50 protein-coding genes (2 of these 50 cut by a window edge) are annotated in these 57,671 nt (G+C 61.8%); 11 read left to right on the top strand and 39 right to left on the bottom strand.

Annotated features, from left to right (window positions below):
* Window positions 1–398: the 5' end (the start) of a DMT family transporter gene (locus tag H7H48_RS14350; RefSeq protein ID WP_229449733.1), read on the bottom strand. Its footprint begins 514 nt before the window's first position; 398 of the gene's 912 nt are visible here — the first part of the coding sequence; it begins with the start codon at window positions 396–398; the stop codon falls past the left edge of the window.
* Window positions 399–696: 298 nt separating this feature from the next.
* Between H7H48_RS14350 and H7H48_RS14345 the strand changes: the two genes are divergently transcribed.
* The gene (locus H7H48_RS14345; protein WP_229449732.1) at window positions 697–2,058 is read left to right on the top strand and encodes a sugar transferase; all 1,362 of its coding nucleotides are present in this window, start codon (window positions 697–699) and stop codon (window positions 2,056–2,058) included.
* Window positions 2,059–2,157: 99 nt separating this feature from the next.
* Window positions 2,158–3,081, top strand: coding sequence for a sugar kinase (locus H7H48_RS14340; protein WP_229449731.1), 924 nt, complete (start codon window positions 2,158–2,160; stop codon window positions 3,079–3,081).
* Between the two features lies 1 nt (window position 3,082).
* Here the strand turns inward: H7H48_RS14340 and pbpC are convergent, their stop codons facing one another.
* The 13 genes from pbpC to H7H48_RS14275 form a co-directional block, all read right to left on the bottom strand.
* Entirely contained in the window at window positions 3,083–5,152 is a 2,070-nt protein-coding gene (gene pbpC, locus H7H48_RS14335; protein ID WP_370633403.1) for a penicillin-binding protein 1C, read from the bottom strand.
* A gap of 27 nt (window positions 5,153–5,179) precedes the next feature.
* Complete coding sequence (locus H7H48_RS14330; protein ID WP_229449730.1) at window positions 5,180–10,642, bottom strand: alpha-2-macroglobulin family protein; 5,463 nt, start codon at window positions 10,640–10,642, stop codon at window positions 5,180–5,182.
* A gap of 91 nt (window positions 10,643–10,733) precedes the next feature.
* The gene (locus H7H48_RS14325) at window positions 10,734–11,507 is read right to left on the bottom strand and encodes an aspartate/glutamate racemase family protein (RefSeq protein WP_065817008.1); all 774 of its coding nucleotides are present in this window, start codon (window positions 11,505–11,507) and stop codon (window positions 10,734–10,736) included.
* A gap of 4 nt (window positions 11,508–11,511) precedes the next feature.
* Window positions 11,512–12,828 (bottom strand): TRAP transporter large permease, encoded by a 1,317-nt coding sequence (locus tag H7H48_RS14320; protein WP_229449729.1) that lies wholly within the window; start codon window positions 12,826–12,828, stop codon window positions 11,512–11,514.
* Window positions 12,828–13,325 (bottom strand): TRAP transporter small permease, encoded by a 498-nt coding sequence (locus H7H48_RS14315; RefSeq protein WP_229449728.1) that lies wholly within the window; start codon window positions 13,323–13,325, stop codon window positions 12,828–12,830. Before H7H48_RS14315 ends, H7H48_RS14320 begins: the two co-directional genes overlap by 1 nt.
* 61 nt (window positions 13,326–13,386) lie before the next feature.
* Window positions 13,387–14,400: a TRAP transporter substrate-binding protein DctP gene (dctP, locus tag H7H48_RS14310; RefSeq protein WP_229449727.1), complete on the bottom strand. Its 1,014-nt coding sequence runs from the start codon at window positions 14,398–14,400 to the stop codon at window positions 13,387–13,389.
* A gap of 59 nt (window positions 14,401–14,459) precedes the next feature.
* Complete coding sequence (locus H7H48_RS14305) at window positions 14,460–15,443, bottom strand: 3-hydroxybutyryl-CoA dehydrogenase (RefSeq protein ID WP_229449726.1); 984 nt, start codon at window positions 15,441–15,443, stop codon at window positions 14,460–14,462.
* Window positions 15,443–16,519 (bottom strand): NAD/NADP octopine/nopaline dehydrogenase family protein, encoded by a 1,077-nt coding sequence (locus H7H48_RS14300; protein ID WP_229449725.1) that lies wholly within the window; start codon window positions 16,517–16,519, stop codon window positions 15,443–15,445. Before H7H48_RS14300 ends, H7H48_RS14305 begins: the two co-directional genes overlap by 1 nt.
* Before the next feature lie 46 nt (window positions 16,520–16,565).
* Window positions 16,566–16,991, bottom strand: coding sequence for a RidA family protein (locus H7H48_RS14295; protein WP_229449724.1), 426 nt, complete (start codon window positions 16,989–16,991; stop codon window positions 16,566–16,568).
* Window positions 16,988–17,524 carry a MarR family winged helix-turn-helix transcriptional regulator gene (locus tag H7H48_RS14290; protein WP_229449723.1) on the bottom strand — a complete coding sequence of 179 codons (537 nt, stop codon included), beginning with the start codon at window positions 17,522–17,524 and terminating at the stop codon, window positions 16,988–16,990. Before H7H48_RS14290 ends, H7H48_RS14295 begins: the two co-directional genes overlap by 4 nt.
* Before the next feature lie 12 nt (window positions 17,525–17,536).
* On the bottom strand, window positions 17,537–18,823 hold the full coding sequence (locus H7H48_RS14285) for a TRAP transporter large permease (protein WP_229449722.1): 1,287 nt from the start codon (window positions 18,821–18,823) through the stop codon (window positions 17,537–17,539).
* A complete protein-coding gene (locus H7H48_RS14280) occupies window positions 18,823–19,332 on the bottom strand; it encodes a TRAP transporter small permease (protein WP_229449721.1) in 510 nt (169 codons plus the stop codon). The genes H7H48_RS14285 and H7H48_RS14280 overlap by 1 nt, the downstream gene beginning before the upstream one ends.
* Window positions 19,332–20,357 carry a TRAP transporter substrate-binding protein gene (locus H7H48_RS14275; RefSeq protein ID WP_229449720.1) on the bottom strand — a complete coding sequence of 342 codons (1,026 nt, stop codon included), beginning with the start codon at window positions 20,355–20,357 and terminating at the stop codon, window positions 19,332–19,334. The genes H7H48_RS14280 and H7H48_RS14275 overlap by 1 nt, the downstream gene beginning before the upstream one ends.
* 207 nt (window positions 20,358–20,564) lie before the next feature.
* On the opposite strand from H7H48_RS14275, the gene H7H48_RS14270 reads away from it, so the two are divergent.
* Genes H7H48_RS14270 through H7H48_RS14235 form a run of 8 tightly spaced genes read left to right on the top strand, consistent with a single transcriptional unit; the run spans window position 20,565 to window position 29,011 of the window.
* Entirely contained in the window at window positions 20,565–21,530 is a 966-nt protein-coding gene (locus H7H48_RS14270) for a PDR/VanB family oxidoreductase (protein WP_229449719.1), read from the top strand.
* A gap of 40 nt (window positions 21,531–21,570) precedes the next feature.
* Window positions 21,571–22,902 (top strand): aromatic ring-hydroxylating dioxygenase subunit alpha, encoded by a 1,332-nt coding sequence (locus H7H48_RS14265; RefSeq protein WP_229449718.1) that lies wholly within the window; start codon window positions 21,571–21,573, stop codon window positions 22,900–22,902.
* Window positions 22,902–23,384 (top strand): aromatic-ring-hydroxylating dioxygenase subunit beta, encoded by a 483-nt coding sequence (locus tag H7H48_RS14260; RefSeq protein ID WP_229449717.1) that lies wholly within the window; start codon window positions 22,902–22,904, stop codon window positions 23,382–23,384. Before H7H48_RS14265 ends, H7H48_RS14260 begins: the two co-directional genes overlap by 1 nt.
* A 13-nt stretch (window positions 23,385–23,397) precedes the next feature.
* Complete coding sequence (locus H7H48_RS14255) at window positions 23,398–25,038, top strand: AMP-binding protein (protein WP_229449716.1); 1,641 nt, start codon at window positions 23,398–23,400, stop codon at window positions 25,036–25,038.
* Window positions 25,038–26,222: a thiolase family protein gene (locus tag H7H48_RS14250; protein WP_229449715.1), complete on the top strand. Its 1,185-nt coding sequence runs from the start codon at window positions 25,038–25,040 to the stop codon at window positions 26,220–26,222. The genes H7H48_RS14255 and H7H48_RS14250 overlap by 1 nt, the downstream gene beginning before the upstream one ends.
* Window positions 26,219–27,478 (top strand): SDR family NAD(P)-dependent oxidoreductase, encoded by a 1,260-nt coding sequence (locus H7H48_RS14245; protein WP_229449714.1) that lies wholly within the window; start codon window positions 26,219–26,221, stop codon window positions 27,476–27,478. Before H7H48_RS14250 ends, H7H48_RS14245 begins: the two co-directional genes overlap by 4 nt.
* Complete coding sequence (locus H7H48_RS14240; RefSeq protein ID WP_229449713.1) at window positions 27,475–28,278, top strand: cyclase family protein; 804 nt, start codon at window positions 27,475–27,477, stop codon at window positions 28,276–28,278. The genes H7H48_RS14245 and H7H48_RS14240 overlap by 4 nt, the downstream gene beginning before the upstream one ends.
* Before the next feature lie 4 nt (window positions 28,279–28,282).
* Entirely contained in the window at window positions 28,283–29,011 is a 729-nt protein-coding gene (locus H7H48_RS14235; protein ID WP_229449712.1) for an SDR family NAD(P)-dependent oxidoreductase, read from the top strand.
* A 114-nt stretch (window positions 29,012–29,125) separates the two neighbouring features.
* Here H7H48_RS14235 and H7H48_RS14230 read toward each other — a convergent pair whose 3' ends face one another.
* From H7H48_RS14230 to H7H48_RS14145, 18 genes are all read right to left on the bottom strand, one after another.
* Entirely contained in the window at window positions 29,126–30,001 is an 876-nt protein-coding gene (locus H7H48_RS14230; protein WP_229449711.1) for a LysR family transcriptional regulator, read from the bottom strand.
* Window positions 30,002–30,034: 33 nt separating this feature from the next.
* A complete protein-coding gene (locus H7H48_RS14225; RefSeq protein ID WP_229449710.1) occupies window positions 30,035–31,483 on the bottom strand; it encodes an SLC13 family permease in 1,449 nt (482 codons plus the stop codon).
* Window positions 31,484–31,650: 167 nt separating this feature from the next.
* Complete coding sequence (locus H7H48_RS14220; protein ID WP_229449709.1) at window positions 31,651–32,259, bottom strand: dihydroxyacetone kinase subunit L; 609 nt, start codon at window positions 32,257–32,259, stop codon at window positions 31,651–31,653.
* Between the two features lie 9 nt (window positions 32,260–32,268).
* Window positions 32,269–33,264, bottom strand: coding sequence for a dihydroxyacetone kinase subunit DhaK (locus tag H7H48_RS14215; protein ID WP_229449708.1), 996 nt, complete (start codon window positions 33,262–33,264; stop codon window positions 32,269–32,271).
* A 33-nt stretch (window positions 33,265–33,297) separates the two neighbouring features.
* Entirely contained in the window at window positions 33,298–34,317 is a 1,020-nt protein-coding gene (locus H7H48_RS14210; protein ID WP_229449707.1) for an ABC transporter permease, read from the bottom strand.
* Complete coding sequence (locus tag H7H48_RS14205; protein WP_229449706.1) at window positions 34,314–35,828, bottom strand: sugar ABC transporter ATP-binding protein; 1,515 nt, start codon at window positions 35,826–35,828, stop codon at window positions 34,314–34,316. Before H7H48_RS14205 ends, H7H48_RS14210 begins: the two co-directional genes overlap by 4 nt.
* Window positions 35,829–35,980: 152 nt before the next feature.
* Window positions 35,981–36,979, bottom strand: coding sequence for an autoinducer 2 ABC transporter substrate-binding protein (locus tag H7H48_RS14200; protein WP_229449705.1), 999 nt, complete (start codon window positions 36,977–36,979; stop codon window positions 35,981–35,983).
* 54 nt (window positions 36,980–37,033) lie between these two features.
* Entirely contained in the window at window positions 37,034–38,548 is a 1,515-nt protein-coding gene (locus tag H7H48_RS14195) for an FGGY-family carbohydrate kinase (RefSeq protein ID WP_229449704.1), read from the bottom strand.
* The gene (locus H7H48_RS14190) at window positions 38,548–39,648 is read right to left on the bottom strand and encodes a M42 family metallopeptidase (protein WP_229449703.1); all 1,101 of its coding nucleotides are present in this window, start codon (window positions 39,646–39,648) and stop codon (window positions 38,548–38,550) included. Before H7H48_RS14190 ends, H7H48_RS14195 begins: the two co-directional genes overlap by 1 nt.
* Window positions 39,645–40,628 (bottom strand): ABC transporter permease, encoded by a 984-nt coding sequence (locus H7H48_RS14185; RefSeq protein WP_229449702.1) that lies wholly within the window; start codon window positions 40,626–40,628, stop codon window positions 39,645–39,647. The genes H7H48_RS14190 and H7H48_RS14185 overlap by 4 nt, the downstream gene beginning before the upstream one ends.
* Window positions 40,629–40,653: 25 nt before the next feature.
* Entirely contained in the window at window positions 40,654–41,463 is an 810-nt protein-coding gene (locus H7H48_RS14180) for a BtpA/SgcQ family protein (protein ID WP_229449701.1), read from the bottom strand.
* Window positions 41,464–41,497: 34 nt separating this feature from the next.
* Entirely contained in the window at window positions 41,498–42,262 is a 765-nt protein-coding gene (locus H7H48_RS14175) for a DeoR/GlpR family DNA-binding transcription regulator (protein WP_229449700.1), read from the bottom strand.
* Between the two features lie 434 nt (window positions 42,263–42,696).
* Window positions 42,697–44,577: a CocE/NonD family hydrolase gene (locus tag H7H48_RS14170; RefSeq protein ID WP_229449699.1), complete on the bottom strand. Its 1,881-nt coding sequence runs from the start codon at window positions 44,575–44,577 to the stop codon at window positions 42,697–42,699.
* 4 nt (window positions 44,578–44,581) lie between these two features.
* On the bottom strand, window positions 44,582–46,153 hold the full coding sequence (locus tag H7H48_RS14165; RefSeq protein WP_229449698.1) for an ABC transporter substrate-binding protein: 1,572 nt from the start codon (window positions 46,151–46,153) through the stop codon (window positions 44,582–44,584).
* Window positions 46,140–47,192 (bottom strand): ABC transporter ATP-binding protein, encoded by a 1,053-nt coding sequence (locus tag H7H48_RS14160; protein ID WP_229449697.1) that lies wholly within the window; start codon window positions 47,190–47,192, stop codon window positions 46,140–46,142. The genes H7H48_RS14165 and H7H48_RS14160 overlap by 14 nt, the downstream gene beginning before the upstream one ends.
* On the bottom strand, window positions 47,189–48,160 hold the full coding sequence (locus H7H48_RS14155) for an ABC transporter ATP-binding protein (RefSeq protein ID WP_229449696.1): 972 nt from the start codon (window positions 48,158–48,160) through the stop codon (window positions 47,189–47,191). Before H7H48_RS14155 ends, H7H48_RS14160 begins: the two co-directional genes overlap by 4 nt.
* A complete protein-coding gene (locus tag H7H48_RS14150; protein WP_229449695.1) occupies window positions 48,157–49,056 on the bottom strand; it encodes an ABC transporter permease in 900 nt (299 codons plus the stop codon). Before H7H48_RS14150 ends, H7H48_RS14155 begins: the two co-directional genes overlap by 4 nt.
* On the bottom strand, window positions 49,053–50,024 hold the full coding sequence (locus H7H48_RS14145) for an ABC transporter permease (protein ID WP_229449694.1): 972 nt from the start codon (window positions 50,022–50,024) through the stop codon (window positions 49,053–49,055). The genes H7H48_RS14150 and H7H48_RS14145 overlap by 4 nt, the downstream gene beginning before the upstream one ends.
* Window positions 50,025–50,156: 132 nt before the next feature.
* On the opposite strand from H7H48_RS14145, the gene H7H48_RS14140 reads away from it, so the two are divergent.
* Window positions 50,157–51,107: a LysR family transcriptional regulator gene (locus H7H48_RS14140; RefSeq protein WP_229449693.1), complete on the top strand. Its 951-nt coding sequence runs from the start codon at window positions 50,157–50,159 to the stop codon at window positions 51,105–51,107.
* A 78-nt stretch (window positions 51,108–51,185) separates the two neighbouring features.
* Here H7H48_RS14140 and H7H48_RS14135 read toward each other — a convergent pair whose 3' ends face one another.
* The 7 genes from H7H48_RS14135 to H7H48_RS14105 form a co-directional block, all read right to left on the bottom strand.
* On the bottom strand, window positions 51,186–52,325 hold the full coding sequence (locus H7H48_RS14135) for a mandelate racemase/muconate lactonizing enzyme family protein (protein ID WP_229449692.1): 1,140 nt from the start codon (window positions 52,323–52,325) through the stop codon (window positions 51,186–51,188).
* Window positions 52,326–52,329: 4 nt separating this feature from the next.
* Window positions 52,330–53,316 (bottom strand): NAD(P)-dependent oxidoreductase, encoded by a 987-nt coding sequence (locus H7H48_RS14130; protein ID WP_229449691.1) that lies wholly within the window; start codon window positions 53,314–53,316, stop codon window positions 52,330–52,332.
* Window positions 53,309–54,211 carry a fumarylacetoacetate hydrolase family protein gene (locus H7H48_RS14125; protein ID WP_229449690.1) on the bottom strand — a complete coding sequence of 301 codons (903 nt, stop codon included), beginning with the start codon at window positions 54,209–54,211 and terminating at the stop codon, window positions 53,309–53,311. The genes H7H48_RS14130 and H7H48_RS14125 overlap by 8 nt, the downstream gene beginning before the upstream one ends.
* The gene (locus H7H48_RS14120) at window positions 54,211–55,350 is read right to left on the bottom strand and encodes a mandelate racemase/muconate lactonizing enzyme family protein (RefSeq protein WP_229449689.1); all 1,140 of its coding nucleotides are present in this window, start codon (window positions 55,348–55,350) and stop codon (window positions 54,211–54,213) included. The genes H7H48_RS14125 and H7H48_RS14120 overlap by 1 nt, the downstream gene beginning before the upstream one ends.
* Before the next feature lie 10 nt (window positions 55,351–55,360).
* On the bottom strand, window positions 55,361–56,878 hold the full coding sequence (locus tag H7H48_RS14115; RefSeq protein ID WP_229449688.1) for a tripartite tricarboxylate transporter permease: 1,518 nt from the start codon (window positions 56,876–56,878) through the stop codon (window positions 55,361–55,363).
* Between the two features lie 5 nt (window positions 56,879–56,883).
* Window positions 56,884–57,375: a tripartite tricarboxylate transporter TctB family protein gene (locus H7H48_RS14110; protein ID WP_229449687.1), complete on the bottom strand. Its 492-nt coding sequence runs from the start codon at window positions 57,373–57,375 to the stop codon at window positions 56,884–56,886.
* Window positions 57,376–57,439: 64 nt separating this feature from the next.
* Window positions 57,440–57,671 carry the 3' portion of a tripartite tricarboxylate transporter substrate binding protein gene (locus H7H48_RS14105; RefSeq protein ID WP_229449686.1) on the bottom strand. Its footprint extends 752 nt past the window's final position, so 232 of the gene's 984 nt are visible here — the last part of the coding sequence; the start codon falls outside the window, past its right edge; its stop codon occupies window positions 57,440–57,442.

Here is a 57,671-nt window from a genome sequence, read left to right as displayed (position 1 = left end):
CCGACGAGAGACAGAACAAAACCGGCAATCTGCAGAAAGCTCACGCGCTGGCGGAACAGGACAAAATTGGCGAGGAAAATAACCATCGGTATAGCGCCCTGTTCGATGGCGATGTTGATGGCGGAAGTAAATTGGGCCGAACTGTAGAAAACCGCGTTGAACCCGGTAAAGCCAAGAGCGCCCAGGGCAGCCAGCAGGGGCAGTCTCGGCCTGATCGCTGGCCAATCGCGCCGCAGATGGGGCCATGCGACGGAGGCAAGCAACACACAGCCGATAATCCAGCGAAGCGTTGTCAGCATCATCGGCGATACATGGCCCACAGCCAGCCGACCGGCCACGGCATTGCCGCCCCAGAAAAGCGTGGTCAGGCAGAGAAAGAGATAGGCTTGGCGGTACATGGGATCACAGTCACAACAGTGTTGACCTCGCCTGATAGAGCCTCGAGCCGAAATCGTAAATGCCAGCGTCATAAATCGACATTCTAAATACGGCACAAGGGCGCAGGCCAAGAGAATGGCCTGCGGTTGCGCGTTTCCTTGAAACAATGAACCGGTCTAAAGTCAGTCGAATCGCTCTGGATTCACAATCCTCCGTGGAGGTCGTCTGTGGACGTGCGAACAATCATTGATTGCGCTTCCGTTTTTTGCATGGCAAAGCGCGGTTGTACGAGCTCTTACTGGGCGGCAGGAAGTAACGTTGAACGACGGCTCAAAAGCACCGGGCGAAGATGACCGCCCAGACATTCGCAAAGCAAGGCGCGTCCTGAAGCGTAGCCTGGCTGAAACGAGTCCTGATCTTGAAGACGTTCTTCAACACGGAGCCTCTCTGCGCAAAAGGCGGCTCTTGCGCAATCTGCGCCCCATGCTCCCGGAGATTCTCGCGGCTTCGTTTCTGCAATGCGTCGTCTATACGGCATTCATTTTGAATGCATCGCGCAACGACTGGAACAATCTCGCGATCGTATGCACTGTGCTGTTTGCGTTGCCTTTCGCCATTGCGTTGGCGCTCCTGGGCTTTCGCCGTCAGCGCAACACGTTCTCCATCGCGATTTTTGTAACGTTTGTCTGCTTCAACGTCGCCGTGGCAGTCTTGTCTGGGCTGCGCATTCCGGTGAGCTACACGGCCCTGTTGACCGCTTATCTGATCGCCACCGCAGCAATGATCATAGCCAATCTCAGGCTCCATCGGTCATTGGAAGATCGTGTGGCGCTCTTGGATTTCCCAAAGGCCCAAGAAGTTGCCGCAAGACTCGCCGGTCACGTGGCCGTGATCAGTGACAAGACCGCGGACATCGGCGCTTATGACCGACTTTTGATCGACACCAGGACGCATCACAACCCGGAATGGTCGGCCTTCCTTACAAAGGCTTATATGGTCGGTATCGACGTCACGCCCTGGTTCAATTTTCTTGAACTGCGTGAAGGACGCGTGGACGTCGACACCTTTGACGTATCGCATCTCGCCTACACCCCCAGCCAAATCTACTACAGCAAAGCAAAGCGCGCGCTCGACCTCTTTGCCGTGGTCCTCACAGCGCCGATAACAATCCCTTTGGGACTGGCTCTGTGGCTCTATATCCGGTCGCTTGATGGTGGCCCCGCAATTTTCGTTCAGGCGCGGCGCGGATATGGTGGCCGCTCCTTCAACATGTTGAAGTTCCGCACCATGTATCGTGGCCAGCAAGGAGGGGCGACGCAGACCAATGACGAGCGGATCATCACCGGCTGTGCGTTCCTGCGCCGTCTAAGGCTGGATGAGCTGCCGCAGCTGATCAACATATGGCGGGGAGAAATGAGCCTGGTCGGGCCACGCCCTGTCGCTGAATATGTGGCGCAGGAAAGCGAGACTGCGGAGAAGAAATTTATCCACCGCACCATGGTCCTGCCCGGCATCACCGGTTGGGCCCAGGTGAACTCCGGATACGCAGGCAACACGCACGAAGAGATTCACAAGCTCTCCTACGATCTCTACTACATCAAACATCTTTCGTTCGACCTGGACCTCCTGATCATTTTTTCGACCGTGAGCACCGTTCTTTTTGGACGCGGCGCCCGATAAGCTCATCTCAGCACAGGCGCTTCTCCAGTCGGATATTCACCACTGGCGCACAATCGCCTAAAGAGAAGCACACGCTGCGCCAGGGAGAGACACAACATCATGAGCGATCCGAAAATCATCTGCATGGGCGAACCGCTCATCGAGTTCAATCAGGTCGACGCCACGGGCCACTATCTCTTCGGTCACGGCGGCGACACCTCGAATTGTGCCATCGCTGCAGCGCGTGCCGGGGCTTCTGTCGGCTTCTTCAGCGGCCTCGGCGCGGATGAGTTCGGCGACAGCCTTATGCAACTCTGGGCCGACAATAATGTGGATGCCAGCCACGTCCTGCGCAATCCCGACGCCCATACGGGCATCTATTTCGTCAGCCATGGCGAGAACGGGCATGTGTTTTCCTATCTTCGCAAGGGCTCGGCGGCAAGCCGTATCACCCCGCGCGACCTGCCCCAAAGCGCTATCCAGAACGCCGACATTCTTCACCTGTCCGGCATCTCTCTGGCGATCAGCGCAGAAGCTTGCGACGCCGCCTTCGAAGCGATCGACATTGCGCGCTCAGCTGGAACCAAAATCTCCTTCGACACCAATCTGCGCCTGAAACTGTGGCCGCTCGAGCGCGCCCGCGCGCTGACCGAAGCTGCCATGCGCAAGGCCGACATCGCGCTTCCCGGTCTGGAAGACGCCGAACAGCTGGTCGGCATCAGCGATCCGGACGCCATCGCCGATCACTATCTGGGTCTTGGCGCCGGCGTTGTGGCGCTGACGCTCGGCAAGGATGGCTGCCTCGTCGCCACGCCGGACGAGCGCCGCCGCGTGCCCGGCATCAAGGTCAGCGCTGTGGATGCCACGGGTGCGGGCGACACATTCGATGGCAATTTCCTCGCCGAGCTCAACCGGCATGGTGATCCGTTTGAGGCAGCGCGTTTCGCCAACGCGGCCGCTGCTCTGTCCACACAGGGTTTCGGCGCGGTCGCTCCGATGCCCATGCGTGAGGCGGTTCTAAAGGCACTCGCCGACGCGGCCTGAACTACTCCAGGAAAACATCCACGCTGGCGGTTCGCCCAGCCGCGTCGATCACCGTCAGCGTCGAAGCACCACTGCCATCGGGCACCCAGCTTGCCCTGCGGCGGCGATAGGCCTCCGGCAGCGGCTCGCCATTGGCCAGCCAGCGAAACGGCGCGCGGCCGCCATTGATCTTGAGCGCCAGCGGCATGACCCGCGCGCCACGCGCAAGCCCCACATCGATGCGCGCACCCTGCGGCGGGAACACGATTTCCGGCGCGGGCTCCACCGGCGCGCCGGCCCGGAACCCGCCACCCGAGACGGAGAACCGCCGCATGGGAAACGGAAGATCGGACGCGGCAAGCCGGATCGCGCCTGCCGGCGCAGGCGGGAATGGAACGATGCCCACGCCCGAGCGCGAAAACGCCTCGAACAGAATGGGGGCGGCGGCGAGATAGCCGGTCAGCCCCGGCACCGAGCCGCCATCGGGCCGCCCGGCCCACACGCCCAGCACATGCCGCCCGTCATAGCCCACCGACCACGCATCGCGGTAGCCATAGGACGTGCCAGTCTTGTAGGCGATACCGAGGTGCGGCGCGTCTCTGGGCGGCGCGACACCGGACAGGATGTCTGCGACCTGCCAGACGGCCTGCGGCGTCAGAACGGAAGGAGGATGCGCGGCAATCTCTGCACCGTCCAGATAGTGCAGCGGGCGCACCCGCCCCCGATTGGCGAGCCCTCCATAAAGCTGCACCAACCCTTCCAGCGTCAGCCCCGCACCGCCAAGCCCGATGGCAAGACCGGGTGTTTCGCCGGGCGGCAGAGCGGGCGACACGCCAGCCTGCCGCATGCGCGCCACAAGCCGCACCGGCCCCACCGCATCAAGCAGCCGGATCGTCGGCACGTTGAGCGACATCTGCAAGGCCGTGCGCACCGAAACATCGCCCTGATAGGCCATATCGAAATTGCGCGGACGATAGCCCGAGAAATTGCCGGGCCGGTCTTCGATCATGGTTTCCTGCATCACCAGCCCCTCCTCGAAGGCAAGGCCATAGATGAAGGGTTTGAGCGTGGAGCCCGGCGAACGCTCTGCCACACTCATATCGATCCAGCCGGCGCGAGCGACGTTGAAGTACCCCGCCGATCCGACCCGCGCGAGCACCGCGCCGGTCTGCGCATCCGCAAGCACCATCGCCACGGAAACGCGTGGTCCGAGCTTTCGCGCGGCTTTGGCGGCAACGGCTTCCAGATTGGCCTGCGCGGACCGACTGATGGTCAGACGATGCACACGCTTTTCAGGCTCCTTCCGCACCACCGCATCGGCCAGATGCGCAGCATAGGCCGGCATGGGCAGACGCCGCCCGGCAAGCCTCGCCTCAGACGCGCGCGCGACCTCGCTTTCGATGATGACGCCAGCCCCCGCCATGCGCGCCAGCACGCGGTCGCGCGCGGCTTTTGCCATTTGCGGATGACGGTCGGGCCGGCGCGCCTCCGGCGATTGCGGCAGGGCGACCAGAAGAGCGGCCTCCTCCAGTCCCAGCTTGTGCGGCTCCTTGCCGAACCAGGCGAGGCTCGCCGCGCGCACCCCTTCAAGATTGCCGCCATAGGGCGCGAGCGTCAGATAGCGCTCCAGTATCTCCCGCTTGGAAAGCCTGCGCTCAATCTGCAGCGCCCGCGCGATCTGCCGGAACTTGGCGCTGAAGCTGCGCGCCGCGCGCGGCTCGGTGAGGCGGGCGAGCTGCATCGACAGTGTTGAACCACCCGAGACGATGCGCCCGTTCCGCAATAGCTGCAATGCGGCGCGGCCAAGCGCGCGCATGTCGACACCCGGATGCGACCAGAAGCGCTTGTCCTCATAGGCGACCAGCATCCTGAGAAACTGCGGGTCGAGCGTGTCGATATCCGCCGGCAGACGCCAGCGCCCGTCGGATGCCGCATAGGCCCGCAGCAGCGCGCCCTCACGGTCGAGCACCTCCACCGAAAGCGGGGCGGGATCGAGCGGCGGCGGATAGGCCGCGTCCAGCCGGTTGAGCGTCACCGCCCCACCGATGGCGAGCAGGGCCGCAAGGCCAGTGGCCATGGCGACCCGGCGCATATGTCGACGCGTTCTCATCGCCGCCGCCTACTGCCCCACGATCTCCATGAAGCCGGTGGCCGTGCGGGCGGAGAATTGCGGACGGTACATGTCTTCCACACTCGCCGCCGGATGCGTGTAGACGCCCGGCGTCACCGCACGCACCACATAGGCGAGCCTGAAATTGCCGCCCCCACTGCGGTCGAAGGCGGCGATGAAGCGGTCGTCGCGGAACTCGGTGTGAACCGCATCCGTCTGACCAAGCCACTCGAAATTCGCCAGATCCGCACTGCCAACAAGGCGCGGATTGTCGATCTCGAAGCCCGCCGGCAACAGGTCGGAGACCAGCACGCGTGAAGGCCAAGCGTTCTGTTCCATCATCTCCAGCACCACGACATAGCGCTCGTTCTGGCGTGCGTCGGAGACATTCGCCTCTTCACCGTCAAGCGTGTAGTAGCGCCGCTCGATGGTGAAGCCCTCCCCGCCCGCCGGCAAAGGCTGCTGCGGCGCGGCAACGACTGTCATCACCGCATCGACCGGTTCATCGCCCTGATTGGCCACCGTCAGCGGCGCAGCCTCGATCTCCAGTCCCGAAAGCCGCCGCGAGAATGCGCCCTGATGCGCATTGCCGTCCACGGTCAGGCTCAGATCGTCACTCGACTGGCTCAGCGCGCGGGCGGCAAGCAGCATCCACGCCTCGTCCTGCGTGCTCATGTGCTTTGTGTCACCGCGCACATCGGAGACAAGCTGCACCATCTGCGGCACCAGCGCCGGTTCGGGCCGGCTCTCTGCCGCCAGCGCCAGCATCGCCGCGCCGTCGCGCAGACGCGATCCGTAATCGGAGCGCGCCGTGTAGCGCCCGCTCATGCCCTGAGCGAGACGGAAGGCCGAGGCAAAGCCCCGTTCCGCGCGTTCCGCATCGCCATAGAGCGCGAGACCCGCGGCAAGCTGCGCGCGCGCCAGCGGCGTGGAGAACTCATCGAACCGCGTGTCGAGATAGTAGCGCAGATCGCCGGCGGAAGCCTTGCGGTTGCGCGCCAGCACATAGAGCGCATAGGCGATCTCGCTGCCGCGCGAGGAGACATCCGTGTCATAGGCGAGCGTGTTCTGCAGGTTCTGCAGCGCCTGGCCCATCGCCGCCTCGGGCACGGCAAAGCCCTGCTCGCCGGCGCGGGTGAGGAAGTCCGTCACATAGGCGTCAAGCCACAGATCGCCCGATCCCGGTCCCCAGAGACCGAAACCGCCAGACGAAGACTGGGCGGCAAGCACGCTTGTGATGGCGTCCTCGATGCGCCCCTTCAGCGCCGGATCGTCTTCCAGCCCCGCAGCCTTTGAAAGCTCGCTCACATAGAGCAGCGGCAGGGCGCGGCTCGTGGTCTGCTCCGTGCATCCATAAGGGTAGCGGTCGAGCGACATCAAAAGTGCCGGAATGTCGAACCCGTCGGCCCGCGAAATGTTGAGGCTCACCGACGCGTTCTCGGCGAAGCTCTCTTCCAGAAGCGCACCGTCCAGCGTGACACTACCGCCATTGGCCGCAAGCGTCACCACGCTGCGGGTGGCGACCGGCATCACGCCGGGCCGCACCGGCAGGGACACGCTTTTCTCAACGGCAAGCCCGCTCTCATGCGCAAGCGTCACCGTCAGCGCACCCTCGCCCGTCTCGTTGGTCGCCGAGATGGGCACGGAGAGCGTGGCCTTGCCGCCCACCTCAAGCGCCACCTTATCGGAGAGCGACCGCAGATCGGCGTCTACCGGCCCTTCTGCCATCACCGTGAGGCGATAGTCGCCGGCAGGACCATCCGTGTTGGCGATTTCAAGCAGCAGCCGCGCTTCATCGCCCGGAGCCAGGAAGCGCGGAAGGCTGGTGGTCAGCACAACGGGATCGCGGATGATCACATCCTGCTGCGCGCTGCCCACACCCTTCTTCGACCAGGCGACCGCCATGATGCGGGCCGTGCCGTTGAACTGCGGAATATCGAAGGAGACCGCTGCCTTCCCGTCATCATCCACCTTCACGATGCCGGAGAAGAAGGCGAGCAGCTTCTGTGTCGGCGCGCTGCCGGTCGCGGTCATGCCGCCGCCATCGCCACCGGTGCGCAACCGTCCCATCGCGCCGAGCGAACCATCGATCAGCCGCCCGTAAATGTCGCGCATCTCGATGCCCAACATACGCTGGCCGAAATACCAAGCGTCCGGCTGTGGCGGTTCGTAGCGGGTGAGGTTGAGAATACCCACATCGACCGCCGCAACAGTCACATAGGCTTCTTCGCCCGGTTCTAGCCCGCCAACGCTGACGGGGATGGAAAGACTCTCATCGGGGCGCGCCTGTTCCTCCACGCCGAGTTCAACCGAAAGATCGCGCGCACCCGGATCGACCTTGAGCCAGCGCACGCCGATGGCGCGCATGGGCAGGCGATTCTCGGCATCGTCGCCGGGGCGGAACAGCGTTGCGGTCACATAGGCCCCGGCGCCAAGTGCCTCGGTCACCGGAATGTCCACGGTCGCGCCGGCTTCCGGCACTTTTGCGGTGAAGGTTTCCAGGAGGCTCTCAGAGCCCACCGTCACCAGAACCTCGCCGGCAAAGCGTGGCGAAATCTTCAGCTTCGCCGTCTCGCCCACCGCATAGGCGTCACGGTCGAGCGCCACTTCCAGCCCGTCCGGCGTCTCTGTGGAACCTGCCTCCACATACCAGCCGGAATCGAACGCCGCGCTGGTGATCGGCCCGCCCGCATCCGGGCTTTGCACCTCGAGGCGATACCGCCCCCAGTCCACGGAAACGCTGATCTGCGGTTCGCTGTCGGCCTTCGCGTCCACCGTTCCCTCGCGCACGAGGCTCGTCGTGGTGATCGGCTCATAGTTCCAGGAACCGCCGTCGCGATACCACTGATAGTGCCGCTCCACCTTCAGCAGATTCCATTCCAGGCCGTCCATGGCGATGCGCTCGCCCTTCGGATCGACCGCGATCACGCGGAAGTTCGCCGTCGCTCCCTCGGCAACGCGCCCGCCGGTAAATTCCGGCTTCAGGCCGATCATCGCGCTTTCCGGCTCGACATCGATCTCCAGCGCGCGCTCCACTGCGCGGCCACCGGCCTCGCGCATGCGCACATTCACCTGCGCTTTTAGAAGACGCGTGGTCGAAGGCGCGCCATCCAGCGCCACCGGGAACTGCGCCTGCCCCTCCGCATCGGTCTCGGGCAGGCCGGGCAGCGAAACGCGCAGCGCCTCCACGTCTTCTTCATCATCGAGGCCGAAGACATAGCCGGGAAAGGCTTTCCATTCGCGCGTCGGCGCGACCGTCAGTTCGCCTTCGAGCGCAAGCCCCGCCGCCGGTGCGCCATAGAGATAGCGGCCATCGACGGTCACATCCGTCACACCGCCGACCGGCACGGTCTCATTCGCGCTCGCAAGCTCGAACTCGGTGCGGTCGGGCACGAAATCCTCGACCAGAAAATTCTTCTCGGCCAGCGCCGGCTTTTTCGGATCGGCATAAATGCCGAGCACCCAGGTGCCCCTCACCGCATTGTCCGGCAACTCAAGCGCCACCACATGACCGCCAAGCGCCGCGCCATCGGAAACGACGCGCCGATCCTCCACGCCGTCAGGACGGCGGAAGATGAAGGTCAGCGGCAGATCCTCCACCGCATCCGAAGCGGGATTTCGCGTGAGCGCGCTCGCATGCACCGTCTCACCGGCGCGATAGATGCCGCGCTCCGTCCACGCGAACACGTCGAGCGGTCCGGGCGAAGGACGCCCTGTCACGCCGCGATCCGAAAGATCGAAGCCCGCGCGCGTCATGTCAAGGAAGACGAAATCCTCAGTCCCATTTTCAGCGATGATCGCCGCCGGCGCCAGCCCGGCCGCGCCTCGCGCCAGACCGGGATCGAAGCGCGCATGGCCATCTCCATCGGTCTCCGCCTCGCCAAGCACCTCATTGTTGCGCGCCACCAGCCTAAGCTTCAGCCCCTCCAGCGGCTTCGCGCTCGCCAGCGAGCGCGCGAAGACCGAAAGCCCGTCCTCGCCGGCAAAAGTGGAAAGCCCGATATCGGAGACAAGGAACCACTGCGTGGCGCGGTTGTCCCAGCTTTGGCTGGTGTCGCCTTCCGGCACCGCCGTCATCATGTAGACGCCGGGCCTGCGCTCCGGCACCGCCTCATCGATGGGGATGCTGGTGACGACATCCTTGTTCAGTTCCGCCTTGATCTCAATGGTACCCTCGAAGACCGGCGCCCCCATGTCATCGCCAACTTCATTGGCCCCATATTCATTGAGCTGGCGCAGAAACTGCCCCTTGCTCAACAGCTGCGCCAGAGCGCGTTCACCGACGCGATAGACGGAGAGTTTCGCACTGTCGGCATTGACCGAAACGAACGGAATGCCCCGGCGCGCCGAGGACGGCAGCACGAAATTTTCGCCGGTAAAGCGCAGTGAAGGCGCACGGTCCCGCACGTAAATTTCCAGCGGCACCGGCTCGGCGATCACCTCGCCAATGGCCGCCGGCAGGCCCTGCCGGATGACGATGCGATACTGCTCGCCATGCTTCAGTCCGCTGACGCAAAGCTCTTTGTCGCTGCGATCGACGGCGAAGGAGCGCAGATTGTCGACGGTCACGAACTGGGCATAGTCGATGCCGCTCTTCACCAGCTCCTCGGAAAACTGCACGCAGGCGCGCGGCGTGGCGCTGTCGGAATCGACCGAATGATCGATCACCCGGAACCCCTTGCGGCGCTTGAGGTCGGCATAGGCCTCCTGCACATCGCGCGCGGTCCTGAGCGCCAGGCTCGCTTCATAGGCGCTGAGCGCGGGGCGGAACAGGTTGCGCCGCTCAAGAGCAGGCGCAAGCACAGCCAGCGCCTCGGCGCGGTCACCCGCACTGCGCGACAGATTATAGGCATTGATCGCGGCGCCGGTGCCGGCGCGCTGAAGCCGATACAGGTTCATGTCACCCACGGGCTGCGAGGCGGTCGCGGCACGCGCAAGTTCCAACCAAAGGCCCACATTCTGCGGCTCCATGAGGAGCGCGGTTGAAAACGCCTGCATGGCATTGAACGGATCACCATTTGCCAGCGCCTGCCCGCCCGCCGCACTCAATTGAACAAACCCTGCATTCTCGGGACGCACCGCGCGCAGTATCTCGGCGCGATACTCGCCAGCCTCGCGCTGGATGTGCTCGGGCACGAAGCGCAGCGCAGGCGGCGCTCCGATATCGGTTGCGTCTCCACCGGCCACAACCTTGCCGGCCACCGCGCCGTCAAACGCATTGAGGCGATTGAAGTCCGACTTCAGAAAGCACCATTCCGCGCTGGTGTTGTAGGTGAAGGCCCGGCACTGCGGATCGGCAAGGCACACCGCCTTGCACTGGTCGAGCGTCACATCCTTTTCGGTGCGCAGGTCGAAGCCGAAATAATCGGCATTCTCGCTGGTGACGATCCGGCGCGCATCCTGCGCGGCAGCCATGGCCCCAAATCCGAGAAGAAAAAGCAAAAACAGGGAGAGTCCGCGTGCCCCAAACATGGCAATCCTCCAGGCGCTGCCGATATCCTCCCACGATATTGGGGGAGCTTTGCAAAAGCCAGTCAACAGACCTGGAGAATTATCGCTTCCCTTATAGTCCCTTCGGATGGGTCATGAACTCTTCGATGATTTCCTCGGGCGGTTTCACGAAATCCGAGGTACGGCTGACGCCAAGGCCGGTCAACGCCCGCAACTTCACGGCCATTTCCGCCAGTTTCACGACGATCGGAATGCCGTTGATCACCGGCGCGCCATCCACCCGGTGCGCCTGCAATTGCGAGAATAAAAGCATGGGAATGCCGCCACCGGGGATCAGCACGTCGACACCGTCGCGCACCAATGGCCTTGCCTGTTCCTCGAACAGGGCGCGCACCGTCTCAAGCCGCTCGTCGGAGCCGAAGGCGGCAAGGATCTGCCCCGGCTCAAAATCCATAGCGTGAACGCCGGTCACCCGCTCTCTCAAACCGTATTTGCCGATCTGGTGATGAAACCAGGGAATGTAGCGGCGGTTGATGGTGACGATGCCCGAGCGCTGGCCAAGCTGGCAGGCATGCAGCATGGACGCCTCGCCCATGCCCAGCACAGGAATGTCGACCACCGATCGCGCCTCATAGAGGCCGGCATCCTGAAAATGGCCAATGATGAAGGCGTCATAGCCCTCGCGCTCTGCCCGCACCGCATTGCAGATCACCTCGCGCGCGCAGCGAAACTCCACAATGGCGTGGGCGTAGCTGTCATGCGGGGTAATGCCCTTGATGTCGATCTCAGTACCGGGATCGACAATCGCATCGAGATGCTTCCTCAGTTCGTCCCAGTAGCCCGCGCCGTTCTCGTAATCGACATAGCTTTGATACCAGATCTTCATGCGGTCAGCTCCTGATGAGGCCCGGCAGCCACAGGGCCAGTTGCGGGAAAAGCGCCAGCAAGACCACCAGCAAAAGCGTGCAGGCGATGTAGGGCAGCGCGGCCCGCGCCACCTGCCCGATGGTCGTGCCGGCCGGGCTCACCCCAACCATGACGAAGAGCAGAAGGCCGAAGGGCGGGGTCGCAAGGCTGAGCTCCAGCGCCAGAAGCATCACCACGCCGAACCATATCTGATCGAACCCGTAGAGTGCCACCAGCGGCATAAAGATCGGGAGCGTCAGCATCATGATCGAGAGCTGATCCATGAACATGCCGAGAAGCAGAAGCACCAGGAACATGATGGCAAGCACCACATAGGCGTTCAGCTCGAAACTGGTGGCAAACGCGATCAGCCCGGAGGACGCGCCGGAGAAGGCAAGGATCTGCGAAAAGGTCGTGGAGCCCACGATGATCATCAGCATCATGGCCGACACTTTCAGCGTGCCGGTGAGCGAGCGCACCACGGCCTCCCAGCTCAGCGTGCGATAGCAGGCCGCGAGCACCACCACCGACAGCGCGCCAAAGGCGGCGGATTCGGTCGGCGTCGCCCAGCCGAGCAGGATGAGCCCGACCACGGCAAAGACCACGATGCCCATCGGCAGCACGTCGACAGCAAGCGCCCGGGCGATCTCGGAGACGCTTGCCCGTTCCGCCGCATAGCCGGGTGCCGCCTCTGGATCGAGCGCGATCTGTATGCGGATCGTCGCAAGGAACATGAGCGCCAGCACAAGACCCGGAACCAGACCCGCGATCAGCAGAGCACCCACATCGATCCGCGCCAGCGATCCGAGCAGCACGGCCAGCGAGGATGGCGGAATGATCATGGCCAGACCGCCCGTCGCCAGGATCGGCCCCATGATCATGTGCGGCTTGTATCCGCGCTTGATCATATCGGGCATCAGCGTGGTGCCCAGCATCGCCGTGTTGGCCATGGAGGAGCCCGACAGGGTGGCGAAGATCGTGCCGCCGCCCACTGTCAGATAGGACAGCCGACCCTTAATCCCGCCAAAACACTTGTCGAGCGCATCGAACACGCGAATGGCAAGCCCCGTGTGAAACAGAAGCTCGCCCATGATGAGAAAGAGCGGCACCGGCACCAGCGCGAAACTCGTCACCGATGTGGTGGCATTGGCGACCAGCTGATCGATGCCGATCATGCCACCCATGAAAATGACAACACCGACGATGTTGATCGCCAGAAAGGCAATCGCCACCGGCATGCCGAAGAACATCAGCGCGAGCAGCCCGCCGATCATGAGGAGTGTGGCTTCATACCAGGCCATCAGTGCGCTCCCCCGCTACCCGTATAGGTTTCGCCCCGCACCAGCATGCGCAGGAACTCCAGCGCCATCAGGCCGAAGCCTACGGAAAGCATGGCGTAGAGAACCCAGGACGGGATGTTGATGGAGCGCATGTCGACCGCGCGCGACTGCACCATCTCCAGCCCCACCGCCGCCGAGCGCCAGCACAGGAGTGCAAGCGTCAGGATGGCGAGAAGCAGCACGACCCGCCCCGCCACCAGGCGTATCGTTTCCGGCAGCGCTCCCACGAATGAAGAGATCGCCACATGGCCATTGTTGCGCACCAGCCAGGGGGCGGCCGCCATGGTGGAGAAGAGCATCACATATTCAACGATGGCGCTGGTCGACTGGAACGGGCGAAACCCGGTGTTGCGCAAGACAACATCGACAATGATGGCGAGCGAAATGAAAACGAGACTGGCGGCGCCCAGCACGGCCAGCCCGGTGATGACCCGGTTGTAGAGACGTATCAGAAACATGGTGCGCGGCTTTTCAAAGCGAGTGTGGCGGGGAGCCGGTCAGCCCCCCGCCGGTGCGGGATCAGCGGTCGTAATACGCTTCGCGCAATGCGTCGTAATATTCCGATCCGGAATCCTTCATCCGCTTCCAGGCGCTGTCATAAGCCAGATCAAGAAACTTCGCCTCTGCCTCACCCTCGAGCGTGATCACTTCCATGCCGTTCTCGCGAACTGCCTTGTCGGTCTCCTCGATCACCTTCTGGAAGTTCTCATAGGATGTCTGCTCATATTCGGCGGCAGCATCGTTGATGATCTTCTTGGCCTCATCGCTCAGGCTGTCCCATTTCGCCGGGTTCACCACCACGGCGAGGTCGGTCTGGAAGAAGCCAGGATCGATGCGGTAGCGCAGGAACTTGTCCCAGGAGAGATCCTGAATGCCGACAATCGGCCAGCCCGAACCGTCGAACGTGCTGCGTTCCAGCCCGGTATAGACATCCGGCACCGGAACGGAGACCGGGATTGCGCCCAGCGCTTCAAAGAAAGAGTTGTAGATCGGCTGCGAGCGGATGCGCTGACCGTCGAGATCGATACCGCCATCCTCGGTCCGCTTTGGCTCGTTGATCGTGTAGATGTAGAATTTCACACCCGTGTCGAGGTGAGCCAAAAGGTTCACGCCGAGCTTCTTGGAAAAGGCTTCCTGCATGATGCCGAAGCCGCCATTCTCGCGCGCCTTCGCCGCCGTCACGGTCGAGCCGACCCAGGCATCCGCCTCCGGCATCGTGCCGAGATAGTAGGATGCAGGGCCATACTGCATGTCAACGACACCACGGCGCACGGCATCCACCTGCTGGTTCGGCGGAAACATTTCCGGCCCGCCCGCATAATTGATCTGGATGACGCCCTTGCCGCGCTCGTTCACGAGGTCGACAAAGCCCTTGAAGCTCTGCGAGAAGGCAAGCGACTGCGGGAAGGCGGAAATCGCCTTCAGCGTTTCTTCCGCACTGGCCTGTCCGGCAAAGGCGATGCTGGTCAGCGCCGTTGCAAGAAGGCCGTTTCGGATGGTCCTGGCGATCGATCTGGTCTTGGCTTGGTTCATTTCTTCGTCCTCTCTGGTTGTCCGGGCTTGTTCCACCCGGTTTTGGTTTCAACTGCTCCCTAAAGCTTTGGCGGCCGCACAAGCCCCGCATTGTCGAGCGCCTTCAGGAAGGCGGCCATGCGGCGCTGGCGATAGGCATCGACATCCATGTCGGAATAATCGAAGAAGCCGGAGCCGGTCTTCAGGCCGATACGCCCCTCCTCCATGTGGCGACTGATGATCTCCGGCGCTTGATAACGCTCGTCATCGAAAGCCCCGGCGAGATAGCGGCTTGCATAATAGAGAATGTCGCCGCCGCCCCAGTCGATGAATTCCAGAAGGCCGAGCACACCGAAGCGCAGGCCGAACCCATAGGTCACCGCCTTGTCGACATCCTCGGCGCTCGCAACGCCTTCCTCCACGATCCGCGCCGCCTCGTTCATGGCGAGCGCCTGAATGCGCGGCACGATGTAACCGGGCGAAGCCTTGCAGACGATCGGCACCTTGCCGATGCCTTCAAGATAGGCGCGCACGAAAGCGGTGGTCTCCGCAGCCGTCTCATCGGCAGGACTCAGTTCCACCAGCGGCATCAGGAAGGCCGGGTTCAGCCAGTGCGCATTGAGAAAGCGCTCGGGCGCAGAGGTGAAGCCCGCCAGTTCCGTCGACAGCATGGTCGAGGTGGTCGAGGCCAGAATGGCGTCGCCATCCGCATGGGCGTCGAACAGCGCAAACGCATCGCGCTTGGCGTCCGTCACCTCCGGCACGCCCTCGAACACGATCCGCGCGCCGGAAAGGCCCGCTGCCGCCTCGCCGCGCGGCACGATGCTCACCCGCTTCATGATCTGCGGAACGGCATCGACTTTGAAAGCACCGAGTGCTGCGATGGAGGCGAGCGCCGTGCGGATCTCGTCCAGCGCCTCGTCGCGCAGTTTTGCGAAGGCGTCGGCGTCACGCTCCTTGGCATCGATCAGCCGCACCTCGTGGCCGGCATAGGCGACGCATTGCGCAATGCCCCGCCCCATGCGACCGGCACCGATGCAGGCGATGGTCACATCGCTCGTCATCACAGCCCCTCGCGCAGCATCGTCTGCACCGCCTCGCGGCTTTCACCGGCAAGACCGATCTTTTCCATCGTGCGGCCCTCTGCGCGGAAATCGCGCTCGGCCACCGCACCGGCAATCGCCAGAAGGCCGGTCGCCACCGGACAGGGCACACCTGCCCATTCACCCACGGAAACCATGAAGGCGAGTCCCATGCCCACATCCTCCAGCATGTAGCGGTGCGATTTCAGGTCCAGCTTCTCGTGCCAGTCGCCGGAATCCACCAGCTTGTCATGGGCCAGATTGCCATACATCCAGTTGCTGGTCTCGTAGTGATCAGCGAGCGGGAAATGCGGCGCGCCATAGCCGAGCGCCTCGCGGATCGCCATGCGCTCATTGTCGAGCGCGGTGTGCGTGCGGCGGATGGAGGGCTGCGTCCCTTCATTGTGAATGTCCCAGCGATCGAAATGCTCGATGGGACCGGCATTCATGAGGATCAGCGGCGGGTGAATGATCGGGCCGGCATTCATCAGCGCGCCCGACAGCGCATCCTCGACCGGCTCGATGGAGGCCGGGAATACAGCTGCAATCGCCTTTATCGCATGATCCGTATGCCGCGCCGGCAGCACGCCCGTGGGCAGGCGCGAGGCCCGCGTCGTCACGCGCACTTCGAGCGGCCCCTGCTTGCGCGTCAGCCATGGCAGCGTGCCCGTTTCGGCAATCGCGATGTCGGCCTTCGAGCCCGCTTCGCGAATCCGCTTCATCATCAGGTAGGACCCGAACGTGCCCGGCGGCAGGTAGATCACCTGCCCGTCCTCCAGATGCGGGGCGAGCTTCGTGGCGATGTCCTCCTGCGCGAAGGCCGGCGTTGGCGCAACGATCAGCTCCGCTCCCTTGAGCGCTGCAGCAAGATCGTCGGTCGGCACGACCGCGATCTTCCGGCTGCCCTCGTGGTCGGTCAGGGTGATGCCGCCTGCCTTCTCGACATCGGCGAAACTGGCGCGGTCGCGCCGCCACCAGCGGACATCATGGCCCGCCTCGGCGAAATCCGCCGCAGCCGCATAAGACCCGTTGCCTCCGCCCAGAACCGCTACTTTCATTCCTGTACTCCCCTCATTGCCGCGCATTTTCTTGCGGATGGTTGTTCTATTTTTGAGCAGGCAAGACCGCCGTCGCCTCGATTTCCACGACAGCCTCCGGCTCCACGAGCCGTGTCACCTGAACGGTCGCCATGGCCGGAAAGCAGCGCCCGAAGACATCGCGATACGCCTTTCCGAGCCCTTTCGGGTCGGCGAGATAATCTTCAACATTGGTCACATACCAGGTGAGACGCGTCAGATGCTCCGGCCCCGCTCCAGCCGCCTCCAGCACATCGCGAATGTTGCGGAACGTCTGATGAGCCTGCGCGACAAAGCCTTTCGGAAAGCGCCCCTCCCGGTCCCACCCGACCAGGCCACCCGTATAGATGATGCCGCCATCCGTCTTGACCGCGTTGGCATAGCCCCTCGGCTGGGGCCAGCCCTCGGGGTGCACCGTCTCATGCAGCAGAGTGCGTTCGGAGTTTTCCGTCATGAAAGGCTTGCCTCCAGTTCTGCCGGCGCTGACGAAGCCCTGCCCGCAGCGTCATCCCCTCCCCGGCAAATTGCGTGTATGTCCTTCAGCGCCGCCTTCAGGCGCGCTGCGTCGGTGGCGCCCAGGCGCGAAACGATCGACATTTCATGCTCTCTCGCCTTCTTCACCAAGCCTGTTCCGAGCACCCGCCCGGCTGCGGTCAGATAGACGCGCACACGCCGCCGGTCGCGCTCATCGCTGCGGCGTTTGACAAGCCCTTTCGTCGCCATCTGGTCGACGATCTTGGTCAGGTGCGATTGTTCCATCAACGCAAGCTGAGCGAGCTGCGTCACCATCTGGCCATCCTCGTCGCAGAGGCAGGCCAGGATGCGCCATTCGGGCACACGCAGCCCCTGCTCGCGCACATGGGCGTGAAAATCGGCACTGGCTGCGTCGCTGGCGGCGGCAAGCAGATAGAGCAGATAGTCGCCCACGAATCCCGCATCCCGGTCGATCTCTATGTCGATCTCTATTCTGTCGTCTTCACTCGCCATCATATCGTCCGGTCACATCGAATTGGGGATCAGAAGCGCCATCGCCGGCAGCGCGATCAGAAGCGCAAGCCGCACCACATCCATCGCCACAAAGGGCAGGATACCGGCGAAAATGCGCTCCAGCGGAATGTCGGGCGCCACCGTGCGCATGACGAAGACATTCATGCCAATGGGTGGCGTGATGAAGCTCAGCTCGGTGGCGATCACCACGAAGATGCCGAACCAGATCGGATCGAAGCCAAGCCCGGTGACGATCGGAAACAGGATCGGCACGGTGAGCGTGATCATCGAGATGCTTTCAAGCAGGCAGCCCAGCACCAGATAGATCAGCACGATCATGAAGATCACCGGATACGGGCCGACGCCGAAAGCGTTGATCCAGTTGCGCAGATCGCCCGTCAGGCCGGAGAAGTTCACATAGTTCAGGAAGTACAGCGCCCCGAACAGAATGAAGAACATCACCGCCGTGGTCTTTGCCGTGTCGAACAGCGTGGAAAGCGTGGCGCGCAAGGTCAGCCGTCCGCGCATGAAGGTGAGAAGAAAGGCCCCGCCCGCGCCCATGCCCGCCGCTTCCGTCGCCGTGAACACGCCGAGATAGATACCGCCCAGAACGAACACGAAAAGCGCCAGCGCCCAGACCACACCGCGCAAAGCGCGAATGCGGTCGATCAGTGGCAGCTTGGGCTGCGTTTCCAGATGCTCTGAATAGACCACCAGCGACAGACGCACGGCGATCATGTACCCGATTACGCCGATCACCCCCGGCAACAGGCCGGCCAGAAACAGTTTGCCGATGTTCTGCTGCGTGAGAATGCCGTAGATAACGAGGATCACCGACGGCGGGATGAGAATGCCGAGCGTGCCGCCCGCAGCGATGGAAGAGGCGGCCAGCCGGTCGGAATAGCCATATTTGCGCATCGCCGGCAGCGAGATGCGGGCCATGGTCGCCGTGGTGGCGAGCGACGAGCCGCACACCGACGAGAACCCGCCGCAGGCGACGATGGTCGCCATGGCAAGCCCGCCCTTGCGGTGGCGCAGCCAGGCATTGGCCGCCGCGTAGAGGTCACCCGCCACGCCCGACTGAACCACGAGATTGCCCATCAGAAGGAACAGCGGCACGACGGAGAGCGTATAGCTCCTGCCACTGTCGAAAAAGACCTGCCCGAGCATGGCCAGCGCCGGGTGCCAGCCTATGATCGAGACAACGCCGATCAGCCCCACCGCCGTCATCGCAAAGGCGATGGGCACGCCCGCGAAGATGAGCGCCAGAAGCAGCGCCATTCCGATTGGCCACGCCATCAAACGCCCCCGCCATCGCTTTTAGGCAGGCGCAGCACCGCCATGACAAATGTAACCACCGCACAGACACCGGTGATGACTGCCGTCGCCTTGGCGAACGGCCCGAGCGGCGCACGCAGATAAACCGTCACCTCATTGTAGCTGTCGAGCTGGGCCCCATGGTTCCAGAGCTGCCAGGAAACGAGCCCCAGCACCACGGCAACCACAAGCCGGGCGAGATTGAGCTGAATTCTCTCAGCAACGCCCTTGAGCCCGGCCGTGAGCAGATCGACGCTCACATGCCCGTCATCCAGGCACACCGCCGGCAGCCCCACAAACACGATCGCCATCAGGAGGATTTCGGTATATTCCGCGGCACCCGGCAGCGGCGACGACAGGAGATAGCGGCCGATCACATCGACCACCGTCACCAGCGTCAGCGCCACCAGAAACGCGCCGCAAAGCACGGCGGTCGCCAGTCTTAGCCACCGCCGAGCCCGCATTGCGATCCGCTCGGAGGAGGCGGCCATTATTCAGCCGCCACCGCTTTGATTTCGTCCTTGAGCTTGCCCATCACGACGTCGAAATCGAGTCCCTTGGCCTCATAGGCCTTGGCCAGATCGTCAAACATGGGCTGCGTCTTCTCACGCAGCGTCGCAAGCTCTTCTTCGGTCGCATCGTGGAAGTCGACGGTCGAGCCGATCACTTCCATGCCGGCTGCATCCGCCGCATCCCAGGCCTGCCCCGCCATACGCGAGAACGCCTCACCGGAAACCTCTTCGATGGCCGCCTTGTCCTCATCCGACAGGCTGTCGAACTTCGCCTTGTTCATTACGAAGAAGAACGAGACATTGTAGAGACCGCCGGGCACACGCAGCGCCTTGTCGACCAGTGTTTCGAGCTTGAAGAAGGGCACGGATTCGACCGGGAAGAAAATACCGTCGGCGATGCCGCCCGACAGGATTTCATAAGACTGCGGCGACGGCGCCTGGATCGACACCATGTCCATCGCTTCGGCAAGCTTGTTGGTGATGTTGCCCGCAACGCGGATCTTGGCACCGGAAAGGTCCGACAGCGGCGAAACCGGCTTTCCCTTGGTGAACAGCAGCCCCGGCCCATGCCCGAACACGCCCAGCACCTTGGTGCCGCGATGCTCTTCGGCCTGCGCCAGATCGCTCTCGAACACACGCCAGAAGGCCACCGAAAGGCTCTCGGACGTATCGGCGAGGAACGGCATTTCTGCGATTTCCGTCAGGGTGAAACGCCCCGGCGTATAGCCATGCACGCCGAATGTCAGGTCCACGGCGCCATTGGCGGCAAGATCGAAATGTGCCGGCGGCGGCCCGAGCGGCGCGTCGAGAATCTGCACCTCGATGCGGCCGTCGCTGGCCTCTTTCAGCTTCTCCGCCCACGGGATCATCATGTCCCGGACGATCGGATGAGATGGCGGCAGCCAGTTCGACATGCGCAGAACTGTCTCCTGCGCCATCGCGCCGAAGCTCATGACAGTCGTCAGAATAGATGCAGTTACAAATGTTTTTAGCATGCGCGTCATTGTCTTTTCTCCATGACGGCCTCCTCCTGCGCATGAGGCTTCCATAAGTTTTCATGCTCTTCAAGCTTAAAAAGATGAAATTTCACTTTTTTAGGTTTGAAGCTTGACAGGGAAAAATATGCGAATTCATATTAATCGCAAAGCGTGGCCACTGCTCACAACCAACAAGAAGATTTGGAAGGGCCGTCGCAGGAGGAGAGATCGCCAATGAGCGAGTTGAAGCTCAAGGTACGCAAATCCGAGGCACTCACACCGCAGATCCGGGCGCTCGAACTGGAGGCGGTCGATGGCGGCCCGTTGCCGGGTTTTTCAGCCGGCGCACATATCCGTGTCACGCTGCCTGATGGCTCAGACCGGCACTATTCCCTCGTCAATGCCAGTACCGAAGCAGGTGCCACCGACACGCCCTCCACCTATCGCCTCGGCGTGCGCCTCGAAGAGGACAGCAAGGGCGGCTCGCGTTTCATGCATGGGCTGAAGGAGGGCGACATCATCGAAACCTCCGCCCCGCGCAACGACTTTGCACTGGTCGATGCACAAGCGCCTGTCCTTCTCATCGCCGGCGGCATCGGCGTCACGCCGCTCATCTCCATGGCTGCCGAACTCAAGGCGAAGGACCGCCCTTTCTCGTTTCACTATGCGGGCCGTTCGCGCACTCTGCTGGCCTTTGTCGATGTGCTGGAAGCCATCGAAACCAATGCCCTCACCATCCATTGCGACGACGAGCCCGAGACCTGCATTGACCTCAAGGCGCTGATCGGCAAGGCGCCTGCCGAAGGCCACATTTATGTGTGCGGCCCGCGCGGCATGATCGAGGCGGTGCGCGAAATCGCCCATGCCCGTGGCATCGCCAAGGATCACGTGCATTTCGAGCTGTTCGAGGCGCATGAAGCCGAAGCGGGCGACAAGCCCTTCGAGGTCGAGATCAGCTCCACGGGTCAGGTCTTCACCATCCCGCCGGGCAAGTCCATCATCGAAGTGCTCGAGGAGGAAGGCGTCGACCTGATCTATGATTGCCAGCGCGGCGATTGCGGCATCTGCCAGACAACGGTCCTGTCCGGCATTCCCGACCACCGCGATGTCATCCTCACCGACGATGAACGCGCGGCAAATGACGTCATGCAGATCTGCGTGTCACGCGCAAAATCCGACCGGCTCGTCCTCGACCTCTAGGAGACCGACTGGACGGCGGCCAGCAAGGGAGCAGCAAGCCATGAGCCGTTACGCGAACAACCCCCAGGCGATCAGAAATCTGATCCGGCCCACGGAAGTCCACCGCGACGTCTATATCGATCAGGAAGTGTTCGAGCTGGAGATGAAACATCTCTTCGCCAACACCTGGGTCTTTGTCGGCCATGAGAGCCAGACGCCCAACAAGGGCGATTATTTCACCACCGAGATCGGCACGCAGCCGGTGATCATGGTGCGCCACTCCGACAACGAGATCTATGTCCTGCACAATCGCTGCCCGCACAAGGGCACGAAGATCGCCATCGACCGGACGGGCAACACGGGCAAGTTCTTTCGCTGCCCCTACCATGCATGGTCGTTCAAGACGAATGGCTGCCTGCTGGCGATCCCGTTGCGCAAGGGCTACAAGGACACCGGCCTCGAAGAAAGCGAATCCGTTCATGGCATGGCCCCGGTCGGTGCGGTAAAAAACTATCGCGGCTTCATCTTCGCCCGCCTCAACAAGGAAGGCCCGGACTTCGAAAGCTTCTTCGGAGAATCGCTGAGCTCCTTCGACAATATGGTCGACCGCTCGCCCGAGGGCCGTCTGGAAGTGGCCGGCCCGCCGCTGCGCTACATGCATCGCTGCAACTGGAAGATGCTGGTCGAGAACCAGACCGACACCTGCCATCCCATGGTCGCGCATGAAAGCTCCGCCGGCACGGCCATCGACCTGTGGGAGAAGATGGACAAGCCCGAAGGCACGAAAAAGCCCATGGCCATGGAGGTGATCGCCCCCTTCATGAGCCCCTATGAGTTCTTCGAGAACATGGGCATCCGCACCTGGCCGAACGGCCACGGCCACACCGGCGTGCATCACTCGATCCACTCCGACTATTCAGCGATTCCCGGCTATTACGAGCAGATGGTCGAGGCCTATGGCGAGGAGCGCGCAAAGGCGATCCTCGGCGAAAACCGGCACAACACGGTCTATTTCCCCAACATCATGATCAAAGGGCCGATCCAGCAATTGCGGCTGTTCACCCCCATCGCCGCCGACAAGACGCTTGTCGAAAGCTATATCTACCGGCTGGTGGGCGCGCCCGACATGCTTCTGGAGCGCACCGCCATGTACAACCGCATGATCAACGCGCCCACCTCCATGGTCGGCCATGACGATCTGGAAATGTATGAGCGCGCGCAGGAGGGCCTGCATTCCGACGGGCTGGAATGGGTCAATGTCCAGCGCCTTTACCAGGAAGGCGAGAATTTCGACGAGATCGCCGTCGAAAACGGCACCACCGAGCGCCAGATGCGCAACCAGTTCCACGCGTGGGAAAAATACATGACGATGACGATGGAAGGAGACGCGTAATGAAGGCTCCCACCCGCGACGACCTGATCGACTTCGTCTATGAAGAAGCCCGCATGCTGGACGATGGGCGCTTTGACGAATGGCTCGATCTGTGGACTCACGACAGCTATTACTGGATGCCGCTCGACTACAATCAGGAAGACGCCAAGCACGTCACCTCGCTGCTGCATGAAGATGCCTTCATGCGCAAATTGCGCGTCGAGCGCTTCAAGGGCGAGCGCACCTTCTCCCAGAAGCCAAAAACCCGCTGCCACCACGTTCTGAACCGCCCCTTCATCGACCATATGGACGAGGAGAAGGGTGAGTATGTCACCCACACGGCGTTTCACTATGTGGAGACGCGGCTCGACGACCAGATCCTGCTCGCCGCCACGGCACGCCACGAGCTGAAACTCATCGACGGAAAGCTGAAGATCACCCACAAGCGTGTCGATCTGCTCAATTCCGATGCCGCCTTCGGCAATATCCAGATGTTCCTTTGAAAGCGCGCAGCAGATGAAATCGCAGATCCCGCCGTTCGACACCGTGTTCGCGGCCTTTGCCGACACCGCCGGGCGCTGGCCCGAGCGCCCCTTCCTGCACGTGCTGGAGGAGACGGCCTCGGTCTACGACATCCCCGCCGGCGAACTCTCCTATGGCGCGGCTCTCGCCGGGATCGAGCGCTTGAGGGACGCCTATGCCGACGGGGGCTATCGCGCCGGCATGCGCGTCATGCTCCTGATGGAAAACCGGCCGGGCTTCTTCCTGCACTGGTTCGCCCTCAATGCGCTGGGGCTCTCGGTCGTGCCGGTCAATCCCGACCTGCAATCGGCTGAACTGGAATACATGGCCGGGCACGCGCGCCCGGTTCTGGCCGTGGCCATCGCGAACCGTGTGACAGATCTCGAACAGGCGGCCGCCGTCTCCGGCGTCGGCTTTCCGGTCGTCACGCCAGAGGCCGACACCCCGCCGCTCGATCCACGCTTTGCCGGCATGGAGACGCCGCAGGGCGCGCCGCTCAACCGCGAAGCGGCCATGCTCTACACCTCCGGCACCACGGGCAAGCCCAAGGGCTGCGTCCTCTCCAACCTCTATTTCCTGCATTCGGGCCGGTGGTACGCGAAGGCGGGCGGCCTATGCGCCATGAACGAAGACGGCGAGCGCATGATCACGCCGCTGCCCATCTTCCACATGAACGCCATGGCCTATTCGCTGATGGCGATGATCACGGTCGGCGGCTGCCTCATCGCGCTCGACCGTTTCCACCCGCGCAGCTGGTGGCGGAGCGTGCGTGACAGCCGGGCCACCTGCCTGCATTATCTGGGCGTCATGCCGTCCATTCTCATGAAGGCCGAACCCACGGAACAGGACAGGGCGCACAATGTGCGCTTCGGTTTCGGCGCGGGCATCGACCCCAAGCTGCACGGCCCGTTCGAGGAGCGCTTCGGCATACCGCTGATCGAGGGCTGGGCGATGACGGAGACGGGGGCCGGCGCGGTCATCGTTGCCAATCACGAGCCCCGCAAGCGCGGCACGAACTGCCTTGGCCAGCCCGGCCCGGACATCGAGGCCCGCGTGGTCGCAGACGATGGCAGCGAGGCAGCCCCCGGGCAACCCGGCGAACTTCTGGTGCGCCATGCGGGCGAAGATCCGCGTTTCGGCTTCTTCTCCGAATACTACGCCAACCCCGAGGCCACCGCCGAAGCGTGGGAAGGCGGCTGGTTCCACACCGGCGACATCGTCATGCGCGACGCCGATGGCGACTTCTTCTTCGTCGACCGCAAGAAGAACGTGATCCGCCGTTCCGGCGAGAACATCGCCGCCGTGGAGGTGGAATCCTTCTTGATGCAGCATCCCGACATCAAGGCCGCAGCGGTCGCAGCAGCACCCGACGAGCTGCGCGGCGACGAGGTCTTCGCCTGTCTCGTGGTCGAGAGCGGCGAACGCGATGAGGCGCGCGCCCGCGAGATCGCCGAATGGTGTCTGGACCGCGTCGCCTATTACAAGGTTCCGGGCTACATCGCCTTTGTCGACGCCCTGCCCCTGACCTCCACGCAAAAGATCCAGCGCGGCGAACTGAAAACACTGGTCGCCCGGCTCCTCACCGATCCGGGAACGGTCGACACACGCTCCATGAAGAAAAGGCGCGCGGCCTGATGGCGGGTCGCACCTCAAAACGGATGGGCTATGAGGGCGTGGTGCTCGCCGCGCCCGCCACCACGCCTTATCAGCGCTTTTCGAAGGAAACGGCGCATTGGTGGATCGCCCGCGCGCTGCGCCAGTCGCTTCAAAGCGCCGGCCTCAGCCCCCGCGATGTCGACGGCTTCTCGGTTTCAAGCTTCACACTCTTTCCCGACACGGCAGTGGGGCTAACCCAGCATCTCGGTCTCACCCCGCGCTGGCTCGATCACATCCCCATGGGCGGGGCGAGCGGCGTCGTGGCGCTCAGGCGCGCAGCCCGCGCGGTGCAGGCGGGCGACGCCGACATCGTCGCCTGTGTCGCCGGCGATACCAACCATGTCGACAGTTTCCGGCGCATGCTCTCAAGCTTCAGCCGCTTCGCGCAAGATGCCTCATACCCTTATGGAGCAGGGGGACCGAATGCCTGTTTCGCGCTCCTGACCGACCATTATATGAGCGCCTATGGCGCGACCCGCGAGGATTTCGGCCGCATCTGCGTCGCCCAGCGCGACAATGCGCTGAAGAACCCGCATGCGGTGATGAAAAAGCCGCTCACCATGGATCAGTATCTTTCCGCGCGCATGATCTCCGATCCCATCGCGCTGTTCGATTGCGTCATGCCCGTCAGCGGCGCAGAAGCGTTTCTCGTGATGCGTGAGGAGGACGCCCGCGCCGCCGGCCTTCCTCACGCGCATATTCGCGGCAGCATCGAACGTCACAACGCCTTCCCCGAAGACCCGATCCAGATGCGCGGCGGCTGGGCCATGGATATCGACGAGCTTTACGCCATGGCCGACGCCAGGCCCGACGACATGGACCTGTTGCAGACCTATGACGACTACCCGGTCATCTCCATGATGCAGTTCGAGGATCTGGGGTTCTGCGGGAAAGGTGACGGTCCGGCCTTCGTGCGCGAGCGCGATCTCACCATTGCCGGCGATTTTCCGCACAACACGTCGGGCGGTCAGCTTTCAGCCGGGCAGGCGGGAGCCGCCGGCGGCTTTATCGGGCTGGTCGAGGCCATCCGCCAGATCACCGGCACAGCCGGTCCCACTCAGGTGGAAGGGGCGACGACCGCCATGGTCTCCGGCTTCGGCATGATCAATTACGACCGTGGCGTTTGTTCCAGCGCCGCCATCATTTCGGGAGCGGGCACATGACCGACGCCATCCTGCCGCCGCCGAAGAAAGACCCGCAAAAGCGCACCCGCACACAGACACTGCCCTCGGGCCTCAGAAGCCGCGCGGCGCTGGGGCTCACGGCGGCTGCCGCCGAGGGGCGCTTCATGCTGCAGGTCTGCGGCGAATGCGGCGCGCTGCAATATCCGCCGCGCGACGCCTGCTCCACCTGCCTGTCGACCGACCTCCCTTGGCGCGACATCGACCCGGCGGGCGAGCTCATCGCCGAAACCACGGTGCGCACCAGCACCAACACCTATTTCCGCGAACGCACCCCATGGCGTGTCGGCACGGTCCGGCTCGACGCCGGCCCCTCCGTCATGTGCCATGTCCATGGCGACGCGCCGCGCGGCGGCAGGGTGCGCATCATCAACCGGCTCGACAAGTCGGGCCAGGGCGTTCTCTACGCCCTGCCTCCCGAAGGGACGCCCCACATGGAAGACGATCCGCAACTGCGCGAAATCACCGCCGATCCGAAATTCCGCCGTGTGCTCATCACCGATGCGAGGAGCGAAAACGCCGTGGCGCTGGCGGAAGCCTTCGCCAAGGCCGGCGCGTCGATCATCTTCATCGGCGAGCCCGAGGGCTGGCGGCCCTATCCGCACCGCGCGGCACTCGAGGCGATCCCCAATGTCCAGATCGTGCCGCTCGACGTCACCGACACCGCGTCGGTCACCGAGCTTGCCGGCGAGATCGGCGGCAAGACGGACATTCTCGTCAACAATGCCCGATTCGTGCGCCCCGGCGGCATCATGGACCGTGGAGACACCGTGTTCGCCCGCGACGAGATGGAGGTGAACTATCTCGGCCTGATGCGGCTTGCCCAGTCCTTCGGCCCGGCCATGCGCGGGCGCGGCGCAGATGGCGACAACAGCGCCGCCGCCTGGGTCAACATCCTGTCGGTCTACGCTTATTCCAACATGCCTGCCTTCGGCGCTTTCTCGGCCTCCAATGCCGCGGCCTACTCGCTGTCGCAGTGCCTGCGCGCAGAGATGCGCCCCGGCGGCGTGCGCGTGATGAATGTCTATACCGGCCCGACGGACGACGCATGGCACCAGCCCCTGCCGCCGCCCAAGGTCGCGCCCGCAGCCCTTGCCCGCGCCATCGTCTCCGGCCTCAAGGACGGGCTGGAAGACGTGTTCGTCGGCGATGTGGCGAAGGACCTGATCGAGCGCTGGCGCGCCGGCGCAAAAGTGCTGGAACGCGAGATGAGCGAAACCGACGGAGGCGGCGCATGAACGTCCACGCAACCGACCCATCCGCCCTTCTGGGCAATCTGGCGGAGGCACTCGCCACCGGCGCAATCGAGGTGGTGGACCTCACTCACACGCTCGATCAGGATTTTCCGGTCATCGTGCTGCCACCGGAATTCGGCCAGTGCGCCCGCTTCCGCATGGAAGAAGTGTCCGCCTATGACCATCGCGGCCCGGCGTGGAAATGGCACAACTTCACCTGCAGCGAGCACACCGGCACCCATTTCGATGCGCCCTCGCACTGGATCTCCGGCCGCGACGTGCCCAATGGCAGCGTCGACGAGATTCCCGCCGAGCGCTTTATCGGCCCGGTCTGCGTGATCGACTGCTCCGAAGGCGCTGCCGCAGACGAGGATTTCGAGCTGACGCCGGAGGTCATCGAGGCGTGGGAGGCCGAGCATGGCCGCATTCCCGCCGAAAGCTGGGTTCTGATGCGCACCGACTGGTCGAAGCGCCGCGGCGCGGCCTATCTCAACATGCGCGAGGATGGCGCACATTCGCCCGGCCCCACGCCGGCGGCGATCCGGCTTCTCGTGGACGAACGCGGGATTCGCGGTTTCGGCACCGAGACCGTCGGCACCGACGCCGGTCAGGGATCGCACTACACGCCGCCCTACCCGGCCCATTTCTATCTTCACGGCGCAGGGCGCTACGGCCTGCAATGCCTCAACAATCTCGACCGGCTTCCGCCCACCGGCGCGATGCTGATCGCAACCCCGCTCAAGATCAAGAACGGCACCGGCAGCCCGCTGCGCGTGGTGGCGCTTGTGCCCGGCAGGACATGACACGATGGACAAAGAGCTGACAGCCGTCATCACCGGCGGCAACAAGGGCATTGGCGCGAATCTGGCGCAGACCATGCTGGATGCGGGCTATCGCGTCATCTCGGTCGCGCGCCGCGCGCCGGAGTTCTCGCATGAAAGGCTGAGCTCGGTCGAAGCCGACCTGCTGGACGACGCAGCCGTGCGTGAAGCCGCAGCCGAAATCGCCGGCAGGCACGACGTCACCCATTTCGTGCAGAATGCAGGCCTCATCTGGCCGAACCTCATCGAAGACGCCAGCGCCGAGGACATTACCGGCCTCGCCCAGCTTCACCTGGGCTCCGCCCTCACGCTTTTGAAAGCCTTCCTGCCCTCCATGAAGGAACGCCGCTTCGGCCGTGTTCTCTTCAATGGATCGCGCGCAGCGCTCGGCGCGCAGACCCGCACCGCCTATGGCGCATCCAAGGCCGGCATGGTGGGCATGGCGCGCACCTGGGCGCTGGAGCTCGCGCCCCACGGTATCACCGTGAATGTGGTTGCGCCGGGACCGATCCAGACCGACAATTTCTGGGGCATCATCCCGAAGGGCAGCGAGCGGGAAGCAGAGCTTGCCAAACGCATTCCCGTTGGCCGGCTCGGTGCGGTGGAAGACGTCACCAACGCCTTCATGTTCTTCGCCGACCCGAAGGCCAGCTTCGTCACCGGCCAGACGCTTTATGTCTGCGGTGGTGCAAGCGTGGGCAGCATGCAGCTTTGACAGCGGGCCACGTTAGAGCGGCTCACCGTTTCAGGAAAACGCCGCTCCGCTCTATCTGTCTGTTTCTCCGCATTTGTGCGGGCGTCAGGTGATCCCACCTGACTGCAATATGCTTTAGTCGGCGGCGGTAACGATGGAGCGCGCCGCCTGAAGCAGCGGGTCGTCGTCCCTCTCTCTGAGGCTGGCAAAGACGAGCCGTGCGGCAGCATGCGCCTTGCAGATGAGGTCCACCTCGCCATCTGCCTCCGCCGAGCGCGCAGCTTCTGCGTGCAGCAGACCGACGCCTACCCCGCCTGCGATCAATGTGCGCGTGACCTGCTCCCGGTCAACGCTGATGATGCGGGTGGGCCGAAAATTATGCCTGCGAAAGAGCGCCTCGGCCGCCTCCCCACAGCACGTATCAGGGGCCGGGCAAATCCACGGCATCTCCGCCAGTTTCGGCCAGTCGGGTTTGTCTTTCGCGTCCACGGTCCCGGGCGGAACCGCGAGATAGATGGCAAAGCGCAGGACGTCGACCACAGTCAGATCGTCGCCGGGTTCGCCTGTCTCGTTGTAAAAGCCGGCATCCAGACCGCCGCTGCGAATGCCTTCGGCAATGGAGCGCGAGGTTCCATGCCGCAGCACGACATCCACCTGCGGATAGCGCTCGGCAAAGCCCGTCATCAGCCGCCCCAGCGCCTCAGGCTCGGAATTGCAACCCATGCCAAACCGCAGGCGCCCGGTGAGGCTGCCCTTGAGACGGGTTGCCTCCTCAAGCAGTTCACGGTGGGCGCCCAGCGTCTGTTCGGCCCTCGCAAGCAGGCGTTCGCCGTCCCCCGTCAGGTCCATACCGCGCGGTGTGCGCTCGAAGAGGGAAAGCCCAAGCGTCTCCTCCATCGCCTTGATATGCGCGCTGACGGCAGGCTGGCTGAGATGGATGCGCTCGGAGGCGCGCGTAATGCTTCCCTCGCGAGCAACGGCAACGAAGGTTCTCAGTTGCTGAATATCCATTCCCGCCTCATCGCTCGGTCGCCAGACGCATGTCTACACCATGCCAAGAGCATACCACCACAGGAGATCGAGCGGCATGAGCACGAGCGCGCCGATGGCGAACATCACAAGGCAGAGCCGGACCACCGCACCTGTCGGCAGATCACCCAGTTGCATTGCCGTTATCAGCGGCGGTGCCTGATAGGGCAGAAACACGTTGGAGAAGGCCAGAACCTGCGTCATCAGCACCGTGGTGAGCGGCAGCCCCGTCAGTGTCGCAAGGTTCTCCGCCACCGGCGTCATGATCGCGGGCACGCCGGGCAGGTTCGTGATCATCGCCACCAGCGTCGAAATGCCCGTCAGCATGGCGACGTTCCAGAAAGGCCGGTCTGCCTGAAATCCGGCAAGACCGCTCAGATTTTCCACCACCACTTCGCCCAGCCCGGTTGACGAAAGCACCGTGCCAAGTCCGATAATGCCGGCGACGAAAAAGAGCGAGGCGTAGTTCACGTCCTCATTGATGCATTTTTTCGAGGTGAGCCCGGACCCGGGCCACAGGCAATAGAGACCGGCGGCAAGCGCGATCCAGCCCGGCGAGATATGGTGGAGCGTATCGGTCAGCCACAGGGCAAGGCACAGCCCCAGCACCATTGTCAGCCGCGTTTCCGCCGGGGACATCCCCGGCAGGTCCGCCGGCACCTCCGGCTGGCGCTGCGGATCGCCATCGGGAAACATCCTTAGGATCAGCACGACGAGCACGCCCGCCTTCAGAAGGCCCAGAACCGGGAAATGAATGGTCAGATAAGACCAGTAGGAAATGCGCGCGCCATAAAGCGTCTCGGCCATACCGGCCAGGATCATGTTGGGTGCGTTCGCCGGCAGGATGGTGAAGGCTGGCAGGCAGGTTCCGAAGGCTGCGGCCAGAATCATGCCGGTCCGCCCGTTGCTCTCCTTGCCATATCCCATGTGATCGGCGAGCGCGACGACGATCGGCAGAAGCAGCACGATGCGCCCGATGGAAGACGGCATGACGAAGGCCAGCACCAGGCTGAAGCCGGTCACGCCCGCAATGACGGTGAAATAGCGCGTGCCGAGCATGCCGGCGAGCACTGCCGCCATGCGTTTGCCAAGGCCAGTGTAACGGATCGACACCCCCAGAATGATTCCCCCGAAGAGCAGCCAGAAGGTCGATGAATAGAAGCCGGAAAACACCGCCTGCGCCGGGGCGATACCGGAAAGCATGGCGATGAGAAAGAACATCAGCGCGGTCCAGTATTCGGGGACCGCGGCTGTCGCCCACATGCCGATGCAGAAGACGGCAAGCCCCGCCGCAAGCGCCATTTGCGCCGGTAACAACAGGCTGGTGACCAATCCGACAGCACCGGCGACAGCAAGAACACCCGCCGATTTCAGAACATTCCCCGCTTGCCCATCCCCTTGCGGGGCCAACCTGGAAAGCCCCGCGAGAGAACGCGGGAGTGGCAGGGGCGATTGTTCGTTCATGAGATGAGGAGACCTCCGGGAAGCAATGTCTTGTGGGAGACATTGCTCTCTTCCCCCTTCTCCGATCCAATCGTTTGTTGAAATGTGTGCCCTCAGAAAAACAGAGGGAAGCGCCACGGATATGGCAGCTTCCCCTGTAAGGACGCGGGTGACGAAGAAATCCGGATCTAGCTCCCGTGAGCCTCGTTGCGCAGTCCTTCCACAATGCGAAGAAATGCGAGCTGTCCAGGATCCGGCAAACCGACGCTCTTTTCACCGAACATGCGCGCGCGCCCCAGCTTGTTCGGCAGATCCCGATAGCGCTCCACAGTGTCCCCGGCGGCTTTGATCGCCGTCTCGACCATTATTTGCGGTGAAGTTCCCTCAAGCGCACTGGCAACGGCATCGAGACTGTCGAGCACCGTTTTGTCACCCAGATTGCCCTTTCCGCGCGCCATCATGGCGTCACGCGCGGCAGCAACGAGGCCCGGCATCTCCTCGGGTTCGATCCCGGGTTTTCCTTTTTCAAGTTTCGCCGCCGCCATGAAGCCCGTAGCGAGCAGCGTACCGTAGGAGGATGACGAGACGCGTTGAAACGCCTTTGCCACGTCAAGGAGCGCCATGCCCACATCATCGGGAAGCTCCGCCGCGGCAGCCTCCGCAAACCCTTTTGACACGGTGATCCCAAGATCGCCGTCCCCGAGGGCACCATCAGCAGCGCAAAGCTCCTCGCTGGCCGCAGCGGTGTGGGATGCGATGCGTTTGAGGGCTTCTGAAATCGCCTTGCTGTCGATCATCGCCCGCTCCTAAACACGCCAGAAGGCGCATTCTGCCGGCGCGTTCAGCAGGCCTTCCAGTTCATCGTCCAGTTTGATCATCGTGATCGTTGCGCCCGTCATTTCCATGGAAGTGGCATAACGACCGACCAAAGGCATCACGATTTCGACACCTGCCGCATCAAGCACTTTCTTTGCTTGTCGATAAAGAATGTAAAGCTCTTCGGCTGGCGTTGCGCCAAGCGAGTTCACCACAATGGAGATGCGGTCACCCTTCGCAAGCGGCTGGTCGGCCATGAGACGTTCCAGCATCTCCTCCGCGATCTCGTCTGCCGGCTTGATCGCGTCGCGCCAGATGCCGGGCTCGCCATGGATGCCCATGCCCATTTCCATTTCCGTCTCGCCGATCTCGAATGTGGGCTTGCCCGCCTGCGGGATGGTGCACGGCGTCAGCGCCATGCCGATGGAGCGGCAGGCATCCGCCGCCTTCTGGGCGATACGGGTGACTTCATCCAGGTTGTCGCCGCGCTCGGCGGCCGCACCCGCGATCTTGAATGCGTACACCATACCGGCCACGCCGCGCCGCTTCTCGGCTTCTTCCTTTGGCGCTGAAACCACATCGTCGGTCAGAAGCACGGTGGTCGTGCGGATGTCGTGTTCCATCTCGGCCATTTCACCGGCCATGTCGAAATTCATGACATCGCCGCCGTAATTCCCATAGAGGCGCAGCACGCCCGCGCCGCCATCGGCCAGCCGGATGGCCTCGGCCATCTGTTCGGCAGACGGGCTGGCGAAGACATCTCCAATGGCACAGGCATCGAGCAGGCCAGTGCCCACATAGCCGGTGAAGACCGGGAGATGACCGGAGCCACCGCCCGTCACGATGCCGACCTTGCCTTTCTTCGCCCCCCCGGCCCGTGCAATCACGCGGCGCACAGGCTGGGCGTAGATTTCAGGATGAGCTGCAACCATGCCCTCCAGCATCTCATCGACATAGTCAGCTGGATTGTTCAGGATTTTCTTCATGCTTGTCCTCCCTGGGAGCTGTGTTCGAAAGGATCACCCCGCCTCCAATGGGCGTTTCATGCGCTGGCGGTGTCTGGCGAGACGGTCGATGACGATGGGCAGGCCGGTTCCCACGATGATCAGACAGCCGATCACGAATTTCTGCCAGTAGGACGGAACGCCGGCCATCAGCAGGGTGGTGTTGATCATGGTGATCACGAATACGCCGAGAAGCGTGCCGAGCACCGTGCCATGCCCGCCGGTGATGCGCGCACCGCCCAGGACCACAGCTGCGATGACGTTGAGCTCCATCCCAACCAGATCGAACGGATTGGCCATGCGCGAGAGCGTGACATGCGTCATGCCGGCCAGGCCGGCAATGGCGCCGGCGATCACATAGATCATCACCTTGACCCGCTTGATGCGGATCCCGATGCGCTGGGCCGCCTCTTCCGAACCGCCGATGGCATAGACCTTCCGACCGAAAACGGTGAAGTTCATGATGATGGCAAGGACGATGGTAACAGCGACGAGTACCAGGAAGGAGGCAGGCAGCGAAACCATCTGTCCCACCGCATTCTCGATGCGGATCAGGATCGTGCGCGAGAAATTGATCACTTCGCGCGGCACCGAAGTGATGTAGGTGGTGCCCAGGAAGGTGAGCAGCGCGCCGCGGAAGAAGGAGAGTGTGCCGAGCGTGACGATCAGCGTGTTCAATCCGAGGCCGCCGATCAGAACACCGTTGATCAGACCAAGCCCAGCGCCAATGACAGCGGCTATCACGAAATAGGCGATGATCGGCAGATCGAGATCAATACCGAGAACGATCTTCATCGTCGCATACATGGCAAAGGCGCCGATGGCGGTGTGCGAGACATCGATACCGCCGGAGGCGAGAACCATCATGACACCAAGCGCAAAAATGCCGGTCACCAGACCGTTGCGAGCAAGATCGATCAGCGTGGCGGGTGTGAAAAAGGCCGGGTTGATGAGGCCCAGAACGAGGGCAAAAAGAACCGCGACGAAGAACACGATACCCTGTGGCGAGGCAAAGATGCGGGCCAGCGCGTTCATGCCCGGTCCTCCCTGATGACTTCGTTATAGAGTGTATCTTCATCCACCGCTGCAGCGTCGAAACCTGCGGTAATGCGCCCGCGCACCATCACCAGAATGCGGTCGGAGAGTGCAAGCGCTTCTGGAATGTCATCGGTGACGACCATCACCGCCGTTCCGCTGCGGCTGAGCGAAACGAGCAGTTCGTGGATCTCGCGTTTCGACCCCACGTCTACACCCACGGTAGGACCGTTAAGGATCAGCAGGCGGGGTTTGCGCTCCATCCAGCGCGCCAGGACGACGCGCTGCTGGTTGCCGCCCGAAAGTGTCGCCACGGCGGGTGTAACGTCGGGTGTCTTGATGCGCAGGTTCTTCACCGCATTGCGGGCACGCTGCATCAGGCTGGCGGCGCTGACGATGCCAAGCTTCGTCGACTTTTCCAGACTGGAAACAGTGATGTTGTCGCCGATCGGCTGATTGAGAAAGAGCCCTTCCGTCAACCGGTCTTCCGGCACATAGGCAATACCGCGCTCGATGGCGTCGTGCTGGCTTTTGAAGGTAACGGCATCGCCGTCGATTTCAATCCTCCCGGCGTCCGGCTGCATGTAGCCGAACAGGGTCTGCGCCAGCTCGGTTCGGCCAGATCCCAGAAGTCCGACCACCGAGACGATTTCACCTGGCCGCAGTTCCAGATCCACGTCGGCGAAATTGCCGCAGCGACCCAACCCGCTGGCCGCAAGGAAGGGGCGCTGCACGGCGCTCTCTTCGCGCGGCAGGCGCTGGCTGTCCACCGACCGTCCGGTCATGGCTTCCACCAGCCGTCCGGCATCGAACTCACCGATCGGGCCCTCCACAACCACCGCACCGTCGCGCAGCACCGTCACCGTATCGCAGACGGCAAAAACCTCTTCGATCTTGTGGCTCACGAAAAGAAAGGAAACGCCTTCCTTCTTCAATGCGCCCACGATCTCGAGAAGATGCGCGACCTCGCTTCGGGTGAGCGCGGTGGTCGGTTCGTCCATGACGATGATGCGCGCCTCATTGGCCAGCGCGCGAGCAATGGCGACGAGCTGCTTCGATGCCACCGGCAGAAGCTCGACCGGGGCATCGGGGTCGATCTCCACCTGCATGCGCTTCAATGTCTCGATCGCCAGGCGGCGGCGGGCGCTGCGCCTGTGCACGACGTCGCCCGATGTGACCGATGTGAGAAAGCCGATATTCTCCCAGACGCTCAGATTGGGGAACAGCGAAAAGTCCTGGTAGATGACCGAAAGGCCGGCTGTGATGGCGCCCATGGGGTCGTTGCCCAACTGGCGACCGTTCAACGAAACTTGGCCAGCATCCGCACTCACCACGCCCGAGAGGATCTTGATCAGCGTCGATTTGCCGGAACCGTTTTCGCCAGCGAGGCACCGCACCTCTCCTTCGCGCAGTTCCAGATTGACGTCTTCCAGCACCCGCACCGGCCCGTAGGCCTTGCGAATATCCCGCATCTGCAGGATGGGCGCGCCGGGGTTCGCTTCGTCGTTCATGGGAAAATCTCTGTTGTTCAGGCAATGCCGCCGGGCAAACTGGCCCGGCGGCGGTTGGATCGAGAGGCGCGCAGACGACTGCCGGTCCTGATTTCAGGACCGCAGACGGGCTCCATGCGTCTCTCGTTTCCGGTCACGTCAACACGCTACGATCAGAAATCGTAATCGTTCATGTTGTCCGTGGTGACATCGACCCAGGCCTGGCCGTAGAGCACCTTGCCATCGAGCTTGATCGCGTTATAGCCCTCAACGCCGAGGTCCATGCCGTCGGTGATTTCCTTGCCTTCGATGGCCATGGAGGCGACCTTGTTCATGGCGATACCCGCCTTGGCCGGATCCCAGAAGGAGATCATGTCGATGGCGCCGGTCTCCAGATAGGGGCCGGCGACAGAAACAAGGCTGGTGCCGACAATCTTGACCTTGCCGTCGAGACCGGCTTCTTCGACAGCCAGAGCCGCACCCACGACATCTTCACCGGCCGAGCCCTGAATGCCCTTGAGGTTCGGATAGGTGCGCAGAAGTTCCTTGGTCTTCTGATAGGCGGTCTGCTGCTGCTCGTTGCTCTCGAGCTTGTCGGTGACAAGCGTCATGTTCGGGTATTTTTCTTTCTGGTACGCGATGGCAGCATCCACCCATTCATTGTGGGTCTTTGCCGTCAGGTGGCCAACGAACACCGCATATTCGCCCTCGCCGCCCATGGCCTGTGCGAGCGCTTCCATCAGGTGACGGCCATAAGCCGCATTGTCGAAGGCTTCCACGTCATAGGTGACATTCTGAAGGCTGGACGCCTCATGACCGACCACCTTGATGCCGGCGTCAAGTGCCTTGCCGAGAACAGGTTCCAGTGCCTCCGGCGAATTCGGCACCACAGTGATGGCGTCGACCTTCTTGGCGATAAGGTCTTCGATCATCTGGACCTGAAGTGCAGCATCCGCGGATGCCGGACCAACCTGGGTGGCATCATGGCCGGTTTCGGCGGCATATTCCTTGACGCCTTCTTCCATACGGTTGAACCAGGCGATACCCGAGAGCTTCACCACCGTCACGATCGAGTGCTTGGCGTCCTGGGCGTGGGTAACGGCGCCGGCCCCGACGATCAGCGCGGCGCCAAGCGCCACTCCGGCGGTGAGTTTCCTTAAATTCAAAGCCATGTGACTCCTCCTGTTGCAGTGTGTCAGTGCCCCGACGGCCGGGATGGCCGTCTGTCAGGCTTCATCGGACGCCCGTTTGCCCGCTCCCCTCATGAGATCGTTGTTGCGGACGTACAATTCCTTGAACGTGCTGTAGCGTGCGTCGTAGATGGCGCGATTTCTCTTCTGCGGCGTGATGGACCGTTCCACCGGGTTCCAACGGCGAATGTCTTCGCGCCCGGCAGCGCCCACGGCCACGGCTGCCAGAAACGCATTGCCGAAGGCCGCGCCAACCGTGTTGGCCGCAACCTCCTGAACCTTGCCGCTGACATCCGAGATGGCCTGCGACCACACGGCATTCTTCGTGCCACCACCCACCGCGGCGATCCGTTTCACACCAGCACCCGCCTCCTCATAGGTCTCGATGACCGAGGCTACGCCATAGGCGATGCCCTCGAGGAAACCGCGATAGACGTCGGCACGTGTATGGGTGAGATCGAGGCCGAAGACCATGCCGCGCGCATGGGGATCGTGGATCGGTGTGCGCTCGCCGGAGAAATAGGGCAGCACCACGATGCCGTTTGCGCCCACCGGCGCGCGCGCTGCCTCTTCGGCCAGAAGCCGCAGCGCCTCGCTCTCATCCAGTTCGCGCGCAAACTGCTCCTGAAACCAGCGGGTGAGCGTGCCGCTCGTCGATGTGCCGGACATGCAGGCGTGCTGACCCTCGAAAAGCCACGGCGCATACCAGAGCCGTCCATCCTCCACGCGATGGTCGGTGACCAGGATGATGAACATGGTCGAGCCATACATCATCATCATTTCGCCGGTGCCGAGAACCCCGACACTGACGGCCTCCGACGCCGCATCGATGGTGCCCGCCGTAACCGGCGTGCCTGGCGCAAGCCCCGTTTCCCTCGCCGCCCGTTCTGTCACATGGCCGGCAATCTCGGTGCTCCATAAAAGTTCCGGCAGGCGATCAGGCGCAATGATGCGCTCGGCGTAGCGGTCGGTCCAGCGATTGGTGCGAATGTCGTAGAGCGGGCTGGAGGACGACGCGGAGTAGTGGTCGATGACGAAACGTCCCGTCAGCCGGTGTACCAGAAAGGATGAAGAGTTCATCACCTTGTGAGTGCGGGCGTAGATCTCGGGCCGGTTCTTCTTCAACCACAGGATCTTCGGGCCGACCGATTGCGAGCTGAGCGCATTGCCGCATTCGGCAAGCAGCGTTTCCTCGCCGATCTCGGCGGTCAGCTCGTCGATCTCTTCCGCCGCCCGGGTGTCGACGCCATAGAGCACGGCTTTCATCAGCGGCTTGCCGTCTTCATCGACCGGCAGCATGCAAGGGCCGATGCCGCTTGCCGCAACCGACTTGATGCTTTCAGGAGCGGTGCCCGTGGACGCGATCAGTTCTTGGCTGATGGCGCAAAACTCGCCCCACCAGTCATTCTCGGCATCATGTTCGGCCCAGCCGGGCTGCGGCACGATCATGTCGTGCCGCCGCTTGGCAGTCGCCAGAATGCGCCCCTCACCGTCGGCCAGAACGCCCTTGGTTTCAAAGGTTCCGATGTCGATGCCGAGATAGCAATCCATCAGGTGTAGTCATCCCGGTTCAGGCTGAAATCGGCGTCGACCCGGCGGATCGCGGCGATCAGCAGTTTCGTGAGGGCTTCCAAATCGCGCAGGTCGCACATTTCAAGCGAGGTGTGCGTGTAGCGGCAGGGGAAGCACATATCGATACAGGCGACACCCTCATTGAGGAGCTGCACATAGGAAGAATCGGTCAGTGCCCCGGTATGGGCCGTGCGCTGCAGATTGATGCCCTCGGCTGAAGCCGTGTCGGAGAAGAGCTTCGGCAGGGCCGGGTGCGGAATGGTGCCGTTGAGCGTGCCGCGCCCGTGGAACGAATAAAGGCTCATCGCCGGGCCATTGCCGAGTGCGACTTCGCCGCGCTGGGTCATGTCGGGCGTGTCGGCGTTGAGGGCGAGGTCGAGCTGGATGGCAATGTCGGGGCTGATCGCGCGAGCGGCGACCATCGCGCCCTGAAGGTTGAACTCTTCGAGCACCGCAAAGACGAAATGCACCGTGGGGCGTGGACCTTCTGCCGCAAGTGCGCGAGCAACTTCCACGACCACCGCACAACCGGCACGGTCATCGACCGAAGTGCCGATCAGGCGATTTTCATTGAGCTCGATAACGCGCGGGTCGTAGACCACCGGCGTGCCGATCTCGATACCCAGAGCCTTGACGCCCGCAGCGTCTTCCGCGCCCACATCGATGAACACGTCCTGATAGGGCGTGACCTTGTATTTCTCGTCCGGCGGCGTGGCGTGATGGCTCTTGTTGGCAATCACGCCCTGCACGTCGCGGCCTTCGCCGACGCAGAACAGGACGGCCTGCGCGGGCAGGGCCTTTTCCGGAATGCCACCCAGCCGCTCGATGCGCACCAGACCATTGTCCTCGATCTTGCGCACCATGAAGCCCAGCTGGTCGGTGTGGGCAAAGAGCATGACCGAAGGCGCGCCCTCATCGCCTTCCAGTGTGGCGATCAGATTGCCGAGGCGGTCCGTGCGCAGGGCAAGCGGCAGATCCGCGAGCTCTTTCTCGATGCGGCGGCGCACACGGTCTTCATGTCCGGACAGGCCCGGTGTCAGCATCAGGGTTTTGAGGAGTGAGCGGAGGCGCTCTTTCATGGTTGATGAGCCTTTCGTTGGAAGAGCGCCTTTACATCGAAGGAACCGAAAGCCGCGCGATAGGACATGACGGCTATAAGCAGGCCGCCGAAGAAGAGGTCGCGGGAGAAGGCGCTGAAGGAGAGGATGTTGAGCCCGCTGGAGATGAACTGCAGGCAGATCACTGCCAGGGCCACGCCGGTGACGGTGCCGAAGCCGCCGGCGGGGCTGACGCCGGCAAGAATGTTGATGAGAATGACAAGCAGCAGGTAGGAGCTGCCATAGTCCGCATTGGCCGAGTTGACGCGTGCCAAGACCACCAGACCGGCAAGTGCCGCGATGAAGCCGGCAATGGCGTAAATCTGGATGATCAGCTTCTTTCCTGGCACGCCGGCGAAATCGGCGGCGACCGGATTGGCGCCGAACAGGCGCAGGCGCATGCCGACGGGCGTGCGCCGCAGAAGAAAGGCGAGGCCCGATGCAACGAGTGCAAACAGAACGAGCGGAAGCGGGAGAACACCACCGATCGTCCAGTTGCCGAACGCCGTGTACCAGTCAGGAAGGCCGGTGATGGCCGGCCCGCGCGTAATGATGATGCCGATGCCCGCGAAAAGCTGCATGCTGCCGAGCGTTGCCAGAATGGGCGGCAGCCGCAGATAGGCGATGAGAAAACCGTTGAACGCCCCGCAGGCAAGCCCCACAGCGAGCCCGGCGGGGATGGCGAGCCATGCCACGTTCGGCCCGGCTTTCATGGTCACCGCGGCCACGATCGAGGCCAGATTTGCGACGGCAACAACCGAAAGATCAATGCCGCCAGAAATCATTGTCGGCAAAACAGCCAGAGACAAAAGCCCGAACTCAGGGAACTGGAAGCCCATGGACTGGAGGTTCGATGAAGACAGGAACGTCGGGCTGGCGATTGCGAGCGCAACGAATATCAGCGCTGTCAGAATCCCGAGGCTTTTGAGGTGAGAGCCTGTCGTGTCCTGTCTTGCGTCCATGATCTTCCTCCCCTGATACCGATGATCAGCCGCCGCGGGCAGCCTTCACGATCTGCATGAACTCTTTGGCTCGCTCCGGGTCGACCGGGTTCCAGGTGTTCCCGTCGACCTTGAGCGACGAGCCCACGATGCAGCCATCGGCGATCTTGAGAATGTCGGCCACCGTGTTGTGGCGAACGCCCGTGTTGGCGAGGACCGGTGTGTCCGTGACCTTTTCCTTCACCGATTTGAGGTCGGCCATTTCCGCGGCCTCTCCGGTGATCGCTCCCGACACAAGCACGGCGTCTGGGATGGATGAGAACACAGCAGAACGCGCGCGGTCGGCAAGGGGACGCTTGTCCATGGAATCGGCGAACTCCGCCGAGACATTGTAAAGCATCACCAGATCATCACGGCCAAGGCGGTTGCGGTAGCGCAGCGCCTCGCCGGCATTCGGCGTCCACGGCCCCATGTCGGAAGCGTAAGTGCCGGTGAAGATTTCGCGCACGAAGGAGGCGCCGGTTGCCGTGGCAAGAGCCACCGTGCTCATCGGGTCCCACAGAACATTCACGCCGAACGGCTTCTTGATCTCGTTGCGCAACTGGCCGATCACGTAGGCCATGGCGGCGGTGGAAGCGACATCCACCTTGAGCTCATAAGGGCGATCGTTCTCATTGCCGAACATCACTGCATCGACATCCGCCTCCTGCAGGGCGATGAGATCCTTTCGCGCCGCGGCGACGATGCCGTCAATGCCCGCATCCGCATCATAAAGGGGCGAGCCGGGCATCGGCAGAAGATGCACCATCGATATGATGGGTTTCTTGTCGCCGAAGAGCTGCTTGAACTTGGACATTCCGTGCCTTTCTTTCTTGGTTTGGGCCCTCCCCTCAGACGAGGGTGATGGCCGGTATCAGTGCCCGATAGGATGCGATGACGTCCGTGCCGCCCCTGTCGGTAATCAGTTCGTCCACGGCTTCGAGCCCACAGACTTGCGCAAAAGCGCGCTTGCCGAATTTGCTGTGGTCGGTGATGACGACAACGCGCTTCGATCGCTCCATGGCGATCCGCTTTGTTTCGGCTTCCTCGAAGGTAGCGGTGGTGACGCCCTCGTGGTCCACCGCATCTGCGGCAAGAAAGCAGATATCTGCCTTGATGCTGGACAGCGCATCCTTCGACCAGTTTCCAACGAGGCTGAAATAGCCATTCCGAACGCGCCCACCGACAATATGCACCTCGGTAGCGCCGATCGATGCAGCCTCAGCGACCTTGAGGTCGATCGCCACCACAGTCACTCGCCGACCGGCAAGCGCATGCGCGGTCGCAAGCGCCGTTGTGCCGGAATCCAGAAGCACAACCTGACCGTCGAGCACCTTGCTGGCAGCCACCTGGCCAATACGTTGTTTCAGGCTTTGGTTCTGACGGAGCTTTTCAAGGAAAAGCGGCTCTGTTCCATCCTCACCCACACCGCGCGCGACAACGCCACCATGGGTTCGCGTCACCACGCCCGCTTGCTCCAGAACCACAAGGTCACGCCGGACAGTAGGGAGTGAAATGCCGAGAATCTCGGACAGATCCGCATTGCTCACGCGCTTGCGCTCGACAATGACGTCGATCATCTGCTGCTGACGCTTTTGCGGAAACCGATGTTGCATCTTATCCTCCCACTATGATCGTTAATGATCGATTTGATCGAGTCAATAGATAAACTTCACTTTTCGCTCCGATAATGCGAAGCGGCTGCTTACGAGCACCTGATATCGCAGTCTTTCCGGGACGGGGATCGATTTGCCGTAAGGAACTACACGCTGCTCAGCAAAGAGCAGGGATCACCTCGCGGTCGCAAGTTGGCGCGAGAAGCGGGTTGCCGCCAGGACTTTCAGGCATCAGCCTGACGAAAGCGCCCGCGTTGCTGCAGTGGCCAGCATCTACACAGGAAAATCGCGCTCCCGGACAATCCACCGCCGGTCAACGGCGCAGCCACGTCCTCGCCAATCCGAAAGGGATGCACGCGGATCGTGACTGCATGGATTTTTGAGACCAGAGGTGAAATTGCCCGTGCGCCGGGCAGCTTAACCCCGGCTCAGGCTCAACCGGGAAGGCAGTACAACTCGATATGGGATGGGTGAACCCGGTCGACATGGACCCGGTTGCGGGCGGTGTTCATGGTGCGTGAAGTGCCCTCGGGAGCCCCCGTATTCGGGTTCACATCATACTTCGGGAAGTTCGAAGACGAGATGTCGAGCCTTATTCTATGCCCCTTGCAGAACCGGTTTGCGGTGGCGAAAGGTGTTATTTCGATCTCGAAAATACCCTCGTCCGGAGAGACGAGTTCCGGCTCTTCAAACGACTTGCGATAACGCACCCGGAATATTCCGTCGGTGATGTTCAGGGCATAGCCGCGGGGATAATCCTCCGAGGGCGGATACACATCCACCAGCTTCGCCGTGAAATCGGTATCCGGCGCATCCGTGGAAACATGAAGCCGAACCGTGACGGGACCGGCGATTGCCAGATCCTCCTTGAGAGGCTCTGTCTCGAAAGACAGAATATCCTTCCGTGCGTTCAGCGGCATACCCGGGTGCTTGCACCCGAAGAACTCGGGTTGCTCGACTTGGTTGAAACCACCTCCCGTAAAGATCGGTTCGCCGGAGGTTAATGAGCCGCCAATGGTGGGAACAGGGTCGCGCGGGTCGTAATCATATTCGAGCCACTGCCCCTCCCCCGCCGGCATATCATCCGAGAGCAGCATGTCCGGATGCATGTAGAAGCGGCGCGGTTTGGCTTCCGGTGGAGGCCAGTCGGTGCTACGCCGCCATTCGCCACCGTGCATCATGTGCCCGGCGGGGGTTTTTGCCCCGCCACCCCCGCCCATCAGGAAATAATGGACAGGCGTATCCAACGCTGTGTCAGGGTCTTCATTCTGCTTGAGCCACCGGTCAAACCAGCGGAGGCGAAAAGTCAGCCAATCCGTATCGACATGACCGTCGAAAGGTGCAGCGGGGCCGAAATCGACATCGCCGAAAATCCGCTTCGACCGGTTGCCATGCGTCCAGCACCCCATGATCAGGATCAGCGGTCGATCAGGCTTTTTCAAACCCGCATAGTTTTCCAGCGTCGTATGAACATAAGCGTCATACCAACTGGACATGAGGATGGTCGGGACACTCTCCATCTGGTCATAGAAGCCGGCCGCCCAGATTCCGACCTTTTTCCAGAAGTCGTCGAAGCGCCCCTTCTGCCACTGGTCGAGCAGATAGGTCTCATAATCAGGATCCCACTTCACGGGGCTACGTCCCCGTGTCCAGGGCATTTGAGCGAACCAGCCGCGAAGATCTTCGGCTTCGATCGCAGCCCTGATGCGGGCATCCTTCAGTGCCAGCGGCGCTTCCATTGCTCGGTTATAAGCCCAGGTAGCCTGCTTGAGTTCGAACGCGCCTCCCTGGCGGATACCGCAGGTGAAGGCGTTCGAAAACCCGCCGGAATCGATTGCCATGCAGGCAAGTCCTGGAGGGTTTAGACACGCCATCGCCAACTGCGTGTGCGCGTCGTAGGACAGCCCCATCGTCCCGATACGCGAATTGTTCCACGGTTGCGCCTCGATCCAGACCATGGAATCGAACCCGTCTTCGCCCTCGTTCAGATATTTGGTGAACGTACCTTCGGAACCATATCGCCCACGGCAATCCTGCCAGATGACGATATAGCCCTCGCGCACAAGGCGAACCGCCAGCTCAGGCCGCGTTGCCGGCTCCGGATTGTTCAAGGTCAGCTCGGTCCGTGGTGTCCCGCACTTGTCATAGGGAGTGCGCTCAAAGACGACCGGCAGGGGCTCGTCCACAGGCACCCCATCCCGGGCAGGACGATAAATGTCTGTGGCCAACCTGACGCCATCGCGCATCGGGATCATGACATCCCGGTGAACGACCACATCATCATAAAGGGCGATATACGGCGTCAGGTCGGCCATCAGGTCAGTCCGTCTTCTTTACGTCTTGGGCGAGCGTGTACTCCGACAGGCCGCCATTGATGGTGATGCCCTCACGCGCACCCCAGAACACTTTTTGCCAGTAGAGTGGGACGATGGGCGTCTGCGCGAAGGCTATGCGTGTTGCCTCAGCGAGCAGTTCGTTCCGCTTTTCGGGGTCGAATTCCTGCAAGGCGACAGACAACGCCTTATCGAATTCTTCGCTTGAGAACCGGACACGGTTGAACGCTCCGGTGCCCGCCTCCTTGTCATAGGTCTGGATCAGGCTGGAAAGGTTGGGAGCCGATGTCGGCGTGGAAGACCCCAAAGAGAAGACAAACGCGCCGTAATCGCCTGCGCTCGCCGCCTTCGAATAGACATTGTATGGCAGGGCCTCCACTCCCATCACCTTCAGCCCGCCACGGGTGAGCATCTGCCCGAGAGCCTGAACAAGGTCGCCATCGCCGGGGAAGCGGTTGTTGGAGGAATAAAGCTTCAGCCCAAAGCCATCCGGATAGCCGGCCTCGGTAAGAAGCTCCTTTGCCTTGTTGATATCCACTTGGTCTGGGCCGAGATCTTCAGCGTGTCCGCCCAGCACGGATGGCACGAGCTGACCTGCAGGCACACCCGCACCACCCAGGATGCGGTCGACAACCAGTTGCCTGTCGATCATCAAGGAAATCGCCTTGCGCACACGCGCATCGCGGAAAGGATTTTCTTCAAGAGGTTTGCCATCAAGATCGAATACGCCCGGCGCCTGGGCGAAACGCTGCGAGAGGCCGAGATAGATCACGCGACCCGATGCAGCCGAAACCACATTGATACCGTCCTGGCTTTCAAGACGCGCAACGTCGGCCGGCGGTACCGCATCGATGAGATCGACCGATCCGGAGAGCAATGCCGCAACACGTGCGGCATCGTTGGAGATGAAGCGGACCTCGACCTCCTTGAAGTCCGGTTGCTCACCCCAATAGCCATCAAACGCTTCGATCGTGAGGCTCTCGCCGGGTTTGAAGGAGACAAACTTGTAGGGACCTGTACCGACCGTCGCATCGCCGGAATTGAAATCTTCGGAAGTTTTGCCCTCGGCGGCCGCCTTCGAGATGATGAAGACACGGCCGATGTCCTCGATAAGGGCCGGTGCCGGCTCCTTCGTCGTGATACGAACGGTCAGGTCGTCGACCTTCTCCATGCTGTCGATGGATGAAACCATGTCGGAGAAAGGAGCCGGGCTGTTTGGGACCTCGTCAGTCCGCTCCAGCGAGAAGATCACATCGTCAGCCGTCATGGTCGATCCGTCGTGAAACTTCACGCCGTCTCGCAGCTTGATATCCCAGGTGGTGTCGTCGACCGCTGTCCACTCGGTCGCCAGGCCCGGGCTGATTTGCAGGTTCGCATCCTGCTCGATCAGGCGACCGAACATGAGTTGTGCCGTGCCCTGGTTGTTGCCTGTTCGTGAGAATTGCGGATCGATAGAGGACGGTTCGGCAGCCCGTCCGATGGTCAGATCTGCGGCAAGCGCAGGCATCGCAACAGACACCAGCAGCGCCGCCATGGCTCCGATACTATAGCGTTTCATCGGTATTCTCCCTCCGGGGTGGTTGTTGTTGTGGTGGCAGGTCATTGAGATGGCACGCGCTTTCGTGGCCGTCATGGACGTTGCGCAAGGCTGGGCGCTCCACACGGCAACGATCGAAAGCATGAGGACATCTCGGGTGAAAATGGCATCCCTTAGGCGGGTTGACCGGCGACGGTATCTCACCACGAATGGTTGAAAAGCGCCTGTTGCGCCGATCGATGCGCGGAATCTCATCCAGCAAGGCACGGGTGTAGGGATGATTGGGGTGGTCGAAGATGCGGTCGACGGGCGCCGATTCCACGACACGCCCCAAATACATGATGACCACGCGGTCGCTGATATGTTGAACCACCGAGAGATCATGACTGATGAAGAGAAGCGTCAGGCCGAGACGCTGGCGCAGCTCCATGAAAAGATTGATGATCTGCGCTTGAATAGAAACATCGAGCGCCGCAATGCTCTCATCACAGACCAGAAAGTCGGGATTGACTGCCAACGCTCTGGCGATCCCGATGCGCTGTCGTTGTCCGCCGGAAAACTGGTGTGGAAAGCGCTGCGCCATCTCCGGCTGAAGCCCGACGGTTTCAAGCAGCTCGGCCACCAGTTTTGTCTGCCCGGCCTTGTCCACCAGCCCGTGAAAACGCGGTGCTTCTCCTATGATATCGCCCACGCGCCTTCTGGGATTGAGCGACGACATGGGATCTTGAAAAATGATCTGGGTGCGCAGGCGCAAGGCCCGTCTCCGGCGCCCCTTGAGGGTAGAGATATCTTCACCGTCGCGAAGGACCGTTCCCTCGGTGGCGGGGAGCATCCCCGCGATGATGCGGCCGAGGGTGGATTTCCCGCAACCGCTCTCCCCGACAAGCCCAACCACTTCGCCGCGCCGGATCTCCAGATTGACGCCGTCGAGTGCATGAACGACCGCCGGGGCCGACATGGCGCCAAGCGCGATGGCGGCCCGTTCGGCAAAGTCGGTATTCTTTTGAAACCGTTTGCTGATGTTGACTGCCTGGGCGAGCGGCGGTTCGCGGCGGTTCATGTTTCGGCTCCAAGCGGGTGAAAACAACGCCACTCATGGCCGTGATGTGCAGAAATATCTGGTGCCACGAGACAGGCTTCCGTTGCGCGCGCGCAGCGCGGCCGGAAAGAGCATCCCTCAGGTCGTTTGAGTGGAGACGGGGCAGAGCCGGGAATCTGATGCAGCGGCACGCCACGCCTGTTGGCCATCGGCGTGGAGGCGATAAGCCCTTGCGTATAGGGGTGACGCGAGTGGTCGAGAACCTGATCGACCGGGCCCTGCTCCACGATCCTCCCCGCATACATGACCGCCACTTTGTGCGCGAGCCCCGCGACCACACCCAGATCGTGACTGATCCAGATAAGCCCCATGCCCAGCTCGAGGCAGAGTTGCTGAACCTGGGCAAGGATCTGGCTCTGGATTGTGACATCCAGCGCGGTCGTTGGTTCATCAGCAATAATCAGGTCCGGCCCATGCAGCAGGGCAATGGCAATGGCCACACGCTGGCGCATGCCACCGGAAAACTCGTGCGGATAAGCATCCAGACGCTCTTCGGGGGAAGGAATGCCCACCTTGCCAAGCGCATCGCGCGAACGCTGCCGCGCCTCGCTCCGGGATACATTGGCGTGAGCCTGGACGGTCTCCATCATCTGGGTGCCGATGCTCAAGACCGGGTTCAAGGTCATCATCGGATCCTGAAAGATCATGGCGATGCGGTTGCCGCGGATCTGACGCTTTCGCGTCGCGTCGAGCGAAAGGAGATCTTCACCCTTGAAGCGGACAGAACCGCCGACAACCTCACCAGGCGGATCCAGCAGACCAAGCAGCGAGAACCCGGTGATCGACTTTCCAGAACCACTCTCGCCCACAAGGCCGAGAACCTCTCCCGAAGCGACGGTGAAGGAGACCCCATCGACTGCTTTGACGAGACCGGCCGGCGTGGCGAAATGTGTCTGAAGATTTTCGACTTCGAGCAGCGGAAGGGTCATTGAACCAGCCTCGGGTTGAGGGTTTCACGAAGGCGGTCGCCGACAAGATTGATGCTGAACACGAGGAGCAGAAGGAGAAGCCCTGGAAAGACGCTCATCCAGTAAACACCGGCAAGCAGAACCTGATAGCCATTGGCGATCAGCAGACCGAGGGAGGGCTCGGTGATCGGAAGGCCGATCCCCAGAAAGCTGAGCGTTGCCTCCGCGGCGATGGCGCTCGCCACCTGGATGGTCGCGATCACGATAAGCGGCGGAAGACAGTTCGGCAGGATCTGAGCGAACAGAATGCGCGGCGCCGACAACCCGAGGCAGCGTGCCGCTTCGACATAGTCGCGGCTGGATTCCACGAGTGCGGCGGCCCGGACCGCGCGGGCGAAATATGCCCATTGCACAAAGACAAGCGCCAGAATGACCTTCCAGGTCCCCTGACCGAAAACCACCAGGATCATCAAGGCGACAAGAATGGTGGGAAAGCCCAGCATCAGGTCGACGAAGCGCATGATGAAACTGTCCAGGCGCCCGCCGGAATATGCCGCGACAAGGCCCAGGGACGTTCCTACAGCCAAAGCGAAAAAACCCGAAATAAGGCCGACGCCAAGGCTCGTGCGCAGGCCATACATCATGGCCGAGAGCATGTCGCGGCCTTGCGTGTCAGTGCCCAGCCAATAGGTGATTCCGGTGGAGCCCTCGCTTAGCGGCGGCAGCTTGCTGTCGAAAAAATCGATCTGGGCCAGATCGTAGGGATTTTGCGGCGCAAGCAACGGAGCAAACACAGCCGCAGCAACAAGCAAAAGGCACACGATAAGCGCGGCCGTCGCCTTCGGGCTCTGCAATATTCCCCTTATGGCGCGTGCAAACAGGCTTTGCCCGCGAAGATAGGATGCGGCCTCGCTCATTGTGCACTCACCCGGATGCGCGGGTCGAGCAGGGAGTACAAGGCGTCGACGCAGAAATTGATGACGATGAACATGGTCACCACGATGAGGATGTATGAAACGATGATGGGACGATCGAGCGCGTTGATCGAATCGATGATCAACTTGCCGATGCCCGGCCATGCGAAGATGGTCTCCGTCACGACAGCAAAGGCGACAAGCGAGCCGAATTCGATGCCAATCACGGTGACGATGGGGATCAGGATGTTTTTCATCACATGGACGAAGAGAATGCGGGGAGAGGATATGCCACGCGCCCTGGCAAACTTGATGAAGTCGAGCGGCATGGTTTCCTGAACACCGGTGCGCGTCAGGCGAATGACGAGAGCCGTCTGCGCAAGCGCCAGATTGATGGCAGGGAGAAGGAGGTGCTTGAGCCCGTCCCAGGTGGCAAAACTCGTCTCGATGCCCAATATCGTGCCGGTTTCGCCACGGCCGGTGGAAGGCAACCATCCGAGCGTGACGGAAAAGATCATGATCAGCATCATGCCTTGCCAGAAATTGGGCAGGGAAAATCCCAGTATCGAGCCCGTCATGATCGTTTCGTCGGTAGCCGACCCTGCCCTCACACCGGCCCAAAGTCCCAACGGTATGCCGATGACAAGTGAGATGACCAGTGCAGTGAATGTCAGCTCCAGCGTTGCGGGAAGTCGCTCCAGAATGACTTCCGTCGCCGGGCGGTTGTAGACGAATGAGCGACCGAAGTTGCCTTGCAGAGCGTCTGTGACGAAACCCAGATACTGAACCGGCAGTGGGTCATTGAGCCCGAGCGATTCGGCGACCTGTTCGCGCTCCGCCATCGAAGCATCCGCCGGCAGCAAAATCTCCAAGGGATCGCCAATCGCAAAAACGCCGGTGAAAACGATGACCGAGGTGACGATTAGCACGATCACCGCCTGCACCAGTCTGCGTATTAAAAAGGCCGTCATCCAGTCCCCCAAAACGCACCCCGACGATGATGCGTCCCATTGTTTTTTTGAACATTTGCACCCCTCGCGAAGATGATGCAATAATATGATGAAAATTGCTTGATCGATGAAAATTACGCATAGGAAAGATGAATGCGGCTCGCTCTTCTTCAGACTTTTCAGGCGATCATCGAGACGGGCACGACCCAGGGGGCCGCAGACAAGCTTGGGCTTTCCCAGTCAGCGGTGAGCCGGCGGCTTACGCAATTGGAAGAGACGTTGCGCATCAAACTGTTCATCCGGGAGAAAACCCGGTTGATCCCGACCCGTGACAGCAAGATCCTGCAGGCGCAGATGCAGCTCCTGCTACAGCGCAACGAAAAGCTCCTGGCGCTGGCGGAAGAACTTCGGCAGGGCAATTCGCCGGCGATCAGACTGCGCGTCGCCTTCCCGGCCAGCTTAACGCTTTCCATCGTCCCGGCGATCATCAAGCAATTTCTGAAAAGGTCCCCCACGGTCCAGGTGGAGTTGCACAGCGGCTCCTATGACACGATCGAGCGCATGCTCTTGGATGAGCGTGCAGAGCTGGGCTTCCTGCGGATGCCGGTCGAGAGAGCCGGCCTTCTGGAAACGCCCTTGGTTAGTGTGAACACGGTATGCGTCATGCCTCAGGACCACCCGCTGACACAAAGGGATGTGATCGACATCCGGGACCTGGTCGATGAGCCGATGATACTTCTGGGGCGGATGCGGGCGCCCAGGCACGAGATCGATGCGCTCTTCTCGCAATTTCGCATCCGTCCCAAGGTGAGATTGGAAACGCATTCGGTGCTTTCCGCCTGCGGGATGGCAGCGTCCGGCCTCGGAATCACCCTGGTCAATGAACTTATGGCCCGTGACTACGCGCACATGCCGGTTGCAGTCAGGCCGCTGAGCCAGAAGATCACCCATTCATTTGCGATGGCTCACCCGACAGATCTGCCTCTCGGTGAGGCTGCCAGCATTTTCATGGAGACGACCGCAGAGTTTCTTCGTACACATTTCCGGCAGTTCGGCAGCCCTCCGGCAATCCCGGTTTCGGATGGCGAAGCCGCATTTCCGTGAGTGCTGTGTGATTTTCTAAAGAAAAAGCTCAATGGGCCCGTTCAGGCCGACACATCCCAGCCTGAAATTTGCGTCCCTCTAGACATAACACGGGCCCTCGATCAGCGGATGCCTGGCGAGAAACTCCTCGTCGATGTCGACGCCCAAACCGGCTCCGGTTTTGGGCCTCACGCAACCCTCCCCGTCAAGCGTGTATGGCGCACCGCAGACCTCGTCGCGGAACGGATTGTGATGCGCCAGGTCCGCTTCAAAATATCCGGGATTATCGACAGAAGCCAGCAAGTGAATTGTGGCGATCATGTTGATCCCGGTTGCCGAAGTGTGCGGATTGAAGCTCATTTTCCAGGCAGAGCACAGGGTAGCGATCTTTGCGCATTCGCTCAGCCCCCCTGCCTTGGAAAGGTCGGGCTGCGCGAAGGTCACGGCCCGGTCTTCAATCATGCGGGTGAAATCATATCGGGTAAAATGGTTTTCCCCGGCAGCCAACGGAACGCGGCCCAGCTCTTTTGCGAGTTGGTATTCGCGATAATCGTGTGGCGGGAATGGCTCTTCCAGCCAACCCACACCAAGCTCTTCAAAGGCAGGCATGACCTGTCTGACATCTTCAAGGCGATAGCCCGTGTTGGCGTCGACCAGAATGTCGACATCGTTTCCCACGGTCTCCCGCACGGCCCGAACCCGGGCGATATCGATGCGAACGGCATCGCCCACCCGCAGTTTCAGCGCGCGGTAGCCCTGCTCCACATAGGACTGCGCCTCCTCTGCCAGCGCCTCTGGCGGTTGCCAGCCCAGTGAAATTCCACCGCCATACGCCTTGACCGGCCGGTCAGCGCCACCCAACAGCTGGTAGATCGGCCAGCCCGCCGCTTTGCCCCGGATATCCCAAAGTGCGATATCAATGCCGGAAAGGGCCATTGCCGCAGCCGCTCCCATGCCGTGGCTGGACAACTGCATCTTGTAGACTTTCGCCCAGATGCCCGACACGTCGAGCGGATCCATGCCAACGACGAGCTCGGACATTGTGGTGTCGATCAGCTTTGCGATCGCACCGGGGCACCGGCCATGATGCGCCTCGCCCCATCCAACAATCCCTTCATCGGTAAAGACCTTGACCAGAACCGCATCGCGCTTGACGGCACGTCCGATACCCAGCCTGACATTCTTCCCCTCCGGAACACGAAAGGAGATCGGCACTGCCTTGATTTCAGTGATACGCATGGCGCTACTTCTCTCCTCTGGGAGCGTTCTTCCCTGCATCCCTGCTTTCGGGATTGACGAAATTGACGGGTGTCTCACCCAAAAGGATGCGTCGCATCTCTTCGGCGGCCCCCACGCTCATTGCCCGCATGCTTGTGGCTGTGATCGCCGCCACATGCGGTGAGAGCAACAGGTTGGGACAATCCAGAAGGGGATCATTGTCCGGCAAGGGTTGCCGTTCGAAAACATCGAGGGCCGCGCCGGCAATGCGGTTCTGGCGCAGCGCGTCCATCAACGCCTCTGTTTCCACAACAGCTCCACGAGAAACGTTTATGAGCACCGATGTCGGCTTCATGCTCGAGATGCGTCGGCCATTGGCAAGGCCCCGCGTTTCCTCCGTAAGCGCACAGCTGAGCACAACCACGTCAGCTTCGGAGAAAAGCCGGTCCAATTCCACTTCTTCCACGAAGCGCGGCATGTGGCCCGAACGGCGGGACGAACCAATCACACGCATCCCAAAACCGTTCGCAGCGATATGGGCAATGCGGGAGCCGACCGCGCCAACGCCGACGATCCCCATCGTGCCGGAGCTGATCTCTTCGGTCTCATCCGCAATCGCTCTTGCTTCGGCCCAGCCTCTGGCTCTCAACGTTGTGTCAAACCGGGCATGATCCCGCTTCAGGCGCAACAGCGATGCAAAGACAAATTCGGCTACGGCATTGGTGTTGGTGCCCGGCAGGTTGGCCACGGCCACACCGTGTCTGGTGGCGCTCGAAACCGGAATGAAATCCAGTCCGACACCATGCCTGACCATGCCTTTCACGCGCGGTGCGTGATCGAGAATATCCTCTGGCAATTTCGCCCGGACGATTATGCCGTCGGCATCGCGCGCCATGCGACGCAGGGTCTCGGGTGTGGTGTCCGGCGCAACGACAAGGGTCGCCACGTCCTTCAGAATGGCTTCGCCATCCGGATGAATGGGATTGGTCAATAGCACCGATTGATCAGCCATGAATGGTATCCTCGCCTATGATCGGATTGGTCAGGCGTCCCAACCCTTCGATCTCAACCGTCATGACACTTCCTGCCTTGAGCCACGAAGGCGGTGATTTCATCGCCGCCACACCGGCCGGCGTGCCAGTTGCGATGACAGTTCCAGGAACCAGTGGAGCTTCCTGCGAAATCCGGGAAATCAGGTCGGCAATTCCGAAGATGAGGTCCGAGATTGACCCGTCCTGCTGTCTATCGTCATCGATGGACAGGGTAATGCGATGCTCACCGGCTGGATCGAAAGCGTCCGGCGTCACAAGCCAGGGCCCCATCGGCCCGAAAGTGGAAAAGTTCTTGCCCCGCTCGAAATTGCCGTCCGCCTTGATGATTTCGCTGGCGCTGACATCGTTGAACAAGGTGTATCCGGCGACATGGCTCATGGCGGCTTCGGGAGAAATCCGGTGGCCGCGCTTTGCAATCACCACCGCCAGCTCCGCCTCGTAAGTGACACCGCCCACATCGGCAGGCAACAGAACCGGCGCATCCGGCCCGATGATCGTACGCTGCAACTTGTCAAACAGCACCGGCGCTTCGGGAATAGGCAGCCCCCTCTCTCTGACGGCACAGTGATAATTGTGCGCAGCGCCGACGACCCGGGGCGGGTTGGGCAAGGGTGCGAGCAAACGCACACGCTCCACCGGCACCATTGCGTCCTCCGGCAGTGTCGCCGGATCTGGCATCCGCCGCGAAATCTCCATCAATCCGGCTTCGATCATCGCCAGAAGGTCGGCCGGCGTACCCGCCAGACAGTCCGCGAAGCTGGGATGGGCCAGATCGAGCACCTTCTCTCCATCGCCCGCAGCGACGAGAACACCGGCGCGTGCTCCGGCGTCACTCTCGAACGTCACGAACCGCATCAGGCCACCCTGTATTTCGCGATGATTTCCCGATCGATCTCGATACCCAACCCGGGGCCCTGAGGCACCGGGACGAAGCCGTCTTTCTGCACGATCGGATCAACGGCAAGAAAGTCGCGGAACGGGTTTTCTTCCTGCTCGAATTCCAGCAACACGGGTTGGGGCACCAGACATGGAGGTTGATCGGGCAGCGACGCGAGGAAGTGGATGGTGGCGGAAAGGCCGACCGCCGAGCCCCAGGCATGCGGCACGCATTCCACCCCGTGTGCAGAGGCCAGCGCAGCGATCTTCTTGCACTCGGTTAGCCCCCCGGCGGCGCACACATCCGGCTGCACGATGTCCATTGCCTTGCGCACGATCTTGTCACGAAAGCCCCAGCGGGTGAAGTCGTTCTCACCGCCCGCAACTGCCATGTCGAGCGCGCGCGACACCTCGATATAGCCATCGACGTCTTCAGGAGAGATCGGCTCTTCAAACCAATCGATATCGAATGCTTCGAGCATCCGTCCCAGACGAATGGCATTGGGCACAGAATAGCAGTGGTTCGCATCCACCATGAGGCGAATGTCGGGCCCGATCGCATCGCGCACCGCAGCCACTCTCTGAATATCTTTCTTGTGCGAGCCGAGGCCTATCTTCATCTTGATCGCGCGAAAGCCCTCGGCAACGAATTTTTCCGCTTCCTCGACCGACTCTTCGATCACCTTGTCCATATCGATGAAATAAAGGCCGGTCGCATAGGCTTGGACCTGGGTCCGGAACGCACCGCCGATGAGTTTGTGAACAGGTTTGCCGCAGACTTTGCCGATGATGTCCCAGAGGGCAATATCAATGCCGCTGATCGCGGCGATGGCCATCCCGGTTTGGCCATAATCCTTGATGCGGTTGTAAAGATGCTCCCAGATGACTTCGACATCGAAAGGGTCTCGACCGATGATCTGGCTGCCGAGTTGGGTTTCGATGAAGGAACGGGCCACCGCGGAAGGGCCATAGCATTCGCCCCAACCCACAACACCGTCATCCGTCTCGATCTCCACCAGGCACGTATTGCGGGTGGTGTAGAGCCAGCCCCTTGAGGAGGTGAAGGGCCGCTCGACCGGTGCGCTCAACCAATGACACGTGACTTTCTTGATCTTCACTCTTCACTCCTCAGTTTGTATCGGTGGCAGAGGCTGAACGGTCAGCGCGCATCTGCCTGAGTTTCATGATGGATGGCAGGACAAGAACGGCGATCGCCAGACAAACCAGCACCGCCGAAACAGGGCGCGTGAGAAAGGTCGTCCAGTCGCCACCGCTGATAACCAGGGCCCGCCGCGTTTCACTTTCAAGCAAGGGCCCAAGGATCACTCCGATCACCATCGGATAGACGGGAATGGTCGCCAGCGTGGCAAAGAAGCCGAAGACGCCCAGCCCAAGCATGATGACGACATCAAACCAGCTGTTGGACAGGGAATAGGTGCCAACGACCGCCAGCACGAAGAGTGCCGGCGCCAAGAGATGTTTGGGTACATCCAGAACCTTGACGAAAAAACGAAATCCGATTGCGCCCACGACAATGATCGCCAGATTGGCCAGAAGCACGGCTGCCAGAATGTTCCAGACAATGTCGCCGCTGGTCTCGAACAGCCGGGGACCTGGCTGCAGGCCGTGGATCATCAGTCCACCCAACAGCATGGCGGTCACGGTGTCGCCGGGAATGCCGAGGGTGAGAAGCGGAATGAGCGCGCCGCCGGTGACGCCATTGTTGGCGCTTTCCGATGCGACCACGCCTCCCGGCGCACCCTTGCCGTATTCAGCCTGATTGCCGGAAAAACGCCTTGCCTGATCATATGCGATAAGCGCGCCCACACTGCCACCCAAAGCAGGGATGATGCCAGTCGCCACCCCGATGATGGATGAACGAAGCATGTTGATCGCCTGGCCCGCGAACGCCTTGATCGTGGGAAACATGCCTTTCAGGGACCGCGGAGCCACCACCTGCGCATCGCGCTGGAAAAGCGTTGCCATCAATTCGGGTATGACCAGCAAACCGATCAGCGCGGGCATGATGCCGATGCCGCGCGTCAACTGAAGACTGTCAAACGTCCAGCGCCCCTCACCGGTGATCTGATCGAAGCCGACGACCGAAAGCCCAAGACCGATGACGGTGGCGAGGACGCCCTTCACGAGTGGTGCGGAAACCACCGAGGAAATGATGGCAAGTCCGAGAAATGCGACCGCCGCGTATTCGGCGGAGCCAAGCTTCAACGCAAGGCGCGCCAGGGCAGGCGCCAGCGAGACGAGAGCCAACCAGGCGACGATCCCGCCCACCACAGAGGAGACAAGCGCCCAGCCATAGGCTTCCACCGCACGTCCGTTGCGCGTCATGGGATACCCGTCGATGGTCGTCACGACGGCGGAGGGGGTACCGGGAATGTTGATGAGGATAGCGGGAATGGCACCACCAGCCATGGACCCGCAATAAAGCGCGATCATCATGCTGATGGCCATGTCGGCTGGCAATGGAAAGGTAAGCGGAATGAAAAGTGCCACGCCCATCGTTGCCGTAAGGCCCGGGGTCGCGCCGAAGGTGAAACCCACCATCACCCCCACCAGGATCAGTGCGAGCGAAGCGGGGCTGGAAAACTCGTTGCTGAACGCAACTGCAAGATTCGTCAGAATGTCCATGGGGCCTACCGCAACGGCACTTTGAGTACGTATGTGAACACAAGCCACACACCCAGTGAGAATAAAACGGAGGTGAGACCTATAATCGCGAGGCCCTTCGGCGCGCGAGCGGCTGGCGGCGCCACGATAAGGCTCACGAGAGCCACGAACACCATGGTGATGAGCGGAAAGGGTAGCGGACGCCAGGCAAAGACGTAGAGGGCAAGCAATGCGAGAACCCCACCCCCCACCTTGAGAACCTGATCTGGGGAAGCAAAGGGCTCTTCCTGCTGGCTGGCATCGCTGCGGGTCACCCACCATCGCCTAAGGTCGCTGACCGCTGAAATGACAGCCAACACTGCCACCACCACGACCACGAACTGAGGCAAGGCGCCTGCGTGCAGACCGCCACGGGGCCCAAGACCCGTGAGCTCGAAGGCTGGTCCGGCCAGAACGACCGAAAGTCCCAGCAAAAAGGCGCTGACCCCAAGGCTGGCGACAAGGTGCAATGTTGGCATGGTCACGCTCCCCAGGCGTCAGACCTCAGATATCCGAGGCCCGACACGAGGTTTCTGAAGACGATTACTGTGAGAAAATCTGGCTTGCGACTTCAGCGATTGCGCCTGCAACCCCATCCACTTCCGCATCCAGCTCATCGCCCCGGATAGGATCGATGACGAAGCCGTTCTTGGCGGCGAACTCCTTGAACTTGTCGCTCGTCAAAGCTGCTTCGAAAATGTCCGCCATTTTCTCTTCCACGGCCGGATCAAGGCCGGCGGGTGCCTGAATATAGGCCATTTGCACCACGGGGCCA

It is taken from the genome of Nitratireductor sp. B36, from assembly GCF_020833685.1.
Taxonomy (GTDB): Bacteria; Pseudomonadota; Alphaproteobacteria; order Rhizobiales; family Rhizobiaceae; genus Nitratireductor.
Note: the sequence above shows the minus strand (reverse complement) of the source record. Positions and strands in the feature narration are given on the sequence as shown.

Coding starts and splice junctions, on each gene's coding strand:
- H7H48_RS14340 (WP_229449731.1), top strand. CDS start 2,158: ATGAGCGATCCGAAAATCATCTGCATGGGCGAACCGCTCATCGAGTTC.
- pbpC (WP_370633403.1), bottom strand. CDS start 5,152: ATGCGCCGGGTCGCCATGGCCACTGGCCTTGCGGCCCTGCTCGCCATC.
- H7H48_RS14330 (WP_229449730.1), bottom strand. CDS start 10,642: ATGTTTGGGGCACGCGGACTCTCCCTGTTTTTGCTTTTTCTTCTCGGA.
- H7H48_RS14325 (WP_065817008.1), bottom strand. CDS start 11,507: ATGAAGATCTGGTATCAAAGCTATGTCGATTACGAGAACGGCGCGGGC.
- H7H48_RS14320 (WP_229449729.1), bottom strand. CDS start 12,828: ATGGCCTGGTATGAAGCCACACTCCTCATGATCGGCGGGCTGCTCGCG.
- H7H48_RS14315 (WP_229449728.1), bottom strand. CDS start 13,325: ATGTTTCTGATACGTCTCTACAACCGGGTCATCACCGGGCTGGCCGTG.
- dctP (WP_229449727.1), bottom strand. CDS start 14,400: ATGAACCAAGCCAAGACCAGATCGATCGCCAGGACCATCCGAAACGGC.
- H7H48_RS14305 (WP_229449726.1), bottom strand. CDS start 15,443: ATGACGAGCGATGTGACCATCGCCTGCATCGGTGCCGGTCGCATGGGG.
- H7H48_RS14300 (WP_229449725.1), bottom strand. CDS start 16,519: ATGAAAGTAGCGGTTCTGGGCGGAGGCAACGGGTCTTATGCGGCTGCG.
- H7H48_RS14295 (WP_229449724.1), bottom strand. CDS start 16,991: ATGACGGAAAACTCCGAACGCACTCTGCTGCATGAGACGGTGCACCCC.
- H7H48_RS14290 (WP_229449723.1), bottom strand. CDS start 17,524: ATGGCGAGTGAAGACGACAGAATAGAGATCGACATAGAGATCGACCGG.
- H7H48_RS14285 (WP_229449722.1), bottom strand. CDS start 18,823: ATGGCGTGGCCAATCGGAATGGCGCTGCTTCTGGCGCTCATCTTCGCG.
- H7H48_RS14280 (WP_229449721.1), bottom strand. CDS start 19,332: ATGGCCGCCTCCTCCGAGCGGATCGCAATGCGGGCTCGGCGGTGGCTA.
- H7H48_RS14275 (WP_229449720.1), bottom strand. CDS start 20,357: ATGACGCGCATGCTAAAAACATTTGTAACTGCATCTATTCTGACGACT.
- H7H48_RS14270 (WP_229449719.1), top strand. CDS start 20,565: ATGAGCGAGTTGAAGCTCAAGGTACGCAAATCCGAGGCACTCACACCG.
- H7H48_RS14265 (WP_229449718.1), top strand. CDS start 21,571: ATGAGCCGTTACGCGAACAACCCCCAGGCGATCAGAAATCTGATCCGG.
- H7H48_RS14260 (WP_229449717.1), top strand. CDS start 22,902: ATGAAGGCTCCCACCCGCGACGACCTGATCGACTTCGTCTATGAAGAA.
- H7H48_RS14255 (WP_229449716.1), top strand. CDS start 23,398: ATGAAATCGCAGATCCCGCCGTTCGACACCGTGTTCGCGGCCTTTGCC.
- H7H48_RS14250 (WP_229449715.1), top strand. CDS start 25,038: ATGGCGGGTCGCACCTCAAAACGGATGGGCTATGAGGGCGTGGTGCTC.
- H7H48_RS14245 (WP_229449714.1), top strand. CDS start 26,219: ATGACCGACGCCATCCTGCCGCCGCCGAAGAAAGACCCGCAAAAGCGC.
- H7H48_RS14240 (WP_229449713.1), top strand. CDS start 27,475: ATGAACGTCCACGCAACCGACCCATCCGCCCTTCTGGGCAATCTGGCG.
- H7H48_RS14235 (WP_229449712.1), top strand. CDS start 28,283: ATGGACAAAGAGCTGACAGCCGTCATCACCGGCGGCAACAAGGGCATT.
- H7H48_RS14230 (WP_229449711.1), bottom strand. CDS start 30,001: ATGGATATTCAGCAACTGAGAACCTTCGTTGCCGTTGCTCGCGAGGGA.
- H7H48_RS14225 (WP_229449710.1), bottom strand. CDS start 31,483: ATGAACGAACAATCGCCCCTGCCACTCCCGCGTTCTCTCGCGGGGCTT.
- H7H48_RS14220 (WP_229449709.1), bottom strand. CDS start 32,259: ATGATCGACAGCAAGGCGATTTCAGAAGCCCTCAAACGCATCGCATCC.
- H7H48_RS14215 (WP_229449708.1), bottom strand. CDS start 33,264: ATGAAGAAAATCCTGAACAATCCAGCTGACTATGTCGATGAGATGCTG.
- H7H48_RS14210 (WP_229449707.1), bottom strand. CDS start 34,317: ATGAACGCGCTGGCCCGCATCTTTGCCTCGCCACAGGGTATCGTGTTC.
- H7H48_RS14205 (WP_229449706.1), bottom strand. CDS start 35,828: ATGAACGACGAAGCGAACCCCGGCGCGCCCATCCTGCAGATGCGGGAT.
- H7H48_RS14200 (WP_229449705.1), bottom strand. CDS start 36,979: ATGGCTTTGAATTTAAGGAAACTCACCGCCGGAGTGGCGCTTGGCGCC.
- H7H48_RS14195 (WP_229449704.1), bottom strand. CDS start 38,548: ATGGATTGCTATCTCGGCATCGACATCGGAACCTTTGAAACCAAGGGC.
- H7H48_RS14190 (WP_229449703.1), bottom strand. CDS start 39,648: ATGAAAGAGCGCCTCCGCTCACTCCTCAAAACCCTGATGCTGACACCG.
- H7H48_RS14185 (WP_229449702.1), bottom strand. CDS start 40,628: ATGGACGCAAGACAGGACACGACAGGCTCTCACCTCAAAAGCCTCGGG.
- H7H48_RS14180 (WP_229449701.1), bottom strand. CDS start 41,463: ATGTCCAAGTTCAAGCAGCTCTTCGGCGACAAGAAACCCATCATATCG.
- H7H48_RS14175 (WP_229449700.1), bottom strand. CDS start 42,262: ATGCAACATCGGTTTCCGCAAAAGCGTCAGCAGCAGATGATCGACGTC.
- H7H48_RS14170 (WP_229449699.1), bottom strand. CDS start 44,577: ATGGCCGACCTGACGCCGTATATCGCCCTTTATGATGATGTGGTCGTT.
- H7H48_RS14165 (WP_229449698.1), bottom strand. CDS start 46,153: ATGAAACGCTATAGTATCGGAGCCATGGCGGCGCTGCTGGTGTCTGTT.
- H7H48_RS14160 (WP_229449697.1), bottom strand. CDS start 47,192: ATGAACCGCCGCGAACCGCCGCTCGCCCAGGCAGTCAACATCAGCAAA.
- H7H48_RS14155 (WP_229449696.1), bottom strand. CDS start 48,160: ATGACCCTTCCGCTGCTCGAAGTCGAAAATCTTCAGACACATTTCGCC.
- H7H48_RS14150 (WP_229449695.1), bottom strand. CDS start 49,056: ATGAGCGAGGCCGCATCCTATCTTCGCGGGCAAAGCCTGTTTGCACGC.
- H7H48_RS14145 (WP_229449694.1), bottom strand. CDS start 50,024: ATGACGGCCTTTTTAATACGCAGACTGGTGCAGGCGGTGATCGTGCTA.
- H7H48_RS14140 (WP_229449693.1), top strand. CDS start 50,157: ATGCGGCTCGCTCTTCTTCAGACTTTTCAGGCGATCATCGAGACGGGC.
- H7H48_RS14135 (WP_229449692.1), bottom strand. CDS start 52,325: ATGCGTATCACTGAAATCAAGGCAGTGCCGATCTCCTTTCGTGTTCCG.
- H7H48_RS14130 (WP_229449691.1), bottom strand. CDS start 53,316: ATGGCTGATCAATCGGTGCTATTGACCAATCCCATTCATCCGGATGGC.
- H7H48_RS14125 (WP_229449690.1), bottom strand. CDS start 54,211: ATGCGGTTCGTGACGTTCGAGAGTGACGCCGGAGCACGCGCCGGTGTT.
- H7H48_RS14115 (WP_229449688.1), bottom strand. CDS start 56,878: ATGGACATTCTGACGAATCTTGCAGTTGCGTTCAGCAACGAGTTTTCC.
- H7H48_RS14110 (WP_229449687.1), bottom strand. CDS start 57,375: ATGCCAACATTGCACCTTGTCGCCAGCCTTGGGGTCAGCGCCTTTTTG.